The 57671-nt window shown below is 36.5% G+C and carries 56 protein-coding genes, 2 pseudogenes and 1 riboswitch (2 of these 59 only partly in view); of the genes and pseudogenes, 38 read left to right on the forward strand and 20 right to left on the reverse strand.

Annotated elements, in window-relative coordinates; translation table 11 throughout:
* From OZX56_RS01035 to OZX56_RS01045, 3 genes are all read left to right on the forward strand, one after another.
* A protein-coding gene (locus OZX56_RS01035) for an FAD-dependent oxidoreductase (RefSeq protein WP_277139854.1) crosses the window boundary here: on the forward strand, positions 1–972 show its 3' portion. It extends 471 nt beyond the left edge of the window; only the last 972 of its 1443 coding nucleotides appear in the window; the start codon falls outside the window, past its left edge; it ends in the stop codon at positions 970–972.
* A 164-nt stretch (positions 973–1136) separates the two neighbouring features.
* Positions 1137–2105, forward strand: coding sequence for an SLAP domain-containing protein (locus OZX56_RS01040; protein WP_277139855.1), 969 nt, complete (start codon positions 1137–1139; stop codon positions 2103–2105).
* A 1-nt stretch (position 2106) separates the two neighbouring features.
* Positions 2107–3513, forward strand: coding sequence for an SLAP domain-containing protein (locus OZX56_RS01045; protein WP_277139856.1), 1407 nt, complete (start codon positions 2107–2109; stop codon positions 3511–3513).
* A 61-nt stretch (positions 3514–3574) separates the two neighbouring features.
* Here OZX56_RS01045 and OZX56_RS01050 read toward each other — a convergent pair whose 3' ends face one another.
* The 5 genes from OZX56_RS01050 to OZX56_RS01070 all read right to left on the reverse strand — a co-directional run bounded on the left by OZX56_RS01050 (position 3575) and on the right by OZX56_RS01070 (position 5655).
* A complete protein-coding gene (locus OZX56_RS01050) occupies positions 3575–3922 on the reverse strand; it encodes a type II toxin-antitoxin system PemK/MazF family toxin (protein WP_277139857.1) in 348 nt (115 codons plus the stop codon).
* Entirely contained in the window at positions 3922–4179 is a 258-nt protein-coding gene (locus OZX56_RS01055; protein WP_277139858.1) for a type II toxin-antitoxin system PrlF family antitoxin, read from the reverse strand. The genes OZX56_RS01050 and OZX56_RS01055 overlap by 1 nt, the downstream gene beginning before the upstream one ends.
* Positions 4180–4318: 139 nt before the next feature.
* Positions 4319–4969, reverse strand: coding sequence for a BspA family leucine-rich repeat surface protein (locus OZX56_RS01060; RefSeq protein WP_277139859.1), 651 nt, complete (start codon positions 4967–4969; stop codon positions 4319–4321).
* A gap of 111 nt (positions 4970–5080) precedes the next feature.
* Entirely contained in the window at positions 5081–5281 is a 201-nt protein-coding gene (locus OZX56_RS01065; protein ID WP_277140334.1) for a UPF0236 family protein, read from the reverse strand.
* 191 nt (positions 5282–5472) lie between these two features.
* Complete coding sequence (locus tag OZX56_RS01070; protein WP_277139860.1) at positions 5473–5655, reverse strand: hypothetical protein; 183 nt, start codon at positions 5653–5655, stop codon at positions 5473–5475.
* 361 nt (positions 5656–6016) lie between these two features.
* On the opposite strand from OZX56_RS01070, the gene OZX56_RS01075 reads away from it, so the two are divergent.
* The 8 genes from OZX56_RS01075 (at position 6017) to OZX56_RS01110 (ending at position 12413) form a co-directional block, all read left to right on the forward strand.
* The gene (locus OZX56_RS01075; RefSeq protein ID WP_277139861.1) at positions 6017–6271 is read left to right on the forward strand and encodes a hypothetical protein; all 255 of its coding nucleotides are present in this window, start codon (positions 6017–6019) and stop codon (positions 6269–6271) included.
* 62 nt (positions 6272–6333) lie between these two features.
* Positions 6334–7065, forward strand: a complete 732-nt coding sequence (locus tag OZX56_RS01080; RefSeq protein ID WP_277139862.1) for a hypothetical protein — start codon at positions 6334–6336, stop codon at positions 7063–7065.
* A complete protein-coding gene (locus OZX56_RS01085) occupies positions 7062–7763 on the forward strand; it encodes an ATP-binding cassette domain-containing protein (protein ID WP_277139863.1) in 702 nt (233 codons plus the stop codon). Before OZX56_RS01080 ends, OZX56_RS01085 begins: the two co-directional genes overlap by 4 nt.
* Positions 7753–8604 carry an McbB family protein gene (locus OZX56_RS01090; RefSeq protein WP_277139864.1) on the forward strand — a complete coding sequence of 284 codons (852 nt, stop codon included), beginning with the start codon at positions 7753–7755 and terminating at the stop codon, positions 8602–8604. The genes OZX56_RS01085 and OZX56_RS01090 overlap by 11 nt, the downstream gene beginning before the upstream one ends.
* A complete protein-coding gene (locus tag OZX56_RS01095) occupies positions 8597–9412 on the forward strand; it encodes a SagB/ThcOx family dehydrogenase (RefSeq protein WP_277139866.1) in 816 nt (271 codons plus the stop codon). Before OZX56_RS01090 ends, OZX56_RS01095 begins: the two co-directional genes overlap by 8 nt.
* Positions 9405–10421 carry a YcaO-like family protein gene (locus OZX56_RS01100; RefSeq protein ID WP_277139867.1) on the forward strand — a complete coding sequence of 339 codons (1017 nt, stop codon included), beginning with the start codon at positions 9405–9407 and terminating at the stop codon, positions 10419–10421. The genes OZX56_RS01095 and OZX56_RS01100 overlap by 8 nt, the downstream gene beginning before the upstream one ends.
* A 7-nt stretch (positions 10422–10428) precedes the next feature.
* A complete protein-coding gene (locus tag OZX56_RS01105; protein ID WP_277139868.1) occupies positions 10429–11511 on the forward strand; it encodes a YcaO-like family protein in 1083 nt (360 codons plus the stop codon).
* Positions 11512–11858: 347 nt separating this feature from the next.
* On the forward strand, positions 11859–12413 hold the full coding sequence (locus OZX56_RS01110; RefSeq protein WP_277139869.1) for an FMN-binding protein: 555 nt from the start codon (positions 11859–11861) through the stop codon (positions 12411–12413).
* 56 nt (positions 12414–12469) lie between these two features.
* Here OZX56_RS01110 and OZX56_RS01115 read toward each other — a convergent pair whose 3' ends face one another.
* Genes OZX56_RS01115 through lysA form a run of 7 tightly spaced genes read right to left on the reverse strand, consistent with a single transcriptional unit; the run spans position 12470 to position 19614 of the window.
* A complete protein-coding gene (locus OZX56_RS01115) occupies positions 12470–13519 on the reverse strand; it encodes an aspartate-semialdehyde dehydrogenase (RefSeq protein ID WP_277139870.1) in 1050 nt (349 codons plus the stop codon).
* Positions 13506–14711 carry an aminotransferase class I/II-fold pyridoxal phosphate-dependent enzyme gene (locus OZX56_RS01120; RefSeq protein ID WP_277139871.1) on the reverse strand — a complete coding sequence of 402 codons (1206 nt, stop codon included), beginning with the start codon at positions 14709–14711 and terminating at the stop codon, positions 13506–13508. Before OZX56_RS01120 ends, OZX56_RS01115 begins: the two co-directional genes overlap by 14 nt.
* A 22-nt stretch (positions 14712–14733) precedes the next feature.
* The gene (gene dapB / locus OZX56_RS01125; RefSeq protein ID WP_277139872.1) at positions 14734–15501 is read right to left on the reverse strand and encodes a 4-hydroxy-tetrahydrodipicolinate reductase; all 768 of its coding nucleotides are present in this window, start codon (positions 15499–15501) and stop codon (positions 14734–14736) included.
* The gene (gene dapA, locus OZX56_RS01130) at positions 15494–16420 is read right to left on the reverse strand and encodes a 4-hydroxy-tetrahydrodipicolinate synthase (RefSeq protein WP_277139873.1); all 927 of its coding nucleotides are present in this window, start codon (positions 16418–16420) and stop codon (positions 15494–15496) included. Before dapA ends, dapB begins: the two co-directional genes overlap by 8 nt.
* 20 nt (positions 16421–16440) lie before the next feature.
* A complete protein-coding gene (locus OZX56_RS01135) occupies positions 16441–17595 on the reverse strand; it encodes an N-acetyldiaminopimelate deacetylase (RefSeq protein ID WP_277139874.1) in 1155 nt (384 codons plus the stop codon).
* A 5-nt stretch (positions 17596–17600) separates the two neighbouring features.
* A complete protein-coding gene (gene dapD / locus OZX56_RS01140) occupies positions 17601–18311 on the reverse strand; it encodes a 2,3,4,5-tetrahydropyridine-2,6-dicarboxylate N-acetyltransferase (RefSeq protein ID WP_277140335.1) in 711 nt (236 codons plus the stop codon).
* Between the two features lie 10 nt (positions 18312–18321).
* Positions 18322–19614 (reverse strand): diaminopimelate decarboxylase, encoded by a 1293-nt coding sequence (lysA, locus tag OZX56_RS01145; protein WP_277139875.1) that lies wholly within the window; start codon positions 19612–19614, stop codon positions 18322–18324.
* Between the two features lie 84 nt (positions 19615–19698).
* A riboswitch (Lysine riboswitch) is annotated at positions 19699–19880 on the reverse strand.
* Positions 19881–20049: 169 nt separating this feature from the next.
* Between lysA and OZX56_RS01150 the strand changes: the two genes are divergently transcribed.
* The 5 genes and pseudogenes from OZX56_RS01150 to OZX56_RS01170 all read left to right on the forward strand — a co-directional run bounded on the left by OZX56_RS01150 (position 20050) and on the right by OZX56_RS01170 (position 26254).
* Positions 20050–21423 (forward strand): aspartate kinase, encoded by a 1374-nt coding sequence (locus OZX56_RS01150; protein ID WP_277139876.1) that lies wholly within the window; start codon positions 20050–20052, stop codon positions 21421–21423.
* Positions 21416–22408, forward strand: a complete 993-nt coding sequence (gene dapF, locus OZX56_RS01155) for a diaminopimelate epimerase (protein WP_277139877.1) — start codon at positions 21416–21418, stop codon at positions 22406–22408. The genes OZX56_RS01150 and dapF overlap by 8 nt, the downstream gene beginning before the upstream one ends.
* 122 nt (positions 22409–22530) lie before the next feature.
* A complete protein-coding gene (locus OZX56_RS01160) occupies positions 22531–24075 on the forward strand; it encodes an ABC-F family ATP-binding cassette domain-containing protein (protein ID WP_277139878.1) in 1545 nt (514 codons plus the stop codon).
* Between the two features lie 242 nt (positions 24076–24317).
* Positions 24318–24993: pseudogene (locus OZX56_RS01165) on the forward strand (SDR family oxidoreductase).
* A gap of 58 nt (positions 24994–25051) precedes the next feature.
* The gene (locus OZX56_RS01170; RefSeq protein ID WP_277139879.1) at positions 25052–26254 is read left to right on the forward strand and encodes an NADH-dependent oxidoreductase; all 1203 of its coding nucleotides are present in this window, start codon (positions 25052–25054) and stop codon (positions 26252–26254) included.
* 206 nt (positions 26255–26460) lie between these two features.
* On the opposite strand, the gene OZX56_RS01175 is transcribed toward OZX56_RS01170, so the two are convergent.
* Together OZX56_RS01175 and OZX56_RS01180 are read right to left on the reverse strand one after the other, a co-directional pair.
* Positions 26461–27171 carry a C39 family peptidase gene (locus tag OZX56_RS01175; protein ID WP_277139880.1) on the reverse strand — a complete coding sequence of 237 codons (711 nt, stop codon included), beginning with the start codon at positions 27169–27171 and terminating at the stop codon, positions 26461–26463.
* Positions 27172–27265: 94 nt separating this feature from the next.
* A complete protein-coding gene (locus tag OZX56_RS01180) occupies positions 27266–28843 on the reverse strand; it encodes a multicopper oxidase domain-containing protein (protein ID WP_277139882.1) in 1578 nt (525 codons plus the stop codon).
* Positions 28844–29189: 346 nt separating this feature from the next.
* On the opposite strand from OZX56_RS01180, the gene OZX56_RS01185 reads away from it, so the two are divergent.
* On the forward strand, positions 29190–29756 hold the full coding sequence (locus OZX56_RS01185) for a hypothetical protein (protein ID WP_277124906.1): 567 nt from the start codon (positions 29190–29192) through the stop codon (positions 29754–29756).
* Between the two features lie 60 nt (positions 29757–29816).
* Positions 29817–30437 carry an LVIS_2131 family protein gene (locus tag OZX56_RS01190; RefSeq protein WP_277124904.1) on the forward strand — a complete coding sequence of 207 codons (621 nt, stop codon included), beginning with the start codon at positions 29817–29819 and terminating at the stop codon, positions 30435–30437.
* Positions 30438–30473: 36 nt separating this feature from the next.
* Here OZX56_RS01190 and OZX56_RS01195 read toward each other — a convergent pair whose 3' ends face one another.
* Positions 30474–31979, reverse strand: a complete 1506-nt coding sequence (locus OZX56_RS01195; RefSeq protein ID WP_277139884.1) for an O-antigen ligase family protein — start codon at positions 31977–31979, stop codon at positions 30474–30476.
* Between the two features lie 107 nt (positions 31980–32086).
* Positions 32087–32419 carry a DUF2187 domain-containing protein gene (locus tag OZX56_RS01200; protein WP_277126993.1) on the reverse strand — a complete coding sequence of 111 codons (333 nt, stop codon included), beginning with the start codon at positions 32417–32419 and terminating at the stop codon, positions 32087–32089.
* 93 nt (positions 32420–32512) lie between these two features.
* Here OZX56_RS01200 and OZX56_RS01205 point away from each other — a divergent pair, with 93 nt between their 5' ends.
* From OZX56_RS01205 to OZX56_RS01220, 4 genes are all read left to right on the forward strand, one after another.
* Positions 32513–33061: an AAA family ATPase gene (locus OZX56_RS01205; RefSeq protein ID WP_277139885.1), complete on the forward strand. Its 549-nt coding sequence runs from the start codon at positions 32513–32515 to the stop codon at positions 33059–33061.
* A gap of 168 nt (positions 33062–33229) precedes the next feature.
* Complete coding sequence (locus OZX56_RS01210; protein WP_277124897.1) at positions 33230–33715, forward strand: C40 family peptidase; 486 nt, start codon at positions 33230–33232, stop codon at positions 33713–33715.
* Between the two features lie 220 nt (positions 33716–33935).
* Positions 33936–34646, forward strand: coding sequence for a C40 family peptidase (locus OZX56_RS01215; RefSeq protein ID WP_277139886.1), 711 nt, complete (start codon positions 33936–33938; stop codon positions 34644–34646).
* Between the two features lie 207 nt (positions 34647–34853).
* A complete protein-coding gene (locus OZX56_RS01220) occupies positions 34854–35627 on the forward strand; it encodes a C40 family peptidase (RefSeq protein ID WP_277139887.1) in 774 nt (257 codons plus the stop codon).
* A gap of 57 nt (positions 35628–35684) precedes the next feature.
* Here OZX56_RS01220 and hflX read toward each other — a convergent pair whose 3' ends face one another.
* The gene (gene hflX / locus OZX56_RS01225; protein ID WP_277139888.1) at positions 35685–36950 is read right to left on the reverse strand and encodes a GTPase HflX; all 1266 of its coding nucleotides are present in this window, start codon (positions 36948–36950) and stop codon (positions 35685–35687) included.
* A 241-nt stretch (positions 36951–37191) separates the two neighbouring features.
* On the opposite strand from hflX, the gene OZX56_RS01230 reads away from it, so the two are divergent.
* From OZX56_RS01230 to OZX56_RS01290, 13 genes and pseudogenes are all read left to right on the forward strand, one after another.
* The gene (locus tag OZX56_RS01230) at positions 37192–38277 is read left to right on the forward strand and encodes an ABC transporter ATP-binding protein (RefSeq protein WP_277139889.1); all 1086 of its coding nucleotides are present in this window, start codon (positions 37192–37194) and stop codon (positions 38275–38277) included.
* A 2-nt stretch (positions 38278–38279) separates the two neighbouring features.
* On the forward strand, positions 38280–39146 hold the full coding sequence (locus tag OZX56_RS01235) for a sugar ABC transporter permease (protein WP_277139890.1): 867 nt from the start codon (positions 38280–38282) through the stop codon (positions 39144–39146).
* Positions 39147–39971 (forward strand): carbohydrate ABC transporter permease, encoded by an 825-nt coding sequence (locus OZX56_RS01240; RefSeq protein ID WP_277124885.1) that lies wholly within the window; start codon positions 39147–39149, stop codon positions 39969–39971. It abuts the gene before it with no gap.
* Positions 39955–41247, forward strand: a complete 1293-nt coding sequence (locus OZX56_RS01245; protein WP_277139891.1) for an MBL fold metallo-hydrolase — start codon at positions 39955–39957, stop codon at positions 41245–41247. Before OZX56_RS01240 ends, OZX56_RS01245 begins: the two co-directional genes overlap by 17 nt.
* A 51-nt stretch (positions 41248–41298) precedes the next feature.
* Complete coding sequence (locus OZX56_RS01250) at positions 41299–42603, forward strand: extracellular solute-binding protein (RefSeq protein WP_277139892.1); 1305 nt, start codon at positions 41299–41301, stop codon at positions 42601–42603.
* A 282-nt stretch (positions 42604–42885) separates the two neighbouring features.
* Entirely contained in the window at positions 42886–44181 is a 1296-nt protein-coding gene (locus OZX56_RS01255) for an extracellular solute-binding protein (RefSeq protein WP_277139893.1), read from the forward strand.
* Positions 44182–44470: 289 nt separating this feature from the next.
* Positions 44471–45840: pseudogene (locus OZX56_RS01260) on the forward strand (transposase).
* Between the two features lie 200 nt (positions 45841–46040).
* The gene (locus tag OZX56_RS01265; protein ID WP_277139894.1) at positions 46041–46763 is read left to right on the forward strand and encodes a phosphotransferase; all 723 of its coding nucleotides are present in this window, start codon (positions 46041–46043) and stop codon (positions 46761–46763) included.
* Between the two features lie 141 nt (positions 46764–46904).
* Positions 46905–47822, forward strand: coding sequence for a magnesium transporter CorA family protein (locus OZX56_RS01270; protein WP_277126992.1), 918 nt, complete (start codon positions 46905–46907; stop codon positions 47820–47822).
* 15 nt (positions 47823–47837) lie between these two features.
* Complete coding sequence (locus OZX56_RS01275) at positions 47838–48752, forward strand: serine hydrolase (RefSeq protein WP_277139895.1); 915 nt, start codon at positions 47838–47840, stop codon at positions 48750–48752.
* A 79-nt stretch (positions 48753–48831) separates the two neighbouring features.
* On the forward strand, positions 48832–49383 hold the full coding sequence (locus OZX56_RS01280) for a TetR/AcrR family transcriptional regulator (RefSeq protein ID WP_277139896.1): 552 nt from the start codon (positions 48832–48834) through the stop codon (positions 49381–49383).
* Between the two features lie 26 nt (positions 49384–49409).
* Positions 49410–52220 carry an MMPL family transporter gene (locus tag OZX56_RS01285; protein WP_277139897.1) on the forward strand — a complete coding sequence of 937 codons (2811 nt, stop codon included), beginning with the start codon at positions 49410–49412 and terminating at the stop codon, positions 52218–52220.
* Positions 52221–52366: 146 nt separating this feature from the next.
* Positions 52367–53335, forward strand: coding sequence for a zinc ribbon domain-containing protein (locus tag OZX56_RS01290; protein WP_277139898.1), 969 nt, complete (start codon positions 52367–52369; stop codon positions 53333–53335).
* A 44-nt stretch (positions 53336–53379) separates the two neighbouring features.
* On the opposite strand, the gene OZX56_RS01295 is transcribed toward OZX56_RS01290, so the two are convergent.
* The 3 genes from OZX56_RS01295 to OZX56_RS01305 all read right to left on the reverse strand — a co-directional run bounded on the left by OZX56_RS01295 (position 53380) and on the right by OZX56_RS01305 (position 56091).
* Positions 53380–54753: an NAD-dependent succinate-semialdehyde dehydrogenase gene (locus OZX56_RS01295; protein WP_277139899.1), complete on the reverse strand. Its 1374-nt coding sequence runs from the start codon at positions 54751–54753 to the stop codon at positions 53380–53382.
* 92 nt (positions 54754–54845) lie between these two features.
* Complete coding sequence (locus OZX56_RS01300; RefSeq protein ID WP_277139900.1) at positions 54846–55640, reverse strand: alpha/beta hydrolase; 795 nt, start codon at positions 55638–55640, stop codon at positions 54846–54848.
* A 16-nt stretch (positions 55641–55656) separates the two neighbouring features.
* Positions 55657–56091 (reverse strand): cytidine deaminase, encoded by a 435-nt coding sequence (locus tag OZX56_RS01305; protein ID WP_277139901.1) that lies wholly within the window; start codon positions 56089–56091, stop codon positions 55657–55659.
* A 130-nt stretch (positions 56092–56221) separates the two neighbouring features.
* On the opposite strand from OZX56_RS01305, the gene OZX56_RS01310 reads away from it, so the two are divergent.
* The 3 genes from OZX56_RS01310 to serS all read left to right on the forward strand — a co-directional run.
* Positions 56222–56827 (forward strand): TVP38/TMEM64 family protein, encoded by a 606-nt coding sequence (locus OZX56_RS01310; protein ID WP_277139902.1) that lies wholly within the window; start codon positions 56222–56224, stop codon positions 56825–56827.
* Positions 56827–57363 (forward strand): GNAT family N-acetyltransferase, encoded by a 537-nt coding sequence (locus tag OZX56_RS01315; protein ID WP_277139903.1) that lies wholly within the window; start codon positions 56827–56829, stop codon positions 57361–57363. Before OZX56_RS01310 ends, OZX56_RS01315 begins: the two co-directional genes overlap by 1 nt.
* Positions 57364–57591: 228 nt before the next feature.
* Positions 57592–57671 carry the beginning of a serine--tRNA ligase gene (gene serS, locus OZX56_RS01320; RefSeq protein WP_277139904.1) on the forward strand. Its footprint extends 1228 nt past the window's final position, so the window shows 80 of its 1308 coding nt (coding positions 1–80); the start codon lies at positions 57592–57594; its stop codon lies beyond the right edge, outside the window.

Genomic DNA, 57671 nt, shown 5'->3' on the forward strand with positions numbered 1-57671 from the left:
GTCCAAGATCAGAGCTATGAGGTTGTTTTAGAAAATGTTACCGATAAGGTAACTGAAATTGTTAATACGCAGAATGTGATTTTAGCAACTGGCGGATACTTAAACGATGAAAAATTATTTAGTCAAACGCCTCATCAGAATCCCGAGAATGTTATTCCAGTTAATTCTGGCAAAAGTACAGGTGATGGATTGCGCTTGGCTTGGCAACTTGGTGCTAAAAAGTATTTTACAGGTATGTCAATGATGTTTGGTGGACAATTAAAAGATAAAACTGTTCCATCATTTAAACTCTGGGGTACAGCAATTTGGAGTTCTGTTTGTGATCAACCACAGATGTGGGTTAACGAACTAGGTGAGCGCTTTGTTGATGAAAGTGCCTGCGTAGTTAATTGGGCAAATGAAGGCAATGCGATGAATCGGCAGGATCGTGTTTTCTGTATCTTTAGTCAAAATATTTTAGATGATTTTACTGATAAGTCATATCCACGTTCAATGAAACCGATAATTCCTGAAGATCGTTATCCAACTTTGCGGGCTGATATTGAACAAGCAGAAAAAGATGGTCGCAAATACCTACATAAAGCCGAAACTATTGAAGAATTAGCACATGCAATTAATACGCCAAATTTGCCAGCGTATGTTAAGCATTATAATGAAATGGCTAAAAATGGTGAAGATACCGATTTTCATAAGCCAGCTAAGTATATGTTGCCAATCACAGGAGATGGTCCAGTTTATGCTATTGAATTAGGAGTAGGAGCATATACGACTGGCGATGGGTTGCGAGTTAATGTTGATAATGAAGTTCTGAACACTGAAGGTCGACCGATTAAGGGATTGTATGCTATTGGTAGTGATGGGTCAGCTGTTCTTTATGGTGACACCTACGGTGTTAATGTACCGGGTACTCATGCAGGTTATTGTATATTTTCTGGTCGAAACGCTGTCCAAGCAATTACTCAAGCAGAATAGTTAAAGGTTTCAAATAAGCCATTAAGTCAATACAGACTCAATGGCTTTTATTGTAGCTAAATTATTCTTGCTACTTTTAAATATAATATAAGCGCTTTACACTGGTTAACTAAAGAATTATGATAAAGGTAAACTTATATTGATGTTAAGAATCAGGAAAAACAATGAAAGAAAAGAAACTTAGGAATTGTCTTAAACTAGCGTTTTGCTCATGTTTATTATTCTTTAGCTACATAGCAAATACCAATCGACCTGTTTTTGCTGCTGATACTACTGATTCGGCAGCGGAAATTGACTATGATGCAATTACACCAGTGGCTCAGCCCAAGGGGCAAGAAGTAGTTATTCCGACTAACACTAAAATAACTCAAAATGATGATTATGCTAGATCAAGTTTGGCTAATTGGCAGGATATGCCAGCAGGCACAACTTTTTCTTGGATCAGGAAGCCTAAGACAATCATTAATGGTTTATCCGATGGTAGAGTAGGAATAGTTTTACCAGATGGTACATTTAAATTTGTTGAGGTAACCGTCAAGATTGCTGGGCAAAAACAAGTCAAGCTTAAAAAGGATACCTATTTATTTAACGAGCAGGGTAAGCAACTTAATAAGACATTGTTGAAGTCTGGTTCAATTGTTAACGTTAATGGTACGAAAAAAATTAAGGGTCATAAGTTCTATGTTTTAGATGACCAACACTTTTTACCACTAAGTAACTTTAAGGTTAGCAAAAAGCAACAAGTTAAAGTAGGTAAAAAGCTGCAGCGAGTCATGCACAGTACCTATCTATATGATGAAAAAGGTCATAGAGCCAATGCGATTACGCTAAAAGCTGGCTCGTATGTCAAAATTCATGAAATTGCTCAAGAAGACAATATTAACTATGCGGCTGGGCGGTTTTTTTATTTAGTTGGCAAGGGACTTTATGTACCAGTGCGTAACATCACTGGAATGAAGAACGAAGTTGAATGGCAAGATAAAGCAATCCCGCTTTATAATAATCAGGGTAAAAGAATAGGTGAAATTCCAGCTCATACACCATATAGAACTTACGGAGATGCGGTTAAAATTAAAGATAAATATTATTATATTGTTGATAAAGGGAAATTAATACGCGATAGGGTATCATAAAATGAAAAAATTTCAAAAGTTAGGGATGTTTCTAGCTGCATTATTGCTAGGGATAAGCCCAATAATATCAACTGTTCAACCGGAAACTGTGCAAGCTAAGAAGGCTATTAAGTACGAGTTAGAGACGATCGATGACCCTTTTATCTATAAAAGCAACGGTAAGCGATATAGATATTATCATGAAATAGCTGGATATGGTGCTCCTGATATAAATTCTGATGGATATGCTTATATTGATAGTGAAGAAACTGGTGAGGTTACTTATACTGGTAAGACTAAAAAAATTAAGGGTAAGAAGTATTATCAGCTTGCCAAGAATGCTTATATTAAGGCAGTTAATGTTGCTTCAGTAAATGGTAAAAATGTTCAAAAGGGGAAGTTGTTACTCAATCATGCTTCTCAAGTTTATAACCAAACTGGCAAGAAGACAGCTAAAGTACTAGCTAATAATACCTTGGTCAAGTATGTTGGTAAAATAAAAAAGACCAATAAAATGCCTAAATATTTCTATTATCAATATCTGGATGAGGGGAAGACAGAACAGTGTTATTTACCAATTCATCGGATTAAGGGCGAGGATTTTTATTCATTAGGTAAGAATCGTTATATTAAGGCTATTAATGTAGCAAGAATTGATGGCTATGTGGCACGATATAATGGTGTCGTTAGTGCTATTGTTAGAGAAAATACCAGTACAACTTCATTTACTGGCGTAAAGGCTCTCCATAAGCTCAAGAAAGGACAAAAAATTAAGCTAGATTTGTCCTTTACTCAAGATGATGAGGATGGTGATTACTATGATACTTGCTATCGCCTACATGATTATCCTAATGAATACATTGATGACTGGAAAGTAAAGATAAGAAATGAAGTGCCAATCGTTAATTACAATGATATTGCTTTGAGGAAGTTTACGGCTGTTTCTAATGAGCCGCTTAAGCTTTATGATAATCAGGCAGTAGAGTTATCTAAGCCACTGACGCCTGCTAAAGATGAAACTGTCAGTGTCGATGGTTTGTTTTACCTGTGGAATAAGACTCAGCAAAAAGCAGAACTTTATTATCATGTATTAAGGCAAACTAATGAGCAGATTCCAGCAACAGATCCTAACCGGCTAACTTTTAGTAATGGTTTTGTTAAAGCAAGTGATATCAAGCTTGATAATGATTATGTTAAATTGGAACCTGTGAATACTGAACAAGAGGCTGAAGCAGATCAGGCAATAGCAACGGCTGATGACAAGAAGGAATTATTGCAGCTGTTTAAAGATGGACAGAATAATTTAACTGGTGATAATGTTAATTATGAAAATGCTTTGGCAAATGCGGCTAAGGTCTTGAACTCGGCTTCAGCTACTAAAGCTGAAGTAAAAGAAGTTGTTTGGTTGGTAAAGACTACTAAACGTTAATTAATTATAAACAAATAAAGGAGCTGCTAAAGCTCCTTTATTTGTTTATAGTGATACTAATTTAATAAAATTGCTTAATAATTGTACTAATTTGGGTTACTTTGTTTGGCTCAAGTCTTGCCACAACTCGGCAGTTTGTTCGTTTTGTAGGATCAATCGCACGTAAATGTTGCAATAATGCAGTACTGTGTACTTTTTCTTGTTGAATAGTAATAAACATTGGTGATTGAAGATATTTTTCTTCAGTTAAATATTTTTTCGAAGAACTAATAGGCACAATAATTATGGTATTGAAATGTCGATTATAGTGCTCATTACTGACAACAAGGCATCGGCGAGTCTTTTTTATTTCGGTACCTTTGGCTGGATTAAGGTCAATCCAAATAATATCTCCTTGTTGCAATTGCACTAGCCAAAGTCCTCACTTTCGATATCTTTACCCCATTCGACTTCAGATGTAGCAATACTGCCGTATTGCTTTTCTTGTTCGTCAATGATATCCCATAAATTTGGTTTATCAGTAGTGACAGTGATTTTTCCGTCTGGAGAGATTAACCATTCGATTTTGTCTTGAGGATTAACTTGGAGGATATTTCTAACAGTCTTGGGAATAGTAATTTGATTTTTACTGGTTATTTTGGAACTAATTTTTGTTAGATTTTGCATAAATAGGCACCTCTCATTAATAATATTTATTATAGCTCCTCTTATAATGTAAGGAATTTTAAATAATAAAGATTAATGGACTAAGCATTAATTAACCATAAAAAATAAAGGAGCTGGTAAAGCTCCTTTATTTGTTTAACTAATTTTTATGATCGTTAACGATAATGCTATTAGCTGTTTGATCGTTATTGGGTTTAGTTTTATTTAGACCAGAGCCAGTAAACATGTTTTGTTTCTTTTTAACGTGTTCAGTCTTTAACTGGCTTAAGTCGAGGTTAGTCAATTTTATATCTCCAGCAAACATGTTGGTCATATTGGCGACTTTAGCAGTATTAATTTTACTTAAATCAATTCTAGTTAACTTGGGATTGTTACTAAATAAATTGCTCATATTGACCGTTTGACTGGTATCAACTAGGTTGAAGTTATCAATGCTAATCAGATTATATAAATTATTAAACTTACTATCAGAGTTAATAGGTAAGATAACTGGTGTAGCAAAGACAATATGTTCAATTGTTGGGCCCCAAGAAACTAAATTTGCAATTGGTTTAGTTCCTAGTTGCTGTCCATTAGGGCCCTTGCTGATAGTCATAGTTCTGCTGATAATATCGTATGACCAATTACATTCGCCATCTTGTCCGCTCCATAAAGTAGCAAAAGTGTTGGTGCTAGTTTCTGCTGCAGCGATTGGAGTTGGATTAAATCCTAATGTGCCAATACTCACTAGGATTGTAGCTGCTAATAGTAATGATTTGGCTTTTCTTTGAAAACAGCTTGTTTTTTTCATTTTAAAAATTCCTCTTAAACTAATTGTTAGCTTAATTATAATCCTAAATGAGATGGTAGACTAAATTATTTCAACAAGAGTTAGTGTCAACCATTTTGTGAGTAATGAGCTTTAAGCCTTTGCCTGCTGCTTTTTAAGCAAATATTGTGCAACATTGCCACCGTTTAACTGGAAGATAATACTCCTAGCTACACCTTCAGCGCCCTTTTTACTCCAGCCCATTGGTCTTGAGCTTAGGCGTTCTGACAAATAATGACTAATATGTCCTTCAGCCGTGCAGCGCTGATAGTCTGGAGCTTGGGTATTTAAAATTGCCTGCCAGTTACCTAATAGATAGGTCTTTGCCTGCTTTAGTGCCTCTTTTTGTGTTGTGGTTAATTCTGGATCACTAAAACGGGTTTTAAAGTATAACGCTACTTTATCCCGCTGACCTGTTAAATCCCAATGATATAATCAATAAGCTGCATTGGCTTTAGTATTAATTTTTGTTTCCAACTGGACAACTACTGATAATTATCATCGAGCTGCTCAAGATAAGACCTAATTAGGCTTAAGCCCCAATGGCGTAATTCTTGCATAAAAGCTTCTAACAAATCATCAAAAGTAAGCTGGTTACCAAGCAGCTTATTAGTATTAGCAGTTAAATTAGCTAACAAAAGTTGTAAGTCTTGTAGTAAACTAATCATATAGAAGAAAACCTCTCTTAATGTAATCTTGTTCAAACTACATTTTAGCAGAAGGTAATCTTCTATTTTTTATTTTCCACCAATACTTTATGCTAACTCAACAAGATAAGGTTGATATCTATAATTTGTGGGAAAAAGTGTTTTGAATCAAAAGAATTTAGCAAAAATATAATATTGGTGGCTTGTAGAATGAAGGTGACACTAACGTTATGTTAGTTAAGTGGTACATTCTTACCAAGAAAATAGCATAGTTTATATTATTGTGATTATAAAAAATAAAATAATATTTGTTTTTTAAATAAATAAATGTTAAAATAATTAAAACATGAAAAACATGTTTAATTATTTTAGGAGGCATAATATGGCTTTAGTTAATGAAAATATTCTTGATAATTTTTCTCAAATACCTATTGGAAAAAGATCATTAGTCAAAGAAGATTCGTCATCAAACAAAAAGATAGTTTTTCATCACGAATCACCAGCTGACGGAGTTCAATTTGGTGTTGAAATGGACCCAGATGGTATTATGGTAGAGCAAAATCACGATCATTTTACGCTTTGTTGTTGTTGCTGCTCTTCTGGAGGTTCTGGTGCTACTAGTTATCGTAAGAAATAGAAAAGGGTCTGGGAAAAACTTTGTTATGAGTTTTTTCCAGACTCTTGATTTAGGTGATTAAAATGCTTTTTTTTAAAAAAATACGAGCTTTTATTAGTTTTTATTTTAGTTTAGCTTTAGATAATAAATTGACATTTGTGTTTACATTGGTTTTTCCAATTATTTATCAACTTCTTGTTTTTAAAAATAAACCTATAGTTGGAGAAAATCAGTTTATTTCTTCAATAATGCCTATGGTAGCTTACATAGTTGTTGATACAGCATTGAATGGGGTAACATTGCGGATGATAGCAACTAGAGAAAGTGGCTATATTAAGGCTTATTACTTTGCAAGTGGCAGTAGATGGGCAATTTATTTGGCAAATATGTTAGTTCAACTTTTTATGGTAGTCTTAGAAAATTTGATATTTATTATTTTGTCAATGTTGTATTTTAATTTCTTTTCTTTTAAAATTTTACTAGCACTGTTATGCACAGTATTTATTTCATTTCCTTTTGTTTCTTTAGGCTTTAATTTCTTGTTACTGCTAAGGATAAGAGGATCAAGTTTATCTATTTTATCTACAGCATTATTATTAGGCTTTTTGATGCTATTCAACGCAACATTCAATTTACCTTTAAAGTTCGTCTATTTGTTTAATCCATATACGTTAGTTGCTTTTTTACTAGAAGCATTGTTTTCCCCAAGTGTAAAGCTGTGGATATATATAGGAACGGTTTTCTTAATTTATGGACTAGTTGGTTACTTGGGCTATAGCTTTTTTGATTTACAAAATAGAGGGCATAAAGAATGAAAATAATATTAAAAGATTTATTTGTAACATATAACAAAAAAAATCGGATTTTTAAAAATTTTAATGGAAGCTTAGATCTTACTAAATTGAATATCATTATTGGTAAAAATGGTATTGGTAAAACGACGATGCTAGATACAATAAGTGGGTTGACTAGGATAGAAAGTGGTCGGATTTTTGGTGTACCTAAGCAAAAAGATATTATGTATGTATTTCAAAATGTCCCTTTTTTTACAGATGTAACAGTTAGCCAGCTTTTAAAAATGTATACCTCTTTTAATACTTCAGAGCAAAAAGTTAACAGCTTAAGTAAAGACTTTTTTTATGAAAATATTAATCCTTTACTAAGTCGTAATTTAGGAATACTTTCAGGTGGAGAAGTAAGATTAGTGTTTGATTATGCCTCAACTCTAGTTTCTAAAAAACTTTATTTATTTGATGAGCCTTTATCAGGTATAGATATAGAAAATAAGAAAAAAATACTTAAGTTGCTAGAGGTCCTTTCTTGTACAGCTCCAGTTATAGTAACTTCGCATGACTTAGAACCATTTGAAAATATTTCATGTACAGTAAATTATATTTCACCATCAAGCTTTATGTTTTCTGGCAGTTATAAAGAGTTGTTAAAAATTGGAAATGGTAATATAGAAGATGCTTTTCTTAATTTGACACTAAGGATGAAAGAAAATGAAAGATAATTATAGAGTTAGTTCGTTTATTATATATTCTCTAGACGATGAATCTTGGGTATTGCAGACTAGAGATAAAGTTAATATTATTACAGATAAAGATCTGATTGTATTGTTGAAAAAATTAACTACTAAAAAAGAGGTAGAATTAAAAGAATTAAAAGAATTCTTAAATTGTAAAACAAAAGAAGAGGCAGTCATAAATTATCTAGAAAGAAATGGTATATTACTGCCTGTAGAAAAGCTTAATTTTAATTTAACTAGTTCATTATTTGCTACCAATGATGAACAAATTTTTCACTTTATTAAAAATAATTACTTTGATAAATCGGTTTTTTTTAATAAAGTAGAAGAAGTACCTATTAATCCAGATCAACTTACTGTCGTTATATTAAATCCCTATAATCCAAGTATGGTTAAAGAGATATACAATAAGTTTGGTAAAGGAAAAAATAGTAATGGATATTTATTGGTAGGATTCTTTTATAATTTTCATTTTTATTTAGATAACATTTATAATCCACAACTTTGTTTGCCAACACATTTCGACCATCTTGGATATATACAATCTGGTATTTATTCAGATAAGACAAATTATACATATCAAGATCTAGTAAATGTCATCTTTAGGAAAGATTCAAATTTTAATTTAAAGTTCCCACTAGAATGGAAAGATCTGATTTTGATTTCAAATGTATTGGTCGACATAATAATTAAAATATTTGACCTTAATGATTCGACTAATTTATATGTAAACGATATAATTTTACAAATTACTGATATTGATATGGATACTAGAAAAGTCTCAAACGATAGTGCTAATTTTTGGGAGATGGAGATTGATGAATGAAAAAAGGAAACCCTTGGATTTAAACGCTGACGATGGAAATTGGTCAGATTATGCAGATGAATTTTTTCCAGATCAAACTTTAAATGATATTGTTAAAATGAATCTTCGTATGTCACCAGTCCAATTAAAAAATAATAAGAAAGAGTTTTTGACAAAAAATATGTTGGGCTGGCTAAAGACAGCCGAAAGAAATAATAGAGATCCACAAAGTTATTATACTAAAATTAGCTTAAAAAATGAAGGGAAAACAAACATCAAACGTGGCTCCCATAGAACTTTTGTAAAAACTAGCTTAAGTATAGATGAGATTTCATCTATACTTTACGATGCTTTTGGGAGCGACAAGAATACTAAGAGTAGACCATATGGTTCTGGAGGAGCGTTGTTTCCTATAAATGTTTTTCTAATATTATTAAATGATGATTGTGTTGATGGGTTAATTAGAGGAGCCTATTATTATAATCCAATGTCATACAGTCTTTACTGTTTAAAGCAGTTTAAAGATGTGCCAAATAATGTAATACAACAGGCTTTATTTCCAGTTCAAAAACCAAACTCAGGAATTGCTTTTGCTTATGCTGCTGACTTAAGAAAGGTTGTTAAAAAATACAATTATTTAGGTTATAAAAATGCTTTGATTGAAGTTGGATTAATGGCACAGTCACTTAAAAATGCATTAAGTAATAATTTAGGTGAGTATAGTTGCCAAGATTTTAACAGTATGATGCTCACAAAATTAATAGGTTTAGATACTAAGAATGCTCCTGTTCAAATGATACAGTGGGTAGGTAAAATTATAGATGATTGATACAGCGTATATTAAAGTAGGTCAGACGTACAAATTTTTTGAAAAGGATTTCGTGTATACGGATGTTAAATATGGTCCCAAGTTGTTTCATGATAAAATAGGCCCAAGTGAGGGGAATGCTGTTTCACAGCATTCTTTTGAAAGCTTTAAAAAGGCACTTTCTGAAGCTATTGAGCGTAGAATATTAATGTATCCAGTCATAAATCTAGACAAAAAGTTTTCTTTTTATGATTTAGTTACTGGCAAGAAAGGAATGATTGTATCCAGTGAATTAGGTTATTCCAAATATATTGATTCAACAGGCGTTGCAGCTCATACCAATCCTGAAAAGGCAATTATACATGCAATATGTGAACTTATTGAGAAAAATGCTCTATCTAGAATTTGGTATAAAGATGATGCGATTAACGTTACTAAAATCGGTTGGCAACCGGAAAGTCCGTTTAATAAAGAAACTTATTTTTTATTAAACGATTATTTTTCACCTTTGATAGTCGTTGTTTCCGCCTATAAGGATACTGATGAAATGTGGCACTGTGGGCTAGGTTGTGTTCCCTATAGTTTAAATGATGCTAAAAAAGCAGCCTTTGATGAAATGAAAATGATTTGGTTTCAAAACAATGTATATAAACTTTTTTCAAATACAAATAAATATGTAAGTCAGCAAATGCAATCTACGTATTATAACTGGACGGATCGACAAAGAAAGCATTTAAGTTTTCTGTTACAGCACTCAAAGAAAAAGTATAGTGTTTTGAGTAGAAATAAAAATATAAACAGTCTATCAAGAATTATTTTAGAACTTTCTAAGACTGTAAAACACTTAAATATTGTCTATTTGCCAAGTAGTTTATTTAAAGGAGAATTAAGTGTAGTAAAGTGCTTTAGTCCGAATTTAATATCTCATGTACCAAATAAAGAAATATATAAAGACAAATTGAGAAATAATGATTATAATTTTATAGATTATGCAGACGTTACTGATTCTATAAATTGTCCAATTTTATAGGTGAAAAATGACTGAATTAATAAAAAAAATACTTGTATCAAATTCTATTTTTGAAAAAGATACTGTAAGTGTCAATATTCTGGGATCTAGCCTGAATTTAAAAGGTAGTGCTACGAATCAAAGCATGTATAATGCATTTTTAGCCAGTTTAGGTGAATTTACAGAAAGAGCCGTTGAATTATCGTTTCCTGAAGGGTTCAATAAAATTGTATCATATGACTTATTAAATAATAAAATAATATCTAAAAACTATATAGATGGTTTTTTGCTTCGAAATAAAGATGATTTTTTTAATTTAAGTACATTTGGTGATTCAAGTGGATCTGCATTTTTTACAAATATTAAAATGGCAATTGAAAAAGCTTTTTTTGAATTTATTGAAAGGCAGAGCTTAGTTTACTCTTTTCTGACTAAAAGTCCTGGTTTCAAAGTTGACAATAATTTGATTGCAAATAGTATGAAGAATTATAGAGGATATGACTTTACAACCTTATATGTTAACAATATTTCTCTTGTTGATAATGTGGTAGTTATACTTATTGTTGGTGTGAATAATAACTCTTATAATATTGGACTTGGAACAGGTTATACATATAAACAAGCTATAAGCAAAGCTTTGTCAGAAGCTATGGGTACTAGGCCAAATAAAATAACGAGTTATAAGATTAAGGAAAGGGAACAAGAACTTGATAGCTTGGATGCTGATTTATGTAATCTATCATCTATTCAAGTTTCATATGATTCTATTTTTTTTGATAATCTAACTCCTAATTTTGTTAAAAAACGTTATAGTTATCTGGATGAGGGAAATGAAGTACACAACATAAAAACGCAGAATCCTATGAAAAATAATACGATAATTAAAAATATTAAAATTGTGGCAAGTGAATTACAAATTGAACCTCAAATAATGTTCTTGGGTTCAGGGCCAAGTAAAACTAAATCAGGATATGTAATAAAAATCTCTGCACCTGGTTGTTATCCACATATTTTTAATTCTTTGCTTGATCCTTTAAAATACAAAATCTCTTTCTTTAAAAATAAGAAAGGAATTTTTCCCAATGCGTTTAAATATTTACCCTTCCCATAAAATATTCTAATCTTGTATGTTATTTATTAGTACCTGATTGAAACTAGAGATTAGCGTTCAATTTTATATATGGTAAGTTGAAATATTGCTAGGCATCATGGTTATTAATTTTTATAGTCTTTAAATATACTTACTTTTGAGCGGGCGGCTTTGCAGATATTGTATTCGTTGTTGGTAGCATAGCACGCGTTGCTTCAAGGAAGATGAAATTAATAAGCATGGTTATTTGTATAATTACGATACATGGCGTGTGTGGCAAGGCCAATCTTATTCATATGTAAATTTGATCATAAAAAATTTGTAAATTTCAGTTTTAAGTTGAAAAACTGCATTAATTAATTTGATAGATGCAATCTAATCTTCGTTCAAGTAATTCGTCTGAGTATGGTAAATCAGAAGTTATTAATCCTGATGGTCAACCGATTCCGCATTTATATGAAGCAGGTGAATTGGGTGCACCGTTCCCAAGTCAATATATTGCTGGTGGTAATTTAGCCGACTGTTTGATTTCAGGAAAGTCTGCGGGTGAAAATGCTGCAACTAAAAAGGCACCTATTAAAACAATAGCTAATGTGGAAGAGACTGTGACTGATTTTAATCCAACTAGTGACTTGAATAAAGAAGAGTTTGAACTTGATCATAATCAATACTTAGGCAAGAGTAATGCCGGTATGGGCGGCGAATTAGTGGTCAGAGTAACAGTTGATGATGACCAAAACATTACTAATGTGGAAGTGCTTAAGCAAAGCGAAACTGAAGAAATTAGTGCTAAAGCTTTGGCAACATTACCTAAGTTAATGGTTGAGCAAAACACTTATGAAGTAGATGCAGTTTCTGGTGCATCAAGAACTGATACTGCGCTCAAAGAAGCAGTAAAAGATGCATTATCACAAGTAAAATAAGATTATAGCTAACAAAAGACGATATCCAGTTTAAACTCGGATATCGTCTTTTTGTTTTACATTAAATCATCTGCAACTAAACATTCTGCAATTTCGACCGTATTCCAAGCTGCGCCTTTTAATAAGTTGTCGGCAACAACCCATATATTGAATGCGCCAGGATTTTCTTCATCAAGACGAATTCGACCGACAAAGGTTTCGCGTTTACCCGTGGCAGTTAGCGGTTGTGGATATAGTTGTTTAGCGGGTTCATCTTGAACAATAATGCCAGGGGCGGTAGCTAATAACGTATGTAAGTCACTAACTGTAGCAGTTTTATCTGCAGTAACCAAATAAATCGATTCGCCATGACCAATTTCTACAGGAACGCGCACACAAGTTGCGGTGACTTTGATGTCTGGGCTATCCATGTCGTCTAGCAAAATCTTTTTAGTTTCATGAATCATTTTCCATTCTTCATGAGTGTAGCCGTCTTTTTCAAAAACATCGATTTGCGGTAGTAAGTTGAAAGCCTGGGGATAATGCTTAGCTGCTCCTTTGACTGGTGTAATTTTGGCAGTCATTGGTTTGTCATACAAGTGTTGCTTGGTTTGATCCAATAATTCTTGCCATGCTGCCTGTCCGGCTCCAGAAATTGCCTGATAAGTTGAAACAATTACCTGTTTTAAACCGAATTTTTGTCGAATCGGTGCTAGAGCTAAAACCATTTGGATGGTTGAACAGTTAGGATTAGCAATAATTCCGTGATGTTTTTTTAAAGCATTGCGATTCACTTCTGGGATAACTAGTGGCACATCGGGATCCATGCGAAAAGCGCTGGTGTTATCAACGCAAACAGCACCTGCCTCAACGGCAATTGGCAAGAATTTTTTAGAAACCTCACCGCCAGCAGAAGCGAGAACTAAATCAATATTTTTAAATGAGTCAACAGTTGTTTGTTCAACAGTTAGCGATTCACCTTTAAACTGTAGTATTTTGCCAGCCGAACGTTTAGAAGCCAGCAACTTTAAATTTTTAACAGGGATAGTTGATTGAGCCAGTTGGTCGATTAGGCGACTTCCAACGGCACCCGTTGCTCCTAAGATTGCCACATTATAACCGTTCATGCTTAGTACCCCCGTTATTTAAAAACTGTGCAATTCTGTTTAGTGCTTTCTCAATGTCAGTCAGACTGGCTGCATAGGAAAAGCGAATATGCCCTTCACCACCAGGACCAAAGGCACTACCTGGAATACAACCGACACGTGCCTTTGTCGCCAATAACTTGGCAAAATATTTATCATCGGTTTGATATTTTTCTGGGATTTTAACGAATAGATAGAATGCGCCTTCAGGTGGAATTACTTTCAAGCCTAATTTGGTTAAGCCATCGCTCAAAACTTGCTGGCGTTCGGTGTATATTTTGACAGCAGCTTGTGGATCTAGGTCACCAGCAGGCGATAGTGCTTCTGTAGCGGCTGCTTGAGTAGTATTAGCCACGGTGGTAACTAAAAGAGCATGAGTCGTGGTCATCTTTTTGATAATTGCTTGCGGACCAGCAAGATAACCGATTCTGTAGCCCGTCATTGCGTGTGACTTTGATAAGCCGTTGATTAAAATAGTTCGCTTAGGAATAACACGAGCAATCGAGTAATGTTTTTGCGCTTTATAAAGTAATTCGCTATAAATTTCATCAGAAATTACATAGAGCTGCTGACTGGCTAAAAGCGAGCCGAGTTGTTTAATTAATTTAGGTGGATATTCACGTCCAGTTGGGTTATTAGGATAATTTAAAATAATTCCTTTTGCTTGGGGATGCCGCCTTAAAGTTCGCTTAAGTGCTTCAGGAGTTAAAAGATAATCGTCATCTGCAGTATTAATAGTCACAGCTGTTATTCCAAATAGCTGCAATAAGGAAAAATAAAGAGCAAAGGTAGGAGTTGGCACAATCACTTCGTCGCCAGGATTAAAGAGAGAAATAATTGCGGTGGCGATTGCTTCGGTTGCACCAACGGTAACGATAATTTCGCTATTAGGATTATAAACTAGCTCTTGTTTGCGCTTAAGATAAGCACTGATTGCCTTACATAACTGGAGATTTCCAGCTTGTCTGCCATAATGGGATTCATTATTTTCAATGCTGTGAATGGCAGCTTGCTTAACATGTTCTGGAGTGTTTAAGTCGGGCTCGCCTAAAGTTAGTTTAATAATTCCCGGAATATCCGAAATTTCTTGGTCAAACTTCCTGATAGCTGATGGGGTGGTAGTAGCCAAGCGCTGATTTTCAATCTCGATTAAGTCTGTAGCTAATTGTGGCATGATATTTTCTTCTTTCTTCCTATTATATAAGGTTCTCTAAGCCAATAACTAGGTTATGCAAGTCGCTAACTTTTTCAAGTGCTAATCTAACCCCGTGCATGAAGGAATGGCGGTCAAAAGAATCTTGTCTAATGGTTAAAGCTTCACCGTCGCCGCCAAATAGCACTTGTTCATGGGCAACGTAGCCGGGTAAACGAACTGCATGGATGGGGATGCCATATTTGTCAGCACCACGTGCGGGATTATTTGCAAAGTTTGCTTCGGGTTGATGATTGCGATTTTGCGCGATGATTTGCGCGGTTTGAATGGCAGTTCCTGAAGGCGCATCTTTTTTATCGGTATGATGCATTTCGATAATCTCGGCATCTGGAAAGTAAGCAGCTGCAATTTGAGCAAATTTCATTAATAAAATGGCTGATAGACCAAAGTTGGGGGCAATAATACCACCAACTTTTTTATCGGTTGCTAAAACTTGTAGTTTAATAGTTTGATCGTCAGTTAAGCCGCTAGTGCCGATTATAGGTTTAATGTTGTGTTCTATGGCAAATTTGGTATTGTCATAAACAGCGCTCGGAACGGTAAAATCAATCCAAATATCATACTGACCAGTAATATCAGTCAACTTTTTAAACATTTTGACAGATGAAGCTAACTGATAAGTGGCGGGATCTAGGCTAGTTAGATGCGGCGCTAACACACCAGTTATTTCGTAATCAGGTAAAGAGTCGATCAACTTAACAACTTCTTGTCCCATTGAACCGTTAAAACCGGCTAAAAATACTTTAAGCATGATTTTCTCCTAACGTTAAAACAAGCGGCGCAGCTAAATTATAATTGGGTAGTTCAAGTGCCTGGGCTAATTGTTGTTTTTCAGATTCGTTTAAATCAACAATTGGTAAGCGGCAGCTACCAGTATGAAAACCTTGGGCGTTCAAAACAGCTTTTACTCCAGAAGGTGATGGAAATAAAAATAATGCGTCCATCTTAGGAGTAAGGAGCCGCTGCCAACTGCCGGCTTCAGCAATCTTACCAGCTTTAAGCGCCTGATACATTTGTTTCATTTGGTCACCATAAAGATGGGAAGCAACAGAGATAATCCCCTGAGCGCCAATGACTTTAGCGATTAAAGCTTGCTTATCTTCACCGCTATATACTAAAAAGTCGCTTGGTGCATGTTCTACGAGATATTCTAAATCTTCGGTGGTAGTACATTGCTTAACGCCGATAATGTTGGGATGCTTTGCCAATTGTAAAACGGTTTCGTTAGTCATCGTGACACCAGTGCGACCGGGAATATTGTAAATTATGATTGGTAAGTCTGAATGATCAGCGATTGCAGTAAAATGGGCCAACATCCCGCGCTGATTAGGCTTGTTGTAATATGGTACGACCACGAGTAATGCATCGATTCCAGCAATTTGGCTAACTTTTTGAGTTAACTCGATAGTCGCTGCGGTATTGTTAGAACCAGTGCCAGCGATAATGGGTACCCGACCTGCTACGATTTCAACGGCTTTTTGATAAAGTGCAATTTTTTCATCATTAGATAACGTAGCGACTTCACCAGTTGTACCGCCAAAGACGAAGCCTTGACTGCCATGGGCAATTAAGTGGTCAACCAGTTGCTTAAGACCAACGTAATTAAGCGAGCCATCGTCATTAAAAGGGGTAATAATCGCAGTTATAACTTCTGCTTCTTGTAGTAACATTTTTATTTTTCCTTCCTATATTATAAATTCGCCATTCGATATTCTAGAAAACCAATAACGGTTTTGACGCCGATCATGATTGCGCGTTCATCCGGTGCAAAAGTAGCTGAATGCAGTGCACTAGTTTTGCCAACTCCTAACCAGAACATGGTGCCGGGAATTTTGCTTAGAAGATAACCAAAATCTTCGCCAGTCATGGCAGGGGATGTTTTGACAAAATCAATATCGGATTTTTGCTGTAAAAAATTAATTAATTGCTTAGTTAATTTAGGATCATTTTTCACTGGGAAATAACCGCCTTGGTTAAAGTCAAGTTTTACTTGTGCGTTATAACTTGTAGCAATTCCTTGAGCAATTGCTTGCAGACGCTGTTTAATTTGCTCAATAATTGGTTGGCTTAAACCGCGAATAGTCCCTTCGATATGAGCACTGCCAGCGATGGCATTGCGTACACTGCCAGCAGTCATTTTTCCTAGGGTAATGACGCCAGCCTCTAAGGGATCAATACTGCGCGAAATGATTGTCTGTACTTGGTTGACGAATTCTGCTGCTGCGACCACCATGTCATTAGCATTTTGGGGATAAGCAGCATGTCCATCTCGACCGTAAAAGTCGACGTTAATTTCGGTTGTTCCGGCAAATAAGGTTCCAAGACATGTACCAATACTACCTGTTGCAAGTTTAGGCGTATCGTGCAATGCGTAGATTTCAGTAATGTGTGATTTTCCTTGAAAAAGTCCAAGATCATAAGCTAATTTAGCGCCACTCTCACTTTCTTCGGCGGGTTGGAAGAAAAAGACTAAATTATCAGTAGGTTGCTGATCAGCAAAATAGCTGAGAATTCCTAGAGCAACACTCATGTGGAGATCATGACCACAAGCATGCATTATGCCGGGATGGGTTGATTGAAATGGCAGCCCAGTTTGTTCGCTGACTGGTAGCCCATCAATATCAGCACGATAACCAAGCGTTTTGTGCGGATTTTTACCCTGAACGTAAATCATAATGGCAGTTGGCAACTCAGAAAATTCCTTAATTGTTAAGTATTGTTGCGGGAAGCTGCTAATAATTTTTAACAGTAACTTGTGGGTTTCATGTTCTGTTAAAGCCAGCTCAGGGATTTGATGGAGTTGTCTTCTAATCTTAATTAATTGTTGTTCATTGAGTGCGGGCATTTAAATCACAACTTTCGCAGCTGATCTTCTAAGCCAGTTTTACTTTTAGTCTTAGGATCTACTTGTTTGATTACTTTAGCAGGGACACCTGCGACCACTGTATTGGCTGCAACATCTTTGGTAACAACAGCACCAGCAGCAATTACAGCGCCACTTCCGACTGTAATTCCTTCTAAAACTACGGCGTTAGCGCCAATTAACACATTATTACCAATCGTTACTGGCTGGGCAGATGCAGGTTCAATGACACCAGCAATTACGGCATTAGCTCCAACATGAACGTTTTCACCGATAATCGCTCTACCGCCGATGACTGCTCCCATATCAACCATGGATTTAGCACCGATTTCGGCACCAAGATTAATGACTGCCCCCATCATAACAACGGCTTGTTTACCAATCGTTACTTGGTCACGTATAATTGCCCCTGGTTCAATCCGAGCGTCCACTTCTTTAAGATCTAACAATGGCAGTGCAGAATTACGGGCCTCATTTTCAATATGATAATCGCTGATGAGTGCTGCATTTGCTTGCAAGCACTCTTTAACTACCGGCCAGTCGCCAAATAGTACGCCAATTTTGTCATCTAAAAAAGCTTGAATAGTCGCAGGAACAACTAACTGCTGTAATTTTCCCTTTAAAAAAACTTTAACTGGAGTTGTTTTATCTGCATTGCTAATCAAATTAATTAATTCTTGTGCATCTTTTTTCATAATTTTGCCTCGCTTAATTGAGATAATCTAAATCTAGTCGAATTAAATCGCTAGCGGTTTCTCGTTTAACTACTAGCTTTGCTTGTCCGTTTTCTGCAAAAACCACTGCCGGTCGTCCAACTCGGTTATAGTTGGAGGCCATCGAATAGCCATAAGCTCCAGTGGCTAGCACTGCTAAAATATCTCCTGGACTAGTATCTGGTAGTGGTTGGTTTTTCACTAAAATATCTCCTGATTCGCAATAACGACCAGCAACGGTCACGGTTTGGGTTGGTGAAGCTAGGGGGTTGCTCGCTAGGAGCGCTTGATACTTAGCTTGGTAAAGACTTGGTCGAATGTTGTCGCCCATACCGCCATCAACGCTGATATAGGTTCTGAGATTAGGAATTTCTTTGCGCGCTCCAATGGTATAGAGACTATAACCAGCAGTACCTACGATTGCGCGACCTGGTTCTAGCCAAATCGCTGGTAAATTTAAATTAGTCTTAGCGATTTCAGCTTTTAAGTCGGTCACAATCTGATGAATAAAGTTTTTGGGTAGTAATGGCTGATCATTTGCAGTGTATTGAATGCCAAAACCGCCGCCCAAATTTAAAACTGCTGGTTGATAGCCATATTTTTCTTGCCAATTAGCAGACAGTTTGACTAGTTTTTTTACTAAGGCACTAAAGCCGTTAACCGCCATAATCTGTGAACCGATATGAGCATGATAGCCAATTAAATGCAAATGTTGACTAGCTAACACTTGTTTTAAAGCTTGTTCTGCTTGTCCTGAAGCAATATCAAAGCCAAACTTGCTGTCAACTTGCCCAGTTTGAATGTATTCGTGAGTGTGAGCAGTAATTCCAGGTGCTAGTCGCAACATGACATTTATTTGGCTGGCAGTTCCAGCTAATAATTGCTCTAAAAGTGTTAATTCGTAAAAGTTATCGACAATAATCGTCCCAACGTGCTGGTCGAGAGCTAGGTTTAGTTCAGCACGGGTTTTATTATTCCCATGAAAACTGACCTTTGCCATGGGAAAGCCCGCTGCAACAGCAGTCATTAGTTCACCGCTAGAAACTACGTCAAGGTGCCCTTGTTCTTGATTGATAACCTGGTCAATTGCCTTGATTGCTAGTGCTTTTGAAGCATAACTAATTTCGTAATTGATCTTGGTTTCATCAAAAGCGGCTTGAAATTGCTCAAACTGATATCTGATTTTGGTCACATCATAAACGATTAATGGTGTACCAAAATTATGAGCTAAGTCGATGGCGTCACAACCGCCAATTGTCAGATGTCCTTGTGTATTTGTCTTAACCAAGCTACATTCCTCCAGCTTTACTAACTAAAAAAGGTTCTTTTGTTTACGCTTGAAACAAAAGAACCTTTAAATTTTTGGGATCAATTTGTCGATAGCGCTCCGCAGATTTATTCTGCGACAGTTCATAGTCTCTTAAACTATGACCCAGTAACTAATCGCTTGCTTATTACGATTAGAACTTCGGCAACTTCCCCTTTCAGTTGGCTTCAACGCTAAGCAAAAGCTCGGTCAACTTACTGATGGTTATTGCAACCTCATTCGATAGTGCAAATACTAACTTCTTTTGGTCAGCATGTCAAGAGACTTGGATTAAAATTATTTTTTGACTAGAAAATAAAAATCAGCTGAGTTGCAGATTATAAAATACATGCTAGAATGGCAACTAATCATTTTTGATTTTAAAAATTGACCATTGGAAAAGGAGTTTTAGTGCAAATGAAAGTTGTAAAATTTGGCGGTAGCTCGCTAGCAGATGGTAAGCAGGTCCAGAAGATAATTAAGATTATTCAAGCAGATTCAGAGCGCAAAGTTATCGTTACGTCTGCACCAGGGAAAAGATTTCCTGACGATCGCAAAGTAACAGATTTGTTAATTGTATATGCCAAAAAAACGTTGAAAAACGAGAATACAGCAGTCATCCAAACTGAAATTTGGGCGCGGTATCAGGCAATTGCTGATTATTTTGATCTTGAAACAGAAGAACTTGCGGCGTTAAAGCAAATTTTATTACAACTGCCTAAAAATAAATATCCTAATGATGATTATTTAATGGCAGCGTTTAAGGCTCATGGTGAAATCTTAAATGCACAGTTATTGACGCTAATTTTAAGAAAACTGCGCATTTCTGCCCACTTTGCTGACAGTGCCAAATTAGGAATCACCGTTTCAGCTAATCCACAAGATGCACAAGTTTTGGAAGAAACTTATGGGCACTTAGCTAATTTTCAACTTCCTAGAGGATATATTGTAGTTCCCGGCTTTTATGGTCTAACTAAATCCCAGCAAATCGCGACGTTCTCACGTGGTGGCTCAGATATTACGGGAGCGATTCTAGCACGCGGTTTGCATGCTGATAGTTACGAAAACTTTACTGATGTTGATGCAATTTATGCAGCCGATCCAGCGATAGTAAAACAACCACGGGCAATTAAACGCATGACTTATCGGGAATTGCGAGAGTTGTCATATGCTGGATTTTCAGTTTTTCATGATGAAGCGATATTACCAGCAATTGCTGCTAACATTCCCATCGAAGTTAAAAATACTAATCATCCACTGGCACGAGGAACAGTGATTGTTCCAGCGAAAAATTTCAAGCCTGATACGATAGTTACTGGGGTAGCTGCTGATAGTCATTTTTCCGCTTTATATATCCATCGCTATTTATTGAATAAAGAGGTTGGTTTTACCCTGAAACTGCTACAAATATTTTATAAGTATCGTATCTCATATGAACATATGCCTTCTGGAATTGATGACCTAACGGTGATTTTTGATCAGCGGCAATTTACGGCTGAGCTTCGTCAAAAAATGTGCCGTGACATTCAAGAGCAATTGCAACCAGACCACCTTGAGTGGATTGATGATTATGCCATTATCATGGTTGTGGGGGAAGGAATGAGAAGTAAAGTTGGCGTTATGGAGCAAGTGATTGAATCGTTAGCTAAGAAAAAGATTGGAGTTTATATGATTAATCAGGGAGCTTCACGTATTTCAATGATGTTAGGAACTAGACGGGTAGATGCGCCTGAAGCAGTTCGGCAAATTTATCATAATTTTTTTGAAAATGAGGTAAGAATAAATGATTAGTCTGCAAAAAGTCCACGGCTCACAGAATAGTTTTTTTATTTTGGATCAAACAGTCCTGAAACAACCGTTAACTATTAGTGAATTACAACAATTAGCAATTAACATAACCAACCATGCGTCAGGCTTGCTTGGCGGCAGTGACGGCTTACTAGTCATTGATCAGGCAACTAATGCTGATGCACTAGCACAGATGAAGATACTTAATTGCGATGGTTCTGAAGCACTGATGTGTGGAAATGGCTTGCGGACAGTTGCGCGCTATTTAGCTGAAAAATACAGAGAAACAGCATTTATTGTACAAACACCGCAGGCCGACCTGCAGGTTAAGCGTTATCCAGATTTAGCACCTAGTGTGCCAGCTTTTAGTGTGGAAATAGCTCCGGTTTCGTTTGCACAAGCGGATTTGCAATTTGCTAATTTTGGTCTAAGCAAAATCATTAACCAAAAATTGCCGCAACTTAATTCAGATTTAGCTTTTACCGCAATTGCTGTGCCTAATCCACATTTAATCAGCTTTGTTCATGATATTAAGTTAGCACATCGTGAACTTGGAGAATTAGGTCATAAGTTGAATCAAGCTAACCCTTATTTTCCAGCTGGTGTAAATGTTAGTTTTGCTCAAATTTTAGGAAAAAATCGATTATTTGTGGAAACTTATGAGCGAGGCGTTGGTTTTACTAATGCTTGTGGAACGGGAATGTCGGCAACTAGCTTAGCTTTTTATTTAAATTATCCTACGCAAGTTCAATTAGAACAGCTAATAACTGTATATAATCCTGGTGGCGTGGTTCAGACGCAGATTCATCAGACTGAAAGTGGTTATTGGTTAGAATTAATCGGAAATGCGACGGTAACACATGAAATTCAAATTCCAGAAGAACAACTTCATCAAGCGTGCTTTAATCTTGACCAGATAGAAATCACCCAAACCTCTGAACAGGTAGCTTACGAAAAATTTGTAGATAATAAGCGGGTTGGAGGTTAAATCTAGCAAATGTTGTAATACTTATATTTAAGTTTATGCAATTTATCTTGGTCTCCAGCAAAAAAGACGACTTTATTATATACTAGAACGAGTTGTATTTTTTCAGCTTAAGGGGATAGCCAATGAGTTTATTAACGGTTAAAAATTTAGGTCAGAGTTTTGTGGATAAAACTTTATATGAAGCTGCAAACTTTGTCCTTAATAAAGAAGATCACATGGGAGTGACTGGTCAAAACGGCGTGGGTAAGTCAACTTTGATAAAAATTTTGACTGGAGAAATGTTGCCGGATACTGGACAAGTTAAATGGCAAAATAAAGTTTCGGTAGGTTACCTAGATCAGTATGCTAAATTGACGCCAGGAGTAACTATTCGGACTTTTTTGCGTACAGCTTTTGCTGGGCTTTATCAAAAAGAACAAGAATTAAATGACTTATATGTGCAGTATGCTACTGATGGTGATGAAGAGTTACTGATTAAAGCAGGTAAATTGCAAACTTACTTAGAAGAGAATAACTTTTATCAAATTGATACTGAAATTGAGCGGGTTGCTTCAGGATTAGGCCTGGCAGAGCTTGGCTATGATCATGATGTAGCACAACTTTCGGGTGGTCAACGTTCTAAAATTATTCTGGCGAAATTACTGTTAGAAACGCCTGATGTTTTGCTATTAGATGAGCCAACTAATTACCTTGATGTGGGTCATATTGATTGGCTAGTTGATTATTTGAATGATTTTGCCGGTGCTTTTATTGTCGTTAGCCATGATTATGATTTCTTAGGACGAATAACTAATTGTATTATTGATGTGGATTCTGGCACAATTACCCGTTACACTGGAACGCTGAAACAGGCAATGAAGCAAAAGGCTGCTAATCGAGAGACTTACCTTAAGGCCTATGCTAATCAGCAACGCAAAATTGTGAAAACGGAAGCCTACATTCGTAAGAATAAGGCGGGAACAAGGTCTAAGAGTGCCAAGTCACGTGAAAAGCAATTAGAGAAAATGACGGTTCTGAATCCGCCTAAGTCTAATCGGCAAGCTCATTTTGACTTTCCGTATGTGGCAACAGCTTCTAATCTGTTATTGCAGACCCAAGATTTAGTGATTGGTTATGAACAAGCCTTGGTTAAAGAAGCTTTTAACTTTTCGGTTGGTGGCAATGAGAAGGTCGCGATTACTGGTTTTAATGGAATTGGTAAAACAACACTATTGAAGACTTTACTTGGCGAGTTAACGCCGATTTTTGGGAACTTTGAATTGTCAACGACTGCCAAAATAGCTTATTTTAAGCAAGATTTAACTTGGCCAAATAATAATATGACGCCGTTGCAATATCTCCAAGAAGAATTTGACCGTAAAAAGCCCAAAGAATTGCGGGGAGCGTTAGCAAGACTAGGTGTAACTGCCCAGCAGGCAATGAGCCCGCTTAAAAAGTTGTCGGGTGGTGAGCAGGAAAAGGTTAAACTGGCTAAGATGCAATTTGAGCCTGCTAACTTGTTGTTTTTGGATGAACCAACTAATCATTTGGATCGTGATACTAAAGAAGCCTTGCGTAAAGCCATAGTTAATTTTCCAGGTGGTGTAATTATTGTGAGCCATGAACGTGACTTTTTTGAAGGTGATTGGATCGATAAGACGATTGATATTGAAACAATGAATCAATGATATTTGAAGAAAAATTAAAAAATAAGTAAACGATATAGTGTCTAATAATATTAGACACTAATTGTTTTTATATAACTATCTTAATAAAATTGTGAAATTATTTACTTTGTATTGAAAATGATTACCGGTAATGTTACTCTTACTTAGTGAATTTTTATGAAAGCGTAATCAAAGAAGGCATAAACATGAAACGTTTAAATAATAAAGTTGCAATAATAACCGGTGGATCTGGTGGAATAGGGATGGGCATAGCTCATTGCTATTTAAACGAAGGTGCTAAAGTTATTATCACGGACATCAGAGAAAGTGAACAAGAAAAAGCATTAGTTAATAGTGAGCAAGATGTTGATTTTATTAATCAAGATGTCACTGATGAATCAAAATGGACCGAAGTTATTGATGAAGTTGTCAAGAAGTACGGTCTTAGATATTCTAATTAATTGTGCTGGTATTGACTGTAAGTCGGTTCCGGTTGATCAAGAATCGCTAGAAGATTTCAAAAATGTGCTCAATGTTAATTTAATTGGAACCTTTTTAGGAATTAAGCATGCCATGAAAGTGATGAAGGGCAAAGGCGGTTCTATTATTAACATTGCATCATTAGGTGGAATTATAAGTAGTCCAACATTTGATGCTTATAGTGCTTCAAAAGGCGGCGTAAGATTGCTTACTAAAGCTGCGGCACTAGACGGTGCTAATGATGACTATCAAGTTCGGGTCAATGTAGTTAATCCAGGTGCGATAAAAACCCCAATGGTAACACCAGAATTGGAAAAGATGTTTACCGCCGGTACTCCAATGGGACATCTTGGTAAACCAGAAGATATCGGCCAAATTTGTACGTATTTAGGTTCAGATGAATCTGAATTTACAACGGGTGCCGAATTCACAATTGATGGCGGTAAAAGTGCCGGTTAAATTGCTCAAATATACAAAAAGTAACTAAATTGTCTTTATCAAGAAAGTGTAAATTTTTATGAACGAAAAATATAGTAAATTATTAACTCAATATACTTTTAAAAATGGTGGTACAATCCCAACTCATACTGCGATGTCACCGATGTTAACCTTGTATGGTGAAAAAGATGGAACCGTAGGACAAACAGCAATTGATTATTTCGCTACACGTTCTAAGTCTCAAGGAATGTTAATTACCGGTGCATCTTATATATCTGACAAGGGCTATTATGAGGGCGAATTAGGTTTGGATGATGATAAATTTCTTCCAGGCTTAACCAAGCTAGCTCAAACGATGAAAAAAGATGGTAATAAAGCAATTGTTCAGCTTCATCATGCCGGAAAACAAGCAACTGGTTCAGCAGCTAAATATGGTTATGTACAAACCCCAAGTGATATGCCTGCCACTGCAGCTGATCCTACTCCAGGAAAAGGAATGAGTGAAGCAGAGATCGAGCAGGTTATTCAAGAGTTTGCTGATGCAACTAAACGAGTAATTAAAGCAGGTTTTGACGGTGTTGAAATTCATGGTGCCAATTGGTATTTAGTTCACGAATTTTTCTCACCTTTTTATAACCATCGCACGGATAAGTGGGGTGGCAGCTTAGAAAACAGAATGCGCTTTCCATTAGAAGTACTTAGGGCCGTCAAAGAAGCAGCCAAAGATAAGCCTGGTTTTATTATCGGTTTTCGGATGACTCCTGAAGAGGATATGCCTAGCCAAATGACTAAAGATGTGGCCAATACTTCTGGTTATACAGTTGAGGATGGCTTAAAATTGGCTAGTGCAATTGCTGATGAAGGTATCGATTATGTTCATTATTCATTGTTTACTAAATACAATGCTGGTCCAAAAGATAGCAATCAAAGCTATGGTCAGTTATTGAAGCAAACAATTGGTGACAGGGCTACTACAATAATTTCATCTGGTGTACACACTGCTGATGATGCGTTAGATGCTCTAAATCATGGTGATATTATTGCTATTGGTAGGGAATCGATTGTTGAGCCTAATTTTATCCAAAAAATCAAAGACGGTAAAGAAGACCAAATTCAGACAGCAATCACAGCCGAATCTGCACCTACTTTAAATATTCCTAAAGTAATGATTGATGTATTAGTACAAGAAAATACGCCATTTTTAATTAACGGACGTGAAAACTTAAAGCCTTTATCATCAGCTGAAAAAGTAGATACTGCTAGCGGTGCGAGTGCAAACTAAAATTTGCATTTAGCAATTAAATCGCTATAATTAATTATACGAGTCGACAAAAACGCGAGATGCGTATTTGTATGAGGACGCCCGTCTTGAGTGACAGACACGGGAAGTGTTGGTGGTTGACCAACCTGATGTGAACAGAAGTAGTCACCTATTATTTTATAGGCCTCGATTTAAAAAGAGCAAGTTCTTAATTGAACTTGCTCTTTTTATTTAATGTACAGGGCTTGCTTACCTTGCTGGTTATAGCTAGCTTCTAATTGTTGCCAAGAAACTTCCTTATTTTTATGACCATAAGGATCATTGACGTAGACTACCTTACTTTTCTTATTATAGCCACTGATTACGCAAGCATGTGATGAGGGGGTCACATGAACCTTGCCTTGCTTAGTATGCCAAGTTTGCATATCGTGGACGCGCTTAAACTTAAGTGTAGTAATAATCATGACTGGATGACCATCGGAAACCAATTTCATGACTTGGATAAAATCATGCCCAGTAAAATCTTGTATTCGGTTAGTATATTGCTGAGCAACTCTTTCAAGCGGTTGATGATAGACACACCAGCCAGCATTAGCCTGGCTCATTAGCCCGACAAACCCAAGATTAGGATTACCGCGATATTGCCCATTGTCAGTAAAAGAATCAACATGATCAATTTTTTGGGATAAATCTAACTTATTAACTTTGATATTATAATACTGCATGAGCATAGCTAGTGAGGTTACTTCGCAGCCATTAGGCAATTCGGGAAATTGATTTTCAAGTGGTACATCTAGTTTTTGCTCTGTTTTAAGTGTAAGCCAGGCGAATTTATCTTTAAAAGTAGTAGTATTAAGCGTAAAGCGGGCGATCCCCACTAAAACGACTCCTAAGATAGCATACGTCCAAAATTTGTAGGAAAATTTGTTTTTATTCATGTAACTATTTAACCATAAAATCTTCTTTATAAGCAATAAGCAAAAAATCACCCAAATTAATTTGAGTGATTTTTTTGGTATTTTTTAAGTTAAATTAGTGGTGACTTGCGCCAGACATTGCGTCCATTGAGTGATCTTCACCCTTAACGTCCATGCCTTCAACATCCATTCCTGGGCACCAAACTTCATCTTCAGGAATACCTTTTTCTTCTGAGAAAGCCTTAGTTAAGGTTTCCATGTCCATTAAATGATACTTCTTGTCTGGATCCTTAGGATCAACAATTTGAATTTGTGCCATCATACCAGCATCTTCGTGCTCGATGATGTGACAGTGATACATGAAGACACCAGTGTTTTGGAAGTAAACCTTAACCCGAACAGTTTCTTGAGGAGCTACTTCAATAGTATCCTTGTAAACATTCTTTTCATTTGGATAAGGATCATGACCATCACGTGATACTACTAAGAAGTGGGCACCGTGAATATGGAATGGGTGAAGCATACCGTTCTTCTTATCATTGGTATTAGTTACGTCCCAGTATTCTGCTTGCATAATTGGTTGGGTCATGTCAATTCTTTGCATTGAGAATTGTTGACCATTCATCATGTTGTGGTTATCCATTGTAACCTTAGGAACTTCAGCATTTGGATTAACAACTGGATCATGAGGAGTGAACAGAGTATCAGGAATGACACTGTCATCTTTTTCGTATTTATGAATTCTAAATTCAACTAACTTGAAGTCATCAGTGTAAAGGTTAACTACGTCGCCTTCTTGGTAATCGCCAAAATCAACAACTACTTGTTGACGTTCACCTGGTCCGATTAAAACTTTAGTCATCTTAACTGGATGCTCTAGGAATGAATCGTCACCACCGATTTGAGTCATGACTAAATCATTATCAAAGTGTAAACGCCATTCACGCCGGTTTGACCCACCTAAGAAGAGCAAACGAACTTTTTGAGTTGTAACATCAACATATGGTTTAACCACAGCATTGATTACTGGAGTATCACCATAAACACCCATTGAATTGTAATCAGCCTTGTAATCGAATTGGTTATCTTCATGGAAAATCCGATCCTGCAAGATGATTGGGAATTCATCTTTACCGTAGGTCTTAGGAATTGGCAATTGAGCTTCGTTAGCATCAGTTACAACAACACCCATAGCTAGACCCATCCAAACTTGCATAGCAGTAGATGGACATGGGTGAGCATGAAGCCAAGTTAGGGCAGCTGGTTGCTTAACTGTGAAGTCAATGTGTTTTTCTTCTCCAGGGTATACTGGTGAGTGACAAGCACCATCAGCACCAGGTCCTGGGACTTCCATACCATGCCAGTGGTAAGTAGTTAGTTCTGGCAAACTGTTCTTCAAAGTTACGTGAACGTGTTGTCCGCGCGTTAGAACCATAGTTTTACCAAGAACTGGGAAATTGTAGCCCCAAGTATGTGTCTTCTTACCTGGCAAGAATTGGAATTCGCCTTCTTGGGATTCAATTGTGAACCACACATCGTTACCTTCTTGTTTATCAGGTTCCAAAACTGGTGGCACAATTAAAGGTTGAGCTTCAACACCTTCTGGCATATGGAGTTCTTTGTAACCCATGCCATGGTTCTTGTCAAAGTCTTCTTCGTTATAGAAATAATCTGTGTAAACTTTATCTGACATATTCGTCTACCTTTCAGTTAAAAAATTTAGCAAAAATTCTTACTACCTATAAATTTACTCTTTGTGAAAACGCTTGTAAAGTGCTATGAAGCATGAATTCGCTTCAATTAACAAAAACTTTATTTTTGCTCAGAGCTAAAATCTAAGTGTTATTTAACTGGTAGATAAAAAAGCCTAATGATGTACAATTGGAAAAGTTTGCGTAATACTTAAACCAATAATTTGTTGTTTTTTTAAATTAATGTTTTTTAAAAATAAATAAAAATAAATTGTTTTTATAGCTAATTTTGAGTAAGGTAGAGAAAAGTACTAGCTATTTTAATAAAGTGAAAAAGGAATTTTTAGTTTGAAGATTAATTTACAAGATTTAACTACTAAGATTGAACAAGAAGATTATTTACAAGATTTAGAAACTGCTAAATATGCCGAAATAAGTAAGTCTAAGTCTAAGATTGAGGCTTATGCTAAGAAGATGGTAGAGCAAACTGCGACGGCAATTAAACATGATTCTTTAAGTCAAATTGCTCTTGAGGTAACTGGACAGCGACCAGTCAGGTTTAGCCTAGAAACTAACTTGATTAATTTGCCTTACAGTAATTACAAAAAAGTAGCTAATTTTTTTAATGAAGACGAAGAGTATCCAGTGTTGGTTTATTTTGAAACTGCTTCTGATTATTTAAATGCCTCTAACTTTCGAATTGATCAATTGGCTACGCAAGAAGAACTTAATCAAAACCCTAATGAGGTAATAGCCAAACTAACTGCTGAGATTTCGGCTAAATTAAAGCAGGTGCGTGAATATCAAAAGCCAGCAGCTCCTGCTAAAAAAACGACGACTAAAAAAGTCACTAAGACAAGTAATAAGAAGTCAACTACGAAGAAGGGCAAACAGACCAAAGCTAAAAAAAGCTAGCTATTCAAATGTGATTTTTTACATTATAATGATCACATCAACGACAGGGGGAAAGGCACTATGTTTAGCTGGAATTTACTGGGCATCCTATTGTGGGTTGTCGTCATTCTTTATGCAGTATTTGTGATTCAACATATTCGTAAACGGCGCATTAATATGATTATTAAGCAGCACCGACGCTTCAGTTGGCCTAATTTTTTATTGAATATTATCGAAATTGCGATTTTGTTGGTTAGTGCTGTTTGGCTATTTAAGCAAACTATGCTGGATAATCCTGATCTTGATGATACTAAGTTAATTGCTTCAAAGGTTACGTATCAGCCACTCGTCATGAGTACAGGAGAGGGGAACTCGAGTTATGTAACGCTTGATTCCAAAAAGAAAAAAATCGGGACACAGACCTATACATATTATCGTTCAGGTAAAAAAGTTAAAGTCTCTAGTGACTTTGCCACAGTTGTTTATGGTCAAAATCCATTAGACTTAAACGCTGAACGGATACCGTATGATGAAAAACAATTGCATAAGATGGATCGTCGTTATCAAAAGGCCTATGTTGCCACTTATACTGCTACCTATAAAAAGGTTTGGCAAAATGGAATTGGGATGCATGCTGGGCATAATGCAACGCGGTATTATCTGATTCGAATACCAGATGCCTCATTTATCAAACAAAAATAAAACGGATAGTCCATTGTGATTAGCCGTTTTATTTTTTTAATTAGACTTTTTAACACTCGATAAAAGGGCACCTTCGGTAAATGCTAAAATAAAGCTCGCTGTCAAGAAGTCGACCACGTTGCCGGATGAAAATGCTGCAAACAACATGAAACCACTTGAAACTAGGAGTGAGCTTGTTAAGTAAGTGCGCGCCTTTTGATATCGTAACCACTGATAAGCTGCATAGATAGGAATTATTGCGTATGGCCCAACCAATAGCAACATACCAATCCAGCCAAGTGAATATATCTGTGCCAAAAAATCTCGCTCAAGGTTGAAGATGTTATTTTCACGAGTATAAGAGATTCCTAGAAACTTATCCAAATGGTTATGATTAGTTTTGACTACTTGATTTAGCATTGCACGTTCAACATAACGATTTTGCATGCGCGTTTGACCTGGTTCCTGCATCATTTTTAGCCAAAACTCTGGATCATATTGGTAAGGATAGCTTTTAAGTACGAATTTAGGATTCAAAGCATATGCCTGGTAGTTTTGCTTAATATATTTGCGTAAAAAAGTTTGCCGTTGTTTACCTTTAGGGTATTTTGCAAGACCTTTGTCAAGTTCATGCTGTTCATCAGTAAGATCATGATCTGATTGCTTGGCGAGATAAATTTCATAATTATAGCGTTGAATTGCGGGCCCAAAAGGCAAAATTGCTAAGGATCCGATCCCAATTAGGATTGCCACGCTAAAAGCTTTGCCGCCTTTAGTAATATCCTTAATTAAATATTTGTGTAACAAGAAAACTAGTAAACTGACAATGATACCACCGATTAAACCGATTGCGGCTACCTTGGTCCCGATTTCAATCATAGCTAAGGCTTGGATAATATTTAGGGTAATAATTTGCCAATTAAAGTTAGTAAATAAGTAATATAGCATCATTGGTAGTAGCATAAAGAGCACTGCTGAAACCATATTGGTAAAGTTGAAAAAGCCCTTAGAAGCCATGTGTGAGTAGCCAATGTTAGGATCAAAAAACCAAGCAAAGATATTAGCGCTAATTGTGCCATGTTCATAGGACTTGAGTGAAACTACAAATAAGTTTGACAAAACAATAGTAGCTGAAAACAATCCAGAAAGTCCTTCAATTATCAGTCGTAGTTGTTTTTCTCCAAATTGCAGCTCATTAGTTAAATATAAAATAATTAATGGTAAAATCATTCTAATTAAATAAAAGATTTCGCTGCTACTAGAGTAGCCATAATCCGTTGGGCTAACACTGGTAAAATCTTTGACATGAATCAAATGCAAAATTGTATACGCAATTAGTAAAATTAGATAAATTATTAACCATTTTTGCTTAGTTAGTTTCTGCCAGGACTTTTTCTGGCTAAAATATAAGCCAATTAGTGCCCCAACAGCTAAAATACGAATAATTGTTGGTAAGGTAAAGGGCAAGAGATTAGCTAATTTACCATGATAAAACCAGTATAAATCTAAAAAGGGTTGACTTAAAATGAACCAAAATAAAATGGTTTTAACTTTTTCTTTCAATGTTTTTTACTCCATAAAATTTTTGTTAGTTTAATTTTAGGGAAAAAAAACATAAAAAAAAAGAGCGAAGAACGTATTTCGCAACTTTTTAATTAAAAGATAGCTTTTTAGGCATTATCTTTAGTGTCCTTAGTGTTTTTCTTAGAATCTTCATCCGTTGTTTCAGGAGTGGCAATTTTTTCAACCTTAACATCACTTTTAGCCAAAGCTTGAATTTCTTTAACCTTGCGCTTAGGTGCGGGTTTTAAGTTCTTAAAGTTGACTACAAGCTTTTTGTTGAGGTCACTAACCGCAGTTTTGTCTGCTGGATCGTAATCAATAATTGCTAACATGGCAGAATTTTCGTAGATTTTTTCTACCTTGCCAATAAACGGCTTAGTAAGTTCTTCTTCAGATTTTGCACTGACAATGTCGTCTAATTTTACGTCTGCTTTTTTGATCATGAACTTTGTTTCCTCTCTTACCCATGTTTTAATTATAATAGCAAAGATATTATAAAAGTCGATTGTTTTCAAGTAAAGGGAGTCTAAATTTTGCAAAAATTAATTTTAATTGCTGGTCCAAGTGGTGCTGGCAAAACCACTGTTTCAGAATATTTGGCAAATGAATTTGATATTCCACGGGTTGTGACTCATACTACTAGGTCAATTCGACCTGGGGAAATCCAAGGACAGTCCTATCATTTTGAAAGTGATGACAGCTTTGCCAAATTGCACTTTTTTGAACATGTAACATATGGCTCATATCAATATGGCTCAAGCAAAGAAGCACTAGATACAGTCTGGCAAACTCATGAACTTGCTTCATTAATAGTTGATATTAAGGGTGCTGCTTCATATCTTAAACAATTAAAAGAGCGAGTGTATTTTTTATATTTAACGACAACAACCAGACAGCAATTGGCTCAACGTTTACTTAAACGCGGTGATGATCCAGCTAAAATTGAGCAACGTCTCAGTGGTAGTGAGTTAAACAGATTGCCGGAAAGTTTGAAAAAAGATGCTCATATCTTAGTTAATGATGATTGGACCAAGACCAAATTGGAATTACAAAAAATAGTCACAAATTTAATAACTAAGTAATTTTTACAAAAACAGCTCCGCTACAAAATAATTCTAAATATTTTGTAGCTCGTTTGACACGAACGTGTAACATTTAGTGAGTAAGATATATTTTGTCAGTTGAATTGATGAACCGATAAAGTTTATCCTTTCTAGATATTAAAGTTAAGCACGTTGGAGGAAATAGTTTTGCGACATAGACATAGTTTAGTTAAATTCATGGTAATGGCAGCTCTTTTGGTTATTGGAGTGACAACTGCCAGTGTAGTTTCGGCTGCTAGTGTTGATGATGTAGATGCCAGTACGGTTACTAAGAAGCGTTCAGCAGTTACAAAATTAGCTAAAAAGCAAGTTGGCAAAAGCTATGTTTATGGTGCAGCTGGTCCAAACAGTTTTGATTGTTCTGGTCTAGTGCAATATGTTTATAAAAAAGCTGGTGACAAGGTTTTGCCTCGTACAACTTATTCACAGGTCACGGTTGGCAAAAAGGTATCATTGAATAAGCTCAAGAAGGGCGATTTGCTATTCTGGGGTTCAGCCGATTCACCTTATCATGTTGGTATTTATGTTGGTGGTAACAAGTATGTTCACGCTGCTACTCCTGATCAAGGAGTTCGTAAACAGACTATTAGTACCTACTTTTACCCATCTGCCGCTAAACGAGTACTTGAATAATTAATAGCTTAACTTAAAGTCTAATAGATAATTTCCTTGATATTTAAAGTAATATAAAGAGCCTAAATGGAATTTCTCCATTTATGGCTTTTTTACTTAACAGTATTATTTTTGTAACATTTTTGTAATACTATGTGAGTAAACTAAATTATGTAATTAGATATTAAAGGTGGCGCCTGGATTAGCCATAACCACTTGAGTTAATATGGGAGAATATGAGTTGAAGATTAAGAGTAACTTAGCTAAATTTACTACTGCTGCTGCCCTGAGTATTACGGCAATGGCAGCTATCGGCTCTATTAAAACCAATTCTACAACTTCTCACGTTGCGGCTGCGACTAAGAAGGTGCAAGTTAGTTATGTACCTGGATATGGCATTAATGTTTGGGATAATTACCAAAATCCTAGCTTTACTGGCAAGCGTATTCAAGATGGGACGACCGTTAATGTATTAGCTAGCGCTGTTGATAACGAAGGTAATACTTGGTATAAGATTGGTAAGAATCAATGGATTCAGGCTCGTTATACGACTAAGGCTGGTAAGAAAGCTAAGAAGTCCAAGACCACTACTAAAAGTGCTAAGGCAGTTGTCGATCTAGCTAACTCGCAAGTGGGCAAATCGTATGCATGGGGAGCTAGTGGTCCCAGTTCATTTGATTGTTCAGGACTAACACAATATGTTTATAATAAAGCAGCCGGTAAGGATATTACGCGAACAACCTATTCACAAGTTAAGCAAGGGAAAACTGTTTCAATGAAGAGTTTAAAACCAGGGGACTTATTGTTTTGGGGTTCAACAACTTCTCCTTATCATGTTGGGGTCTACGTTGGAGATAACCAATATGTTCACGCTGCATCACCTAGTCAAGGGGTAGTTAAGGAAAGTATTAGTACTTACTTTTATCCTGCGGTTGCTAAGCGAGTTCTATAATTAATAACGCATAAAATGAAATACCAGACACTTAGATAACTAAAGTGATTCGGTCCAACTGTTAATAAGCAGTTAGAAGCACTTTAACTCTGTAAGTGTCTTTTATTTTGCTATAAATTACATAACTTGATTAAAAATCTCAAGCGACTAAAATAAGAATGAATGTAATTTTTGATCATTTTCGCTACCAAAAAGGAGAATAAGTCAATGAAGCACAATTTTTTGAAGATGAGTTTGGCCGCGGCGTTAACGCTAACTGGCATTGCTGCTGTGTCAACACCTAAAACAGTGGCTGCTACTAAAGTAAAGAATCCCATTAAGCGAGTTCAAATTAATTATTTAGCTGGTAAAGGAGTTAAAATCTGGACTAATTATGAAAACGGCCAGTTGGTTAATTTCGAAGCCAAAAATAAGAGTAAGTGGAATGTAGCAGATATAGCAACTGATAAAAAAGGAAATTTGTGGTATAAAGTTGGGGTTAATGAGTGGATTGAGGCACGTTACACAACTGAATTGCCACAAACAACGACTAGTAATAAAAAGCCACAGAAATCCCCTAGTAATGAAGTTAGTAACACTACACTTACAGCCAATTCAACAGTAACTTCTAGTAACAGCGATTCACAAACTGCTGTAGTTAAACTGGCTAAGAGTCAGGTAGGGAAAGCTTATACATGGGGCGGGAATGGTCCTGACAGTTTTGATTGTTCGGGCTTAGTCCAATATGTTTATAGTGAGGCAGCTGGTCTTAACTTGCCGCGAGTAACTACAGATCAAGTAAAAGTCGGCACGAACGTGTCGATGGATCAATTACAACCTGGCGACTTGTTGTTCTGGGGATCAACTGATGCTCCGTATCACGTAGGAATTTATATTGGTGACAATCAGTATGTTAATGCTGCTGATCCTGACCAGGGAGTAATTACGCAGACGATTAGTTCATACTTTTATCCGTCGGTAGCTAAAAGAGTTTTAGATTAATTAAAATAAGCAGTTAATTAGTGCATTGCAACATAATTAACTGCTTATTTTTTCTTTTTAAATGATGTATTGGTGAAATTTTTGTTGATTTTTAGGTGATAAGTAAGCTTGAACATGGACACCATCAGCTTGGAAATCCTCATCAAGGACTTGTGCTTCTTCATGTAATCTAGCTAGAACTTTACCAGCACTAAGTGGCAAGCAAAGTTCTAGTTTTTTATTATTTGCAAAAATCCGGTTAGTAATTAAATTTGCTAGCGATTTAATGGAAGCTTGATCGGTCGCAGAATACAAAATATCATTTCCTTCAATTTGCGGATAATTACGCTTGGCTAGGTCAGCTTTATTATATGCAGTAATCATTGGGATATCTTTAATCCCGATTTCGGTTAAAACGCTTTGGGTTGTGCGAATCATTTGCATCATATTTGGATCGCTGGCATCAACTACATTAATTAATAAGTCGGCATCTTTGGCTTCCTGCAAAGTAGCTTTAAACGATTCGACTAAATTATGTGGTAATTTAGAGATAAAACCAACTGTATCGGATAAAATAAAGCTGAAATTGTGTGCTAAGTCAATACGTCTGACACTAGTATCGAGAGTTGCAAATAGCATATTTTTAACAAAAACCTGCTTATCACGGCTATCTTCAGCAAACTCTGTTAGTAATCCATTCATGGTGGTTGACTTGCCAGCATTGGTATAACCGACCAGAGCTACTTTAGGAATCTGTTTTTGATTTCTACGTTTAGCTTTAATTGCTTCTTGTCCATTAATTGCTTTTAATTCTTTTTTGATTGCAGCAATTTGCTTACCAATGGTTCGCCTGTTTAGTTCTAACTTAGATTCACCAGCTCCGCGGTTAGCAAATCCCCCACCACGCTGTTGATCTAGCTGGTTTTCTGAAGGGTGCAAACGCGGTAATTCATATTGTAATTGTGCTAACTGAACTTGTAACTTTGCTTGTTTGCTGCGAGCTCGACTAGCAAAAATTTCTAAAATTAATTCTGTGCGGTCAATTACTCGAAGCTTAGTTAAATTTTCCAGATTACGAATTTGAACTGGTGATAACTCATCATTAAGTATCAGTACTTTTGCTTTAAGCCCGTGTGCTAAATTTTTAATTTCATTGATTTTACCTAAACCTAAATAGGTGCTACTGACAACTTGTTGGGCATTTTGTTGACTTTGACCGACGACTTCCATATTGTCAGCCTCAGTTAAGTTAGCTAATTCGCTCATGTAATAGTCGAAGTTAGGATCATTTAAGTTGACACCAGCAAGATAAGCGTTAACCGGTTGGGGAGTATTATTGATCATGTAATCATCTTTCCTGTATTTTAATAATTTTAAATTGTGCCATTATTTAACTAGGTAGTTTTGGGGCTGCTAATGATTAGCTTAATTGTAGTAAAAATAGAGAAATTACGCAAAAATCTCTCTGCAGTTAGAGCTAAAACCCAAATAAAAAGCAATGAAAGATAGTTGTGCTTAACTACTATTTAGCTTAAAATTAAGGGGATAAATTAAAGATAGATACAAGATGTTGTGGTGTGAATGAATGGATAATAACAAATTCGTCGAAGTAAAGAATTTAAAAAAGGTTTATGATAACGGCCATGAAGCTATTAAAGATGTCAGCTTTTCGGTTAAAAAGGGAGATTTAGTTTGTTTATTAGGGCCATCTGGTTGTGGCAAGACTACTATTTTGAATATTTTAGCTGGACTGCTTGAACCTACTAGTGGAGATATCCGCTTTGGTGGAAAATCAGTCGTTGATGTCGCTTCAAAAGACCGACAAATTGGCTATGTTTTTCAAAATTATGCGCTTTATCCGCATATGTCTGTCCTGCAGAACGTCATGTTTCCGCTAACTGTTGGCAAAAACAAGCGATCAAAAGCTGAGGCTGAGCAAGTTGCTCGTAAATATATGAAGTTAACTCAAATTACGGAATTAGCTGATGAAAAACCAGGTAAACTGTCTGGTGGTCAGCAGCAACGAGTGGCAATTGCTCGGGCGCTAGTTCAGGAGCCGCAAATTTTGTTAATGGACGAGCCATTAAGTAATCTAGATGCCCGCTTGCGCTTGCAGATTCGTGAAGAAATCCGCGACTTAGTTAAATCCGTTGGGATTACGACTTTATTTGTCACTCATGATCAAGAAGAAGCCTTGTCAATTGGTGACAAGATTATTCTTTTTAATGATGGAGTAATTCAGCAAGATGATTTGGGACAGAACTTTTATTTAGCACCTAACAATTATTTTGTAGCCAACTTTGTTGGTAATCCAGTGATTGATAATTTTAAGGTAACGAAAACTGCGACTGAACTTGCGGGCAGTAATTTTACGATTAAGTTAGCAGATTTGGATAATTCACGTTTTAAACGGGAATTACCAGACGGAGATTACTATCTGTCTGTTCGACCAGAAAATATTAAACCGGATGTTAACGGCTTTTTAACTACTGAGATTGACGATATTGAATTAATTGGGCGTGAGCGTATCTTGAAGTTTACGCATGATGGCACGCAACTGCGGTCACTGATTGATTTAGAAACACCAATTAGCCCAGGTGAGCAGGTAAATTTGGCCATGCGGCTTGATCGGGTATTCTTATTTACTCTTGATGGGGAGCGAGTTTATTAATAATGAAGAAAAATCAAAAAAAGGCTTGGCTTTTCTTGGCACCGACAATCATTTTTGTGACTTTGTTCAGTATTTATCCGATTTTGCGTGCTTTTGGCATGAGTTTTCAAAAGGGATCTTTAATTGATCTGACGTGGACCGGCTTAAGCAATTACCAGTATATTTTTAAAGATCCCGAGTTTTGGTTAGCATTGAAAAATACGATTCTCTATGCAGTCATTTCAGTGCCAATTGGTCTTGCAATTTCGATTATGCTAGCGTGGATTATTTTTAGTAAGGTAAAGCATCAAGCCTTTTTTGAGACTACCTTTTTCATGCCTTATGTTACCTCGACGATCGCAATTGGGATTGTCTTTCGTTATATTTTTAACGGCGATTATGGGATGCTCAATTTTATTTTACGTAGTTTGCATTTACCAGCACCTAATTGGCTTGATGACCCGGCAATGTCACTAACTACAATTATTATTTTTGGAATTTGGAGTTCGCTGGCTTTTAATATCGTAATTTTGATGGGTGCATTAAGAAATATTGATCCTAATTACTATACGATTGCCGATATGTATGGTGCCAGTGGTAAAGATAAATTCTGGCGAATTACTATGCCACAGCTGGTACCAACAATTGCCTTCTTGTTAACCATGAATGTAATCGGGGCTTTTAAGATTTACACTTCGGTTTATGCACTATTCAACGGGCAAGCAGGAGTTGGTAATTCTGGAACTACAGCAGTCTTTTATATCTATAACAAGTTCCAAACTGTTGGGACACCAGGAGTGGCAATGGCGGCAACGGTTATTCTGTTTTTGATTATTTTACTAGCCACATTCCTGCAACGAAAAATGATGAATAAGATTGGAGAAAAGTAAATGAAGAAAATTCGGTGGGGCGTTTTATTTAGTTATCTCATTTTAATTATCTTTGCTGTTATTACTGTTTTTCCGTTTATTTATATGATTTTAGGTGGTTTGATGAATTTCCAAGAAACCACCTCAATTCCACCAACACTGATTCCGCATCATTTTAACTGGTCCAATTATGCTAAAGTTTTTGCTAGAGCACCGTTTGGTCACTACTTCTTCAATACGATTTTAACTGCTACCGTAACTACTTTGGTCAGTTTGTTTAATGCGTTGCTTGGCGGCTTTGCGATGGTTAACTTGCACTTTAAAGGTAAGGGCTTCATCCAGATGGTATTGCTGTCATTATTAATGGTGCCAGGGGAAGCAATTATTTTTACCAATTATAATACGATTGCTCATCTGGGACTGCTTAACACCTATATTGGACTGGTATTACCATTTTTGACCTCAATCTTTTATATGTATTATTTACAAAGCTATTTCGGATCAATTTCAGATACGATTTATCAAGCAGCCAAAATCGATGGAGCAAGTGATTGGGACTATATTTGGAAAATTTTAGTGCCGATGTCTAAGGGTGGTTTATTTACTGTAGGCCTACTCAGTTTTATTTCCGGATGGAATTCATTTCTATGGCCACTGCTAGTCACTAACGAGGATAATATGCGCTTGCTCAATAATGGCTTATCGGCCTTTGCTTCTGATGCAGGTAGTGAAACTCAATTGCAATTGGCTGCAGCGACGTTAACAATTTTGCCAATTTTAATTCTGTATTTAATTTTTAGAAAACAGATTATTCGAGGAGTAGTGCGCAATGACATTAAAGGATAAGACTACCATCACTTTTTATAATGGCTTGACGACTATTGGCGGACCTATGATTGAAGTAGCTTATGGCCACGATCATGTGTTATTTGATTTAGGAGAAGTTTATCGTCCAGAATTAGCTTTACCTGATGAAAATTATCGGACGTTAATTCAAAATCAGCTGATTGGTGATGTAGCCAACTTTTATGATCCAAAAATTACTGGAGTCGTTTTAGATACTGAGCGCTGGCAGCATGCTGGCGCCTATCTGTCTCATCTGCATTTAGATCATAGTAAGGCTCTTAACCTGATTGCACCGGAAATTCCAGTCTATGCAGGCCCGTTAACGGCTAAAATGTTACCAATTTTAAATGCAGCAGGTGATTTTCTTTTGCCAGCAGCAGGACGTCAGTCTAGTTATACTCGCCCAATTACTGCCGTTGAGCCTGGCGAAACAGTGCGAGTTGGTCAGATTAGCTTAGAAGTTTGGTCGAGTGATCATGATGCCTATGGTGCAACAGGATTGATTGTGACCACACCGGATCGGGAAGTTGCATATACTGGCGATATTCGGTTGCATGGCTATCATCCTGATTGGGTCAAGCAATTTTTAACAAGGGCACAGCATTCTGACGTGTTAATTACTGAAGCAACTGGGTATTCTTGGCCGGAAGAAGCCGCTTCTAAAGACGATCAGGAATTTCAAGGACCAAAAAGTGAAACAGAATTGACGGCGGAAGTAGTAGAGTTGCAAAAAGCTAACCCTAACCGGCAGATTACTTTTAATACTTATCCAACTAACGTGGAGCGATTGCTGCAGATTATGGCAAATTCGCCGCGTACGGTAGTTTTACATGCTAAGCGTGCGCAGCTACTTAAGCAATTGGGTAAAGATGCTTACTATTATTACTTACCTAGAGAAGAAAAGATTTCTGAGTTAAACCCCAAGTTAGCAATTCCATACAGTCAGCTTTTACAAGATAAACATGAATATCTTTGGCAAGTGGTTGATGATTTTGCTAGTTTGCAACCGGGCGGATTATACCTGCATTCCAACGCTGAGCCGTTAGGGGATTTTGATCCCAGTTATGCACCGTTTGTCCAGCAATTTAAAGAATTGGAAATTGAGTTTAGAGCCTTACGTTGCTCAGGTCATGCTGACCAAAAAGAACTGGCAGAGATTATTGAACTGGTTCAGCCGCCAACGTTAATTCCGGTGCACACATTGCATCCGGAGTTGGTAGAGAACCCATTTGGAAAAAGGATTTTACCTAAACGTAAGCAAACAATTACGCTTTAGTAAATCAAAAAAATATTGTTTAGTTTTTTGTTTTTTGGAGGTATATACCTAATGAAGTTTCGTAGAAAAATTGCAGCTGTATTTGCAATTGGCTTATCCTTGCTAGGAACAGCAGCGTGTTCTAATGGCAATAGTTCTTCGTCATCATCAAGTGCGGATAAAATTCCGACCAAGATTACCAAACAGACTAATATCGTTTTTTGGCATGGCATGACTGGGGTCCAGCAGCAGACATTAAAGCAATTGACGCAGGAATTCGAAAAGAAAAATCCTAAAATCAAAGTCAAATTAGAAAATCAGGGAGCGTATAGCGATCTGCAAGCCAAAATTAATTCGACGTTGCAATCACCTAAAGATTTGCCAACGATTACCCAAGCGTATCCTGACTGGTTATATACGGCATCGAAAAATAAATTACTGGTCGACTTGAAGCCATACATCAACAATCAAAAACTTGGTTGGGGAAGCAGTCAGAAATCTGATATTAAGCCAGCATTGCTAAATGGCGCTAAAATTGGCGGTGTCCAATACGGGATTCCGTTTAACAAGTCAATTGAAACTTTAACTTATAATGCCGATCTTTTTAAGAAGTATGGCATTAAGAAGGCGCCAACAACTATGGCAGAGTTGCAAACAGCCGCCCAGACTATTTATGAGAAGAGTCATCATCAGGTAGTTGGTGCTGGCTTTGACTCACTATCTAACTATTATGTTTTAGGGATGAAGAATGAGGGCGTTGATTTTTCTAAGAAGATTGATTTTGCCGGTGATACTTCTAAGAAAGTTATCAATTACTACGCTGATGGGGTTAAGAAAGGTTACTTCCGAGTAGCAGGCTCAGAGCATTATCTTTCTGGACCATTTGCCAACCAAAAAGTCGCAATGTATATCGGTACTTCTGCTGGAGAGGGTTTTGTTAAGCAAGGTGTTGGTAAAAAATTTACTTATGATGTAGCCCCGCGTCCAGGTAAATACACTATGCAACAAGGAACTGATATCTACATGTTCAATCATGCTAGTGCTACCCAAAAGTCTGCAGCATTTAGTTATATTAAGTTCTTAGTTTCAAAATCAAGCCAACTCAAGTGGGCTAATGCGACTGGCTATATTCCAGTTAACCAACAAGTGATTAATTCTAAGGAATACAAGGACAACCAGCAGATTAAATTGCCAGCCAAGCTTGGCAGTGCAATGAAGCATCTGTATAGTGTGCCAGTGGTTAAAGATGCTGGAGCTGCTTATGGTCAGCTGAACCCAATTATGCAAAACATTATGTCTGCTGCTCAAAAGAAGCAGAATGTTGATAACAGCATTAAGACTGGTAAAGCGAAATTTGATGCTGCCTGGAAACAATAAAACTAAGTTATAAGTATTTTTACTAATAAAGCAGACCTGTCTATTTAAAGACAGGTCTGCTTTTTGATTTAATACTTGATAATTGGAACAAATTTATCGATTTAGCTATATTTTTGTACAAAAGACGAACTTTAATTAAAAAAATGGTAAAAAAATACAAATAACACGGATATTACTGCAAAATTAAGTTGCTATTTTATTTACCTTGTTATAAAATTAACAAGTATTTAATATCTGGTGATTAATTGTTAGAGATTAATCCCATTTTGGAGGAAATATAAAATGAAATTCGGTAAAAAGCTACTTGTCTTAACGGTAATGGCTGCGGCTTTAATTGGGACGGCGGCTTGTTCTAAGCAGGAAACTACTTCTGATTCACAAGCAATTCCCAAAGTTACTAAAAAAACTACGGTAGTTTTCTGGCATGGAATGCAGGGACAGCAGGAGCAAACTCTTAGGGATTTAACTAAGCAATTCGAACAGCAAAATCCTAAAATCAAGGTTAAACTAGAGCAGCAAGGTGCGTACACTGATTTGCAAGCCAAGCTTAATTCGACAATGCAATCGCCTAAGGATTTGCCAACGATTACGCAGGCTTATCCAGATTGGCTAGAAAGTGCAGCCAGAAATAAAATGTTGGTTAATCTTAGTCCTTACATGAAGAACGAAGAAGTTGGTTGGGGTAAGCAACCAAGTAACATTAAGCAAGACTTACTGAATGGTGCCAAAATTAATGGTGTCCAGTATGGGATTCCTTTTAATAAGTCGATTGAGCTGCTGATTTATAATCCTAAGATGCTCAAGCAATATGGCATTAAGCAAGTGCCTAGTTCGATGGCGCAATTAAAACAGGCGGCACAGACGATTTATCGTAAGAGTCATCATCAGGTAGTTGGAGCAGGTTTTGATAATTTAGATAATTACTATGTCTTAGGAATGAAAAATGCTGGTCAGAACTTTTCTAAGCAGATTAATTTTGCGGGTACAGACTCTAAGCAAGTGATTAATTACTTTGCCGATGGTGAAGAAGCTGGTTACTTTAGAATGCCGGGTTCAGATAAATATCTGTATATTCCATTTACTAATCAAAAACTAGCTATGATGGTAACGTCGTCTTCAACTGAAACTTGGATTAAGCAGGCAGCCAAAAAGGGCTTTAAATATGAAGTTGCACCGCGGCCAAGTAAATATACCATGCAGCAGGGAACAGATATTTATATGTTTGATCATGCTAGTGCTATGCAAAAGTCGGCAGCTTTTAAATATATGAAGTTCTTGTCTTCTAAAAAGAGTCAAACTAAATGGGCTCAAGCCACAGGTTATATGCCAGTTAATACAGAGGTTGCTAAATCCGCTACCTATAAGACTGACAGTCAGTTCAAACTGCCAGCTAAGTTAGAAACTATTACTAAAGCTAATGAGATGTATAGTGTGCCAGTAATTAAAAATGCTGGAGCAACTTATAGCCAGCTAAAGCCAATTATGCAATCAATCTTATCAGCTGCTCAGAAAAAGCAGAACATGAAGACTGCTATTAAAACTGGCAAAACTAAATTTGATGCCGCTTGGCAACAATAGAAATTATTTACTGAAAACAGACGTAATTGTCTGTTTTTTATTTGTCGTTTTGAGCTTGAATGGTAAGATAATATAAATATGAAAATTAGCTTAATTTATTCGGTCGATATTTAGATTGATTGGAGCACTATAACATGGATATAAATAATTTATTAACTGAAACTTGAAAGCTAGAAATCACCTCAAAAGAGCGTGATTTCTAGCTTTTTTGCCTAAAAAATAAAAACGCAAGCCCTCTCTGCGTTATACTTTAAATAACCAAAACTAAAGTTACAGGAGTTCTTACGTTATGAACAGTATACCGCAATTCAATCAAGAAAAGGACACTTCTTCCTTAATTTCATCTTTTACAAAATTAATTGGTCTAGCTGACTTAAGTAAACAGGTTAATTTTAAACGTCATTCTTTAGTTAGCCTGCTCATGGTAGTCAAATGGTTAATCCAATCACGTTTTGCCCGTAAATCACTGTATCGTTTTGACCAACCAGCTGAATTTACCTCTAAGACTGGCAGAAATATCCTTAATGATGGCCGCATCAATTGGCAAAAACTGCTTTGCTTAGCTGCTGCCAAACTAATTAAGGTACTTAAACCGGTAATCGACAAGCGTAGAAGACTAGCTTTGATTGTAGATGATACTTTGCTAGCACGTTCCTATTCTAAGAAAGCGGAATTACTTGCCAAAGTTTACGATCATAATGAGCATAAATATGTTAATGGTTATCGTGGCTTGACCGTTGGTTGGAGTGACGGCAATACTTTTTTGCCAGTTAATTTTGCTTTGATGTCCACCAGATAAGAAAACAAATCTGCTTGGCAGTAAAGCCACTACAACCGATAATCGTTCTATTGCAGGCAGAAGAAGAACCCAAGCCCAAAGGCAAATGAATGATGTCACGGTTGAATTGCTTAAGCAAGCTATCAATGAAGGTGTACCAGCAGACTATGTACTGTTTGACAGCTGGTTTGCCTCGCCCAAAATGTTCTGGCAGTTAAAGCAGTTAGGATTAGACAGTGTCTCGATGCTTAAGTTGAGCAAGAAGGTATACTACTGCTATCGTGGTCGCCTTTATGATGTAAAAAGTTTGTATGAACGCTTAGCTGGCTCAAAGCTGAAAGCCAAAGATGACTATCTTTATAGTTGTGTAGTCGAGGCAGAGTATCAAGGACATAGTTTTCCTATCAGATTAGTATATGTTACTAAACGTGGTAATAATAAAGTACTTGGTCTTGGCTACCACCAGATATCAGCTGCAACCTAAAGAAGTCATTCAGCTTTATGGTCGTAGATGGCAGATAAATCACAAATTCAAAGTTAGATAAACCTACTTTAAAGCAGCTAAGCAATACCTAGCTTTAGATAAATCACAAATTCAAAGTTACGATGGTCAGTGCGGATATTTTGCAATTACCGCCTTAACTTATGACTTGCTGGCTTGGCAAGAGAGACAAGCAGTTGATGAGCGAACAATTGGGGATTTATTCTATTTGATGAATGATGCGTTGCCGGATTTGGCGTTTGAAGAAGCATTGGTCTACCTGCTAAGTGCCCTAAAAGCAGTTAAAGAAGAAATAACTACAGAAGTCGAGCGGATAATAAATAATTTTATTAAATTACTGCCAGGATTTATTCAAAAGCAGCTGCAGAGAAGCGTTTAAAATATAATTAAGAACCAAAAAAGCCAGACTCAATAAGGAATCTGGCTAGTTTTACTGCTTTCAAGTTTCAGTTATTAAATAGAAAGTTAAAAGCAGACCTTAAGCAAATAACTCACGAATCTCTAAATTCAACATTTACTGGATACAGTACAGTTTATAATAGGACCATATTTGTTAAAGTGTTTGCTTCGAAACAAAAAATGTATACTGAAAAAAGTGTAAATTTAGAAATAAATAATAGAGTTCTAAAAAGTTTTAAGTTGACCGATATCCAAGATTTATTTGTGCTTGTAATGACAGATATATCTCCGTCTGATGTAGAAGAAAAAATGTCGGAACAGCTGTCATATAAGATGGGACGAGTCTTACGTGATTTTCACAGTAAACTTAAACCTTTTAAGGATATTAGAAAGTCACCAAATACTTTCATTGATATTAAAACAAATATAGATAGTTTAAAGTCTACAGAAGAAAAAGATATATTAAAAAGCCAATTCGATATTATTTTAAAATATAAACCAATTATTCAAAACGATATAGCAAAGCACTCTAATCTTGTTCTTCATGGAGATGTAGGAACTAGAAATTATAAATTTGTCGACAATAAGCTGATGTTAATTGACTATGAACGTGCTAGATTGGGACCAGCTTATCAAGACTTTATTAAACTTTTTTATGAAGATTTTTGTCTTGATAAAAGATTGATAAACTCCTTTATCAATGGATATGGATTTAGAAAGGAACTTAATGTTGGAGTATTAACGCAAATTTATCTTATATTTGATACATCTGTGGGAATATTTAAATATACTGATAAAATTCCGAGTGAGCAATTTAAGGCAATTGGTAAAAAAATGCTTTCTGACGTAATTGACTTTTTAAAAGATATCAATCATATTGAGTCCAGTTGCATACTGATGTAATCTCAAGTTATGGTTCATAATTAAAAACAGACGTAATTGTCTGTTTTTTATTTGTCGTTTTGAGCTTGAATGGTAAGATAATAGAAGTGCGAAAACTAATTTGATTTAGTCAATGGATAACTTATTCAAGGGGTGAAAATGATGATTAAAGAACAAAATTTTCCCATCGAAACTAGATATAGATGGTATGATATCAACAACTTAAGTGAGGCAGATAGTCGAAAACTCCAGGATGAATTTAATTTTACCCCAGACATGATTTCTTATATTTCCGACCGACACGAGCGACCACACTATGATTATGATACTCACACTAAGATTCACTTGCTGGTTTATGATGTGCCGATTTGGCCCAGTAAAAGCATTAAACATTTTACTTCGCATCCAATTACTTTTCTGGTTTCGGGTGAAAACATTTTTACCTTCCATACAGAATCAACTAGCTATGTTTTTGAGGAATTTAATGATCGGTTAATGCGTAATAAGCTTTCCAGGGCAGAGGATGTTACCGAATTGTTAATGAAATTTTTGCTTTCAGCAGCACAATACTTTCAAAGAGCGATTACTCAATTAGATGTTGAACGTAATGGCTTAGATCAAAAATTATCAGACGATATTGACAATCATGACTTAGTTGAGTTATCCAACATTGAAAAAAGTTTGGTTTACCTTTCAAGTTCAATTCAGACTGACTTGATGATGTTGCACAGCTTGAAAATATCAGAATTGGATTTTACCAAATATGCTAGAGAACGCCTTGATGACGTTTTAATCGAATCAAATCAGGCTTCTGAAATGGTGAAAATTTCGCAGCAAGTGACTAAGACTTTGTCAGCGACTTCCAATAATATGATGAATAATAACCTGAATGATACGATGAAGTTCTTGACTGTGTGGTCATTGGTTTTAACAATTCCGACAATTTTAACGGGTTTTTATGGAATGAACGTTAGCTTGCCAGTCGATCACAGTTCAACAGATTGGATAGTGATTACCATATTCGCCATTATTTTAATGGCTTGGTTAATCTTCTTGATGAAGCGACACCATATGTTTTGAGGTGAGACATAAAAGATGAAAAATAAGGTAATCATTGGTTCATTAATAGCGACGCTGTTTGCGTTTATGCTGTATACGGCTAACATTAAGCAGCTGGGTCATGCAAGTTTGCAAGTAATTGATCATAATCGAAGTAGTGTAGTTAAACGTAAAAATAAAAAGTCTAAGGCTGAACCTAAAGTAGCTGGGATGGAGTATCCAAGTGAAGTTAAAGTTAAAAAGGGTAGTCAGGCAGATTGGGCTAAAAAGATTAGTCAGATAATGGGCAAGAATGATAGTTATCAAGTTTGCCTGCAAGATTTGAATTCACCCAAATTTGCACAAGTTGCTAATACGTCTAAGCTACATCAAGCCAAGGTAAGCAGTCGGCTATTTTTATTAGTAACAATTTATTATCAAGAACAACATGGGAATCTTTCTGGGCATAGTGCACTTAAAGTTAAAAAAGCTGATCGCGTTAAGGGGGAAAAAATGCTTAGCGCAGGAATTGCTTATAGTGTTACTTATCTGAAGCAAGCGATGCTTCAAGGTAATCAAACTGCCACTAATGTTTTAATGCGTAAAGTTGGCTCTAAGATTGCGCCAGTAATTAAGCAGATGGGAGCAACTGATACGAGTATTAAGCACACCACAACACAACTTAGCTCTCAGACAACTGCAACGGATTTAGCTCGTATTATGGTTGATCTTTATCAAGATAAAACCCTTGACCGACAACATGCCAATTTGGCTCTAGGATCGCTTAATTCGACTAAGCATAAGCCTAAACTGGCTTCTGGAGTTAATGGCACGGTGTATGCAATTGGTGATAAGAAGGCGGCCGTAATTTTAGTACAAAGTGGTGGTCATACTTATTGTCTTAGTGTTTGGAGTGATAGCGCTCGCAAACTGACACGTTTGAGCAAGACCGTCGCTGACTTCTTTAATTAAATATAATTTACAAAGTGTAAATTGTTTTCTTCTAATTGTAGTGCTATATTATTCAGGTACTAAAAGGAGCTGATTAATATTGGTCAAAAAGCGGGACTTAAACTTAGACAAGTTGATTGCTAAAGCAACTGAACTGATTAATCAACACGGGTTAGCGGCGCTAACTTTGCCAAGTCTTGCTAAAGAGTTAGGAGTTAAGTCGCAGTCGTTGTATCATTATGTTTCGGGACGCAAGCAATTATTATCTTTGGTTGGTGCAAGTCGAATTAAGTTGTTGAGCCAAAAATTAATTGAAAACCTACTAGGTTTTTCTGGTGTTGAGGCACTGCTTAAATTTGCGGATATTGTGCGTAACTTTATCTTGACCGATCAAGCATTACTCAGTATCCTGTATCATTTAAATGAATATCAGCAAGACGACGCAATTAATCAAGAAATTCTTAAGATAATTGAGTTAGCTGAGAAGTTGAATATTCGTGGTGATAGTAAAGTTTCGCTCCACGCACTAATTGGTGCAGTTTTAGGCTATGTTTTTTTGGATGTGTCTGCATCTTTTACTAAGGAGAGCGCAGCCGAAGCTGATCGTGGTTATCATGAGTTAATTTTACAGTTAGTTCAATCGCAAGCATAATTGCGGATATAGAAAGGAAAAGTAGATTGCAAAAACTAGTAAAGAATCATGTTTTTTCGCTAATTGCATGGATTTTGATTTTGGTGGTTTCGCTAATAGCCTTACCTAATATTACGGGGTTAACACGGCAACATTCTGGAGTTTCGTTACCCCAAGATGTTCAAAGTGAGGTAGCTCAATCAATTCAAACAGATTGGGGTCCAAAACAAAAAAACACCTACCAGATTGCTGTCGTATTTAATAAGCAAAAAGGTAAATTGACGCAAGCCGATAAGCAGGCGATCAATCATACTGTTGCTAATTTACAAGAACATCAGTCGGAGTATGGAATTAAGCAGGTGTTAGCACCTGATGAAAATATTGCTACCAAGAAACGATTACAATCTAAGGATAATACTACTTGGGTAATGCAACTTAATGTGGCTAAAAAGCATGCGGCAATTAATGAAGTCGAAGAGCAATTAACTAATGCTGTCAAAACTACTGGAGTTAGCACGTATGTCACTGGAGCGGACGTTTTACAGAATGCTTTTTCTGATTCAATTCAAGAAGGGATCAAAAAGACTGAGCTAATCACAGTAATTTTTATTTTTATTGTTTTGGTTTTAGTCTTTAAATCACCAATTGTACCGTTGGTTTCATTATTAACTGTTGGGGTAGCATTTATTACCTCGTTTTCTCTTGTAACTAACCTAGTTGAACACAATAATTTTCCATTTTCTAACTTTACCCAAGTCTTCATGATTATTGTCTTATTTGGGATAGGTACAGATTATAATATCTTGCTATTTGACAAATTTAAGGAAAATCTGGGTAAGGGTCAAACTCGTTATCAGGCAATGAAAGATGCACTCAAAGTTGCTGGGAAAACAATCCTATTTTCAGGTTCGACAATTTTAATTGGTTTTGCTGCTTTAGGATTAGCAAAATTTTCGATTTACCAATCAGCAGTAGGAGTGGCAGTGGGAGTAGCAGTATTGTTATTAGTATTGCTAACTTTGAATCCATTCTTCATGGCAGTTTTAGGTGACAAGCTGTTCTGGCCAGTTAAAGAAATTCCTAAAGAACATGAAAATAAGATGTGGCATGGAATTGCTAAAAGTTCTTTAGCGCATCCTATAATTTATTTGCTGATTTTGGCAGTAGTAGTGACACCTTTTGCTCTATTATATTCGGGTCATTTAAATTATGATGATACAGCTGAAATTAGTAATGATAATCCTGCTAAAGCAGGGATGTTAGTTGTTAAAAAGCATTTCCCAGCTGGAATGGCAGAGCCATCAACTTTATATATTAAGAGTAATCATCGTTTAGATAATGAAGCTGATTTAAAGATAATCGATCAGCTAACTAGACAATTGCAGGCTTCTAAAGGAGTGGCGTTTGCAACTTCAGTTACCCAACCTTATGGTGAAAACATTCAGCAATTGTATGTCAATAACCAATTAAATACAGTCAATAATGGTGTAGATGATGCTCGAACTGGTTTAGGTAAAGTAAGCAAGTCTAGTCAAAAGTTAGCCACTGGTGCTAATCAACTGCAGACTGGAACTAATCAACTGCAGAGTGGTACTAGTTCACTGCAAGCAGGTGCAACTGAATTGCAGAATAGCAGTCAGCAGCTTACAAGTGGACTGAACCAGCTTAATTCACAATTGACCAATAGCTCACAAGGCTCGAATACTCAAGCTGAGGTGTATCGTAAAAGTTTATCTAGAAACTTATCTAGTGTACCTGGCCTAACTAAGCAGCAGAAAGCAGCAGTTATGCAAGCTGCAAGTGCAGCTTTAAATGAATCGATGGCTGGTAATGCGAATGGATCGTTACAGTCAAGTGTCGGTAGTCTTGCTGCAGCGGCTAATCAGGTAAGTTCTGGAGCAGCTAATTTAGCAGGTAGTGTTGGTCAACTCAACTCTAGTACCGGACAATTAAGTACCGGGGCAGGACAATTGGCTACCGGTGTACCGAAAATTACTACTGGAGTTGATGAGGTCAATAGCGGATTAGGGCAAGGAGCAGCCTATTTAACTGGACTGGCTAGTTCTAGTGCGGCTGATACTTTTTACATTCCACAAGAATATCTCAAAACAGATATGTTCCAGAATTCGATCAAAGTATATCTTAGCCCTAATAAGAAGTCGGCAATGCTCATGGTAGTGCTTAATTCAGATCCAAGTGCTGATCGCGCGGTTAGCAGAGTACAAGACTTAAGCTTGATGGCGCAGAAATCCTTGCAAGGAACACGTCTTGATAAGGCGACAGTTGCCATGGGCGGTGAAAGTGCTAAAATTGCTGATACTAAGCGAATAGCCAGTGATGATTTCGTTAAGACTGCTGCAATTATGCTGGTGGGAATTGGTATTGCCTTAATTTTTGTTACTAAATCATTATTGCAGCCAGTATATATTTTAGGAACATTATTATTAGCTTACTTCTGTTCATTATCAATTACAGAATGGCTGGTTAAAGCAATTTTAGGCAATAATACCTTAACTTGGAATACACCGTTTTTCAGCTTTATTATGCTGATTGCCTTAGGTGTTGATTACAGTATCTTTTTAATGACACGATATCGCAGTCTAGATCATGGCAAATTAAGCGAACGTATCTTAAAGGCTTGCGGAGTGATTGGGACTGTTGTGGTTTCTGCAGCAATTATTTTGGGTGGAACCTTTGCGGCACTAATTCCTTCAGGTGTACCAACATTAATCGAAGTTGCGTTAGCAGTAATCATTGGCTTGATTATCTTAGTCTTTATCTTACCGTTAATTTTGCCAGCGGCTATTAAGCTGACGTATGAACCAACTTTTAGAAAAAAGAGTCGAAAAAATAAATAATTAAAGAAAAGGGATTACTGATTTATGTAATAGTAAATTGGTAATCTTTTTAGTTAGAATTATAATTTCAACTTGTAAAACTATGGTTTTGCTTTATCATTAACTTAAAACGGCACTGACATATAAAGATTAAGGAGTTTTAAGCTATGACTACTTGTCCCAATTGTGGTAGGCAAATCACAGATGATGTTGAAATTTGTCCTAATTGTCATTTTAATGTGCAAAAATATCGTGATACATTTTTCTCAGATCAATATGAACAGGAAAAATATGAAGATGAGCATGCAGGAGCGAAAATTGCTAGTCGGAAGATTTATCGGCAAGAATTCTACCCTGAAAAACAAAACTCAACTGTAAAGAAGATGCTTCTTTGGATTCATAAAAATAGTATGATTGTATTCTTAGTTGGAATAATGTTGTTGATTGTCATGAGCTTTTCTCGTGGTCTTGGCTGGCTGTGTTTTTGTTTGCTGCTGCTTGCACTATTCTGGGTTTGTGCTAGACAAGATCGAATTGAACGTTATACAGTTGATGAGCGGTTAACGCAGAAAGCCAATCAACTTGGTTCGAATTTTTTTAATAAAATTGAGGATGGTAGACAAAAGCGTCACCCTAAATCGGAACAATCTGATTCAGATATAGTTAAACAACCGGTCAATTATGTTCAGCTTTCAATTATTTTAACGGCATTGATTAGTTTAGTAGTTCTATTCACGTCAGGTTCAGTGGATAAAGTTTCGTTGACGAAAGTCTTTATGGGACTAGTAGGTCGAATGTTTGAAAATAGTACAACGGTTTATATTGGGATCCAGTTGTGTTTAATCTGGGTTTTGTTAATTATTTTTCCTTTGATAATTATGCGTAATACGCTAAGAAATACGAAAAAAGCTCAATGGTTAGCATTTGCGCTTTCATTAATTGAATCTGTATTTTTGCTTTATTTGCTTTTCCGCTTATCAACTGATGCTAGAGCTAATGTTGGGTTGCTTAATCACGTTACAAGTCAGCTGATTGTTTATGTAGTGTCATTTAGAACTTCGATCTATTTCTTAATATTTGCTAGTGTAATGACGACCGGACTTACTTGCTATAATTTAATTAAAAAGCGACAATAAAAAATACTGGACTTGCAAGTCCAGTATTTTTAGTTACATATTTTTTACTGCTTTAAGTCGATGACTAAGTGTTCATTAACAAAAGCCATCATTCCCAATTCACTTAGTTCGCGACCATAACCTGACTTTTTAACACCACCAAATGGCAATTCACCAGAGGAAATCCAGGTGCCATTAATCACGGTCATTCCAGTCTCGATTTGTGCAGCTAATTCTTGAGCGTGTGCGATATCGCTACTGATAATTGATGAGCCTAACCCATAGCTAGAGTTATTTGCTAAGGCAATTGCTTCGTCCTCATCTTCAACTTGGTAGACCATAGCGACAGGACCGAATAATTCTTCATCAAAAATTGGATTATTTTGGTCAATGTCAGTTAGAATAATCGGCCTAAAGAAAGCACCATCACTATCAATTTCAGGATATTGATAGAACACTTTGGCACCAGCTGCAACTGCTCGCTCAACTTGTTTAGTTAATTTTTCTTTAGCATCTTGTGAGTTAAGCGGTGCTAAAGTAGTTTCTGGATCGAGCGGATCGCCAGTTTTTAGATTAGCAAATGCGGATTTAAGCTCATGTAAGACTTCTTCGTAGCGAGATTTAACGGTAATAATTCGTTTAGAAGAAGTACATACTTGTCCTGCATTGTAAGTTCTTGCTGCATGCAAGGTTGTTTGTAAAACTTGCTTGTCAGCATCTGCCAAAACGATAAATGGATCATTGCCACCTAATTCCATAGTTGACTTTTTCAGATTTTTACCGGCATTTTCAGCAACGGAAGCCCCGCCACGCTCAGAGCCAGTCAAAGCCACTCCTTGAACGCGTGGATCGGCGATAATATCGTCTAATTGGTCATAATTTGGATAAAGGTTGATTAGACTCCCTTCAGGAGCTCCAGCTTGCTTAATAAGTTTGGCGGTTAAAGCTGCTGAACCTGGTACGTTGTGAGCGTGCTTGAGTAATACTGGATTGCCCACGATGAAGTTAGGAGCAAAGACTCTAATCACTTGATAAAGAGGAAAATTCCATGGCTCACAAGCGATAATTACGCCAGTTGCTTGCTTGAGATAATAAGCATTACCCAAGGCAGAATCGATTTTTTGCGGCTTTAACATTTTTAACCCATTATTAGCATAGTATTCACAGATTTGAACACAGAGTTCAACCTCACCCTTAGCTTCACCGATTAGTTTGCCCATTTCACGGGTCATTATTTCGGCTAGCTCGGATTCATGTTCATGCAAGGTCTTAGCGATTTGGTGTAAAATCTCAACCCGACTCTGGGGTTGTTCGTGCTGCCACTTATGGTACAGTGCATTTGCCAAATTGATTGCTTCGTCAATTTGGCTATTGGTTGAATATGAATAGTTTGCAAAAGTTTCATTAGTGTACGGATTAATTGATTGATATTTTGCCATCTTGTACCTCATTAAAAATCATGTTAATTTTAGATTACTAAACATATTATAAAACGCTATCAAAATTAACTTTAGTAATTAGCTCAAGTTTACTAATTATTAAGTTTTTGTAGGCTGTGAGTTAAGTATGATAGGGAAGCACTCAGGTATTGACTTGCATAGGCCATAGCGTGTTTATCTCCGGGAATTATTTGTAAGGTTACGCCATGATTTTGGCTAGCTAGACTATCAATAAAGTCAAGTACGTCTGTAAGTGGGGTTAATTCGGCAGCTGAGTTAAACATTAGTAGGTCAGCTAAGTTTTGATAATTATAGGACTTAGCGTCTAGCTTAGTGAGCTTTTGCCAATCATTGCTGCCGGCATAAGTTAAGGTGAAATATTTATAGAAGCAATTATTAATTTCTGACTGGTCAGTTAAACCGAGTTCATTCTTGGCGTCAAGTGCTGGTTTTGTACTATTGTGATTTTTTAGCCAATCTGAAAAGTTAACTGGTGCTGACCAAGTTACGGTTGGAAAACCGAACATACCAGCAAGTTGCAAGGCTAAGGTGCCACCGCTACTGGCACCTATTTGAGCAATGCTCAGGGTTTCTTGACTAATATATTTTGATTTTAGCAGCCAGTTAGCAAAATTAATGGCATCGTGGTGAGCAGCTGGAAAAGTGTTTTTAGGTGCGAGTCGATAATTAGGGACAAAGGTGGTAAAGCCTTGTGCAACTATGGCAGTAGTTAAGTTTTTAACGTCTTGTTTATCCCCGCGAATCCAACCGCCACCATGCCAAAAGATCAGGGCTTTATGGGCAATAGTTGTGTCACTAGGGCTGTAAATATCACACGTTAACTGGTTTGCTTCATCATAAACAACATTATTTTCAACTTTGATCATAGACTTTAGTTCCTTACTATTTTTGTTTAGCAGACTGGTATCGTTCATTGCCCCACCAATTAGGCATTAGTTCATTAAGGGTGATTGTTTGGCGTTTTTGGTAGTCGACCATAAATTCTAAATTGCGATTTCGTTCATCCAATTGCATTAAATATTCGCGGCACGCTCCACAAGGCATGCCAGACCCACTGCCCGAAGGAGCTTGATCGCGAAAGGCAATGATTCGTTTAATTTGAGTTTGTCCGCTGTTAACATACATATTTAATGCGGCAACTCGCTCAGCGCAAAGATCAAGTACACCACTGCAGCTTTCTACACAAAAACCAACAAAAATTTGACCGTCTGCAGCTTCAAGCGCACTGACGACATTATGTGCATAAATAAAGGGAGTAACGTCTTGCGGGTGGTATTCAACTTTGGCTGCTTGATATAATTTTTGCCAAATATCCATTTTATATCCTCCGGATAATTACTAATTAATATTCTTAAATTATGGTAATTATTATCCTTAATGTGCTAAAAAGCAATTATATCAAGGTGATTTTTGGTAGAATAAAATTTAAAAGTCAGGGAGGTTTTTTATGCAGCTGTCACCTAAAGCCAGTCGCCGTTTGATTAACATCTTAACTATTGTTAGCGGAATCATTATTGTTCTTTTATGCATTTACTGGTATAAGCTAGGAATTTTTACTAATCAAGCAAAGATGCGTGCATATTTAGCAGATAAAAGGATTATTGGTCCTGTAATTTTTGTGTTAATTCAAATTGTTCAAGTAGTGTTTCCGATTATTCCTGGAGGTGTTTCCCTACTTGGAGGAGTTGTGTTTTTTGGACCAATTGCGGGATTTATTTATAACTACATTGGCGTTTGCATTGGCTCAATTATTGATTTCTTTTTGGCGCGTTATTATGGTCGACCATTTATTTTGCATATTGTTTCTGAAAAGACCCTTGAAAAATACATGAAATGGACTAAAGACCAGCATAAATTTAACTGGTTCTTCGGTATTTGTATTGTAGCGCCGATGGCACCAGATGATGTTTTATGTTTACTAGCCGGATTAACCGAGATGAAATTTTCAACGTACTTTTGGATTATTATTTTGGGTAAACCGTGGACGATTGCGGCATATAGCTTTGCCTTAATGTTTGGCATGGACTGGCTGCTAAAGTTAGTAGGCAAGTGATGGCAGACATATGTTTGCGGCAATTTGCTGATACGGATGCAGCAACTCTGCTTAAGTGGGGGCAAGATGATCATTATCGCAAGACAGCAGGTTTTGCTCACTATGCCAGTTTGTTTGAAGCCAAAACTGCGATTAAGCAGTATCAACAGCGAGATAATAGTTATGCGGTATGTTTGCAGACAGATGATCAGTTGATTGGAATAGTTGAGTTGTATTCACGCGGTGAATCTGGTGATTTGGCTAAGACTAAAGAAGTTGGCTTTTTATTAGATAGAGATTACGAAGGGCATGGTTATATGACTCAGGCTCTGCGGGTATTATTTAATTATTTTTTTAAAGAGTTAGCTCAAACTCAAATCTGGGCTGGTACGTTTAACAGCAACTTACGTGCGCAAAAGTTGCTAAAAAAGTTAGGCTTTAAGTATATTTATGCTGCCAGTCAGCCAACTGATAAAAATTATTTTACTAATCAAGTGAAATATTATTTGCTTGAAAGAGCGCAATGGCTTAAAATAAGTAAAAACACGGAGTCCTAAGACTATATACAGAGAATTCGCGGGTGGTGTGAGCGAATAGACGTCGTTTCCAGACTTCAATTGTGGGCAACTAATCATTGCACGGTTTGCGGCACCGTTATCGCCCAAGCTAATTGAGTGCAGTTGTGGTAATGACAACTGAAACTGGGTGGTACCGCGAAGCGATGCAAGAGCCAATTCGTCCCAAGATTTAGGGATGAGTTGGCTCTTTTTTTGTGGAGGTTAAAAATGTTAGATATTAAGGTAATTCGAGATAATCCGGATTGGGCTAAGAAGAAGCTAGCTACGCGTAGTATTAAGCCTGAACA

Origin of the sequence: Lactobacillus sp. ESL0684, assembly GCF_029392675.1 — a bacterium.
GTDB lineage: Bacteria > Bacillota > Bacilli > Lactobacillales > Lactobacillaceae > Lactobacillus.

Bases quoted from the DNA above. Each gene is read 5' to 3' on its own strand.
- OZX56_RS01100 (WP_277139867.1), top strand. From the start codon at position 9,405: ATGATTGATACAGCGTATATTAAAGTAGGTCAGACGTACAAATTTTTT.
- OZX56_RS01290 (WP_277139898.1), top strand. From the start codon at position 52,367: ATGACTACTTGTCCCAATTGTGGTAGGCAAATCACAGATGATGTTGAA.
- OZX56_RS01300 (WP_277139900.1), bottom strand. From the start codon at position 55,640: ATGATCAAAGTTGAAAATAATGTTGTTTATGATGAAGCAAACCAGTTA.
- dapB (WP_277139872.1), bottom strand. From the start codon at position 15,501: ATGCTTAAAGTATTTTTAGCCGGTTTTAACGGTTCAATGGGACAAGAA.
- OZX56_RS01190 (WP_277124904.1), top strand. From the start codon at position 29,817: ATGTTTAGCTGGAATTTACTGGGCATCCTATTGTGGGTTGTCGTCATT.
- OZX56_RS01245 (WP_277139891.1), top strand. From the start codon at position 39,955: ATGACATTAAAGGATAAGACTACCATCACTTTTTATAATGGCTTGACG.
- OZX56_RS01250 (WP_277139892.1), top strand. From the start codon at position 41,299: ATGAAGTTTCGTAGAAAAATTGCAGCTGTATTTGCAATTGGCTTATCC.
- OZX56_RS01180 (WP_277139882.1), bottom strand. From the start codon at position 28,843: ATGTCAGATAAAGTTTACACAGATTATTTCTATAACGAAGAAGACTTT.
- OZX56_RS01315 (WP_277139903.1), top strand. From the start codon at position 56,827: ATGGCAGACATATGTTTGCGGCAATTTGCTGATACGGATGCAGCAACT.
- OZX56_RS01055 (WP_277139858.1), bottom strand. From the start codon at position 4,179: ATGCAAAATCTAACAAAAATTAGTTCCAAAATAACCAGTAAAAATCAA.
- OZX56_RS01060 (WP_277139859.1), bottom strand. From the start codon at position 4,969: ATGAAAAAAACAAGCTGTTTTCAAAGAAAAGCCAAATCATTACTATTA.
- OZX56_RS01070 (WP_277139860.1), bottom strand. From the start codon at position 5,655: ATGATTAGTTTACTACAAGACTTACAACTTTTGTTAGCTAATTTAACT.
- OZX56_RS01240 (WP_277124885.1), top strand. From the start codon at position 39,147: ATGAAGAAAATTCGGTGGGGCGTTTTATTTAGTTATCTCATTTTAATT.
- OZX56_RS01115 (WP_277139870.1), bottom strand. From the start codon at position 13,519: ATGAACGGTTATAATGTGGCAATCTTAGGAGCAACGGGTGCCGTTGGA.
- OZX56_RS01175 (WP_277139880.1), bottom strand. From the start codon at position 27,171: ATGAATAAAAACAAATTTTCCTACAAATTTTGGACGTATGCTATCTTA.
- dapA (WP_277139873.1), bottom strand. From the start codon at position 16,420: ATGTTACTACAAGAAGCAGAAGTTATAACTGCGATTATTACCCCTTTT.
- OZX56_RS01135 (WP_277139874.1), bottom strand. From the start codon at position 17,595: ATGCCCGCACTCAATGAACAACAATTAATTAAGATTAGAAGACAACTC.
- OZX56_RS01275 (WP_277139895.1), top strand. From the start codon at position 47,838: ATGAAAAATAAGGTAATCATTGGTTCATTAATAGCGACGCTGTTTGCG.
- OZX56_RS01270 (WP_277126992.1), top strand. From the start codon at position 46,905: ATGATTAAAGAACAAAATTTTCCCATCGAAACTAGATATAGATGGTAT.
- OZX56_RS01095 (WP_277139866.1), top strand. From the start codon at position 8,597: ATGAATGAAAAAAGGAAACCCTTGGATTTAAACGCTGACGATGGAAAT.
- OZX56_RS01170 (WP_277139879.1), top strand. From the start codon at position 25,052: ATGAACGAAAAATATAGTAAATTATTAACTCAATATACTTTTAAAAAT.
- OZX56_RS01150 (WP_277139876.1), top strand. From the start codon at position 20,050: ATGAAAGTTGTAAAATTTGGCGGTAGCTCGCTAGCAGATGGTAAGCAG.
- OZX56_RS01105 (WP_277139868.1), top strand. From the start codon at position 10,429: ATGACTGAATTAATAAAAAAAATACTTGTATCAAATTCTATTTTTGAA.
- OZX56_RS01305 (WP_277139901.1), bottom strand. From the start codon at position 56,091: ATGGATATTTGGCAAAAATTATATCAAGCAGCCAAAGTTGAATACCAC.
- OZX56_RS01085 (WP_277139863.1), top strand. From the start codon at position 7,062: ATGAAAATAATATTAAAAGATTTATTTGTAACATATAACAAAAAAAAT.
- dapF (WP_277139877.1), top strand. From the start codon at position 21,416: ATGATTAGTCTGCAAAAAGTCCACGGCTCACAGAATAGTTTTTTTATT.
- OZX56_RS01235 (WP_277139890.1), top strand. From the start codon at position 38,280: ATGAAGAAAAATCAAAAAAAGGCTTGGCTTTTCTTGGCACCGACAATC.
- OZX56_RS01255 (WP_277139893.1), top strand. From the start codon at position 42,886: ATGAAATTCGGTAAAAAGCTACTTGTCTTAACGGTAATGGCTGCGGCT.
- OZX56_RS01230 (WP_277139889.1), top strand. From the start codon at position 37,192: ATGGATAATAACAAATTCGTCGAAGTAAAGAATTTAAAAAAGGTTTAT.
- OZX56_RS01110 (WP_277139869.1), top strand. From the start codon at position 11,859: ATGCAATCTAATCTTCGTTCAAGTAATTCGTCTGAGTATGGTAAATCA.
- OZX56_RS01090 (WP_277139864.1), top strand. From the start codon at position 7,753: ATGAAAGATAATTATAGAGTTAGTTCGTTTATTATATATTCTCTAGAC.
- OZX56_RS01160 (WP_277139878.1), top strand. From the start codon at position 22,531: ATGAGTTTATTAACGGTTAAAAATTTAGGTCAGAGTTTTGTGGATAAA.
- OZX56_RS01045 (WP_277139856.1), top strand. From the start codon at position 2,107: ATGAAAAAATTTCAAAAGTTAGGGATGTTTCTAGCTGCATTATTGCTA.
- OZX56_RS01075 (WP_277139861.1), top strand. From the start codon at position 6,017: ATGGCTTTAGTTAATGAAAATATTCTTGATAATTTTTCTCAAATACCT.
- OZX56_RS01295 (WP_277139899.1), bottom strand. From the start codon at position 54,753: ATGGCAAAATATCAATCAATTAATCCGTACACTAATGAAACTTTTGCA.
- OZX56_RS01310 (WP_277139902.1), top strand. From the start codon at position 56,222: ATGCAGCTGTCACCTAAAGCCAGTCGCCGTTTGATTAACATCTTAACT.
- OZX56_RS01040 (WP_277139855.1), top strand. From the start codon at position 1,137: ATGAAAGAAAAGAAACTTAGGAATTGTCTTAAACTAGCGTTTTGCTCA.
- OZX56_RS01080 (WP_277139862.1), top strand. From the start codon at position 6,334: ATGCTTTTTTTTAAAAAAATACGAGCTTTTATTAGTTTTTATTTTAGT.
- OZX56_RS01220 (WP_277139887.1), top strand. From the start codon at position 34,854: ATGAAGCACAATTTTTTGAAGATGAGTTTGGCCGCGGCGTTAACGCTA.
- OZX56_RS01120 (WP_277139871.1), bottom strand. From the start codon at position 14,711: ATGCCACAATTAGCTACAGACTTAATCGAGATTGAAAATCAGCGCTTG.
- OZX56_RS01265 (WP_277139894.1), top strand. From the start codon at position 46,041: ATGTATACTGAAAAAAGTGTAAATTTAGAAATAAATAATAGAGTTCTA.
- hflX (WP_277139888.1), bottom strand. From the start codon at position 36,950: ATGATCAATAATACTCCCCAACCGGTTAACGCTTATCTTGCTGGTGTC.